Source organism: Alkalihalobacillus pseudalcaliphilus, from assembly GCF_028610675.1.
GTDB lineage: Bacteria > Bacillota > Bacilli > Bacillales > Bacillaceae_D > Alkalihalobacillus > Alkalihalobacillus pseudalcaliphilus.
In genome coordinates, this window is the sequence record NZ_JAQQWS010000003.1 from 173,014 (window position 1) to 230,684 (window position 57,671).

At 37.1% G+C, this 57,671-nt stretch carries 54 protein-coding genes (1 of these 54 running past the window's edge); 10 read left to right on the forward strand and 44 right to left on the reverse strand.

The annotated features are described in order from the left end of the window. Both PQ479_RS09265 and PQ479_RS09270 read right to left on the reverse strand, forming a co-directional pair. Window positions 1-285, reverse strand: partial view of a cupin domain-containing protein gene (locus tag PQ479_RS09265; RefSeq protein ID WP_047989925.1) — the 5' portion only. Its footprint begins 234 nt before the window's first position; 285 of the gene's 519 nt are visible here — the first part of the coding sequence; it begins with the start codon at window positions 283-285; the stop codon falls past the left edge of the window. 99 nt (window positions 286-384) lie between these two features. After that, window positions 385-1,800 carry an alkaline phosphatase gene (locus PQ479_RS09270; protein ID WP_273716950.1) on the reverse strand — a complete coding sequence of 472 codons (1,416 nt, stop codon included), beginning with the start codon at window positions 1,798-1,800 and terminating at the stop codon, window positions 385-387. A 606-nt stretch (window positions 1,801-2,406) separates the two neighbouring features. Between PQ479_RS09270 and PQ479_RS09275 the strand changes: the two genes are divergently transcribed. Continuing rightward, window positions 2,407-2,817 (forward strand): hypothetical protein, encoded by a 411-nt coding sequence (locus PQ479_RS09275; protein WP_047989926.1) that lies wholly within the window; start codon window positions 2,407-2,409, stop codon window positions 2,815-2,817. A 218-nt stretch (window positions 2,818-3,035) separates the two neighbouring features. Then, on the forward strand, window positions 3,036-3,251 hold the full coding sequence (locus PQ479_RS09280; protein ID WP_047989927.1) for a hypothetical protein: 216 nt from the start codon (window positions 3,036-3,038) through the stop codon (window positions 3,249-3,251). Between the two features lie 268 nt (window positions 3,252-3,519). Here the strand turns inward: PQ479_RS09280 and PQ479_RS09285 are convergent, their stop codons facing one another. Then, on the reverse strand, window positions 3,520-5,580 hold the full coding sequence (locus PQ479_RS09285) for a methyl-accepting chemotaxis protein (protein WP_053070484.1): 2,061 nt from the start codon (window positions 5,578-5,580) through the stop codon (window positions 3,520-3,522). Between the two features lie 247 nt (window positions 5,581-5,827). Between PQ479_RS09285 and PQ479_RS09290 the strand changes: the two genes are divergently transcribed. Further along, the gene (locus tag PQ479_RS09290) at window positions 5,828-6,682 is read left to right on the forward strand and encodes a polysaccharide deacetylase family protein (protein WP_047989928.1); all 855 of its coding nucleotides are present in this window, start codon (window positions 5,828-5,830) and stop codon (window positions 6,680-6,682) included. 92 nt (window positions 6,683-6,774) lie between these two features. Here the strand turns inward: PQ479_RS09290 and PQ479_RS09295 are convergent, their stop codons facing one another. Then, window positions 6,775-7,569 carry an SDR family NAD(P)-dependent oxidoreductase gene (locus PQ479_RS09295; RefSeq protein ID WP_047989929.1) on the reverse strand — a complete coding sequence of 265 codons (795 nt, stop codon included), beginning with the start codon at window positions 7,567-7,569 and terminating at the stop codon, window positions 6,775-6,777. A 1,008-nt stretch (window positions 7,570-8,577) separates the two neighbouring features. Here PQ479_RS09295 and PQ479_RS09300 point away from each other — a divergent pair. Together PQ479_RS09300 and PQ479_RS09305 are read left to right on the forward strand one after the other, a co-directional pair. Continuing rightward, window positions 8,578-9,147: a TetR/AcrR family transcriptional regulator gene (locus tag PQ479_RS09300; RefSeq protein WP_047989931.1), complete on the forward strand. Its 570-nt coding sequence runs from the start codon at window positions 8,578-8,580 to the stop codon at window positions 9,145-9,147. Between the two features lie 76 nt (window positions 9,148-9,223). After that, on the forward strand, window positions 9,224-9,511 hold the full coding sequence (locus tag PQ479_RS09305; RefSeq protein ID WP_053070485.1) for a hypothetical protein: 288 nt from the start codon (window positions 9,224-9,226) through the stop codon (window positions 9,509-9,511). Here PQ479_RS09305 and PQ479_RS09310 read toward each other — a convergent pair. From PQ479_RS09310 to PQ479_RS09430, 25 genes are all read right to left on the reverse strand, one after another. Further along, window positions 9,508-9,987, reverse strand: coding sequence for a membrane protein (locus PQ479_RS09310; RefSeq protein ID WP_047989932.1), 480 nt, complete (start codon window positions 9,985-9,987; stop codon window positions 9,508-9,510). The genes PQ479_RS09305 and PQ479_RS09310 overlap by 4 nt on opposite strands. Before the next feature lie 259 nt (window positions 9,988-10,246). Then, window positions 10,247-10,882 (reverse strand): PepSY domain-containing protein, encoded by a 636-nt coding sequence (locus PQ479_RS09315; RefSeq protein WP_047989933.1) that lies wholly within the window; start codon window positions 10,880-10,882, stop codon window positions 10,247-10,249. 107 nt (window positions 10,883-10,989) lie between these two features. Continuing rightward, entirely contained in the window at window positions 10,990-11,688 is a 699-nt protein-coding gene (locus tag PQ479_RS09320) for a PepSY domain-containing protein (protein ID WP_047989934.1), read from the reverse strand. Beyond that, on the reverse strand, window positions 11,685-13,058 hold the full coding sequence (locus PQ479_RS09325) for a sensor histidine kinase (RefSeq protein ID WP_047989935.1): 1,374 nt from the start codon (window positions 13,056-13,058) through the stop codon (window positions 11,685-11,687). Before PQ479_RS09325 ends, PQ479_RS09320 begins: the two co-directional genes overlap by 4 nt. Beyond that, on the reverse strand, window positions 13,055-13,750 hold the full coding sequence (locus PQ479_RS09330) for a response regulator transcription factor (RefSeq protein WP_047989936.1): 696 nt from the start codon (window positions 13,748-13,750) through the stop codon (window positions 13,055-13,057). The genes PQ479_RS09325 and PQ479_RS09330 overlap by 4 nt, the downstream gene beginning before the upstream one ends. A 169-nt stretch (window positions 13,751-13,919) precedes the next feature. After that, window positions 13,920-14,165 (reverse strand): hypothetical protein, encoded by a 246-nt coding sequence (locus tag PQ479_RS09335; RefSeq protein WP_047989937.1) that lies wholly within the window; start codon window positions 14,163-14,165, stop codon window positions 13,920-13,922. 50 nt (window positions 14,166-14,215) lie between these two features. After that, a complete protein-coding gene (locus PQ479_RS09340) occupies window positions 14,216-14,869 on the reverse strand; it encodes a YesL family protein (protein ID WP_047989938.1) in 654 nt (217 codons plus the stop codon). Between the two features lie 14 nt (window positions 14,870-14,883). After that, the gene (locus PQ479_RS09345; RefSeq protein ID WP_047989939.1) at window positions 14,884-17,682 is read right to left on the reverse strand and encodes a glycoside hydrolase family 3 C-terminal domain-containing protein; all 2,799 of its coding nucleotides are present in this window, start codon (window positions 17,680-17,682) and stop codon (window positions 14,884-14,886) included. A 213-nt stretch (window positions 17,683-17,895) separates the two neighbouring features. Beyond that, on the reverse strand, window positions 17,896-20,220 hold the full coding sequence (yicI, locus tag PQ479_RS09350) for an alpha-xylosidase (protein ID WP_047989940.1): 2,325 nt from the start codon (window positions 20,218-20,220) through the stop codon (window positions 17,896-17,898). A gap of 145 nt (window positions 20,221-20,365) precedes the next feature. Continuing rightward, window positions 20,366-22,072: an ABC transporter substrate-binding protein gene (locus tag PQ479_RS09355; protein WP_047989941.1), complete on the reverse strand. Its 1,707-nt coding sequence runs from the start codon at window positions 22,070-22,072 to the stop codon at window positions 20,366-20,368. A gap of 80 nt (window positions 22,073-22,152) precedes the next feature. After that, window positions 22,153-23,061 (reverse strand): carbohydrate ABC transporter permease, encoded by a 909-nt coding sequence (locus PQ479_RS09360; protein ID WP_047989942.1) that lies wholly within the window; start codon window positions 23,059-23,061, stop codon window positions 22,153-22,155. A gap of 15 nt (window positions 23,062-23,076) precedes the next feature. Next, entirely contained in the window at window positions 23,077-24,036 is a 960-nt protein-coding gene (locus PQ479_RS09365; protein ID WP_047989943.1) for an ABC transporter permease, read from the reverse strand. A 919-nt stretch (window positions 24,037-24,955) separates the two neighbouring features. Further along, window positions 24,956-26,518 carry a response regulator transcription factor gene (locus PQ479_RS09370; protein ID WP_047989944.1) on the reverse strand — a complete coding sequence of 521 codons (1,563 nt, stop codon included), beginning with the start codon at window positions 26,516-26,518 and terminating at the stop codon, window positions 24,956-24,958. 41 nt (window positions 26,519-26,559) lie between these two features. After that, window positions 26,560-28,347 (reverse strand): sensor histidine kinase, encoded by a 1,788-nt coding sequence (locus tag PQ479_RS09375; RefSeq protein WP_047989945.1) that lies wholly within the window; start codon window positions 28,345-28,347, stop codon window positions 26,560-26,562. A 205-nt stretch (window positions 28,348-28,552) separates the two neighbouring features. Next, complete coding sequence (locus tag PQ479_RS09380) at window positions 28,553-30,907, reverse strand: glycosyl hydrolase family 95 catalytic domain-containing protein (protein WP_053070486.1); 2,355 nt, start codon at window positions 30,905-30,907, stop codon at window positions 28,553-28,555. Then, window positions 30,907-32,964, reverse strand: a complete 2,058-nt coding sequence (locus tag PQ479_RS09385; RefSeq protein ID WP_047989946.1) for a beta-galactosidase — start codon at window positions 32,962-32,964, stop codon at window positions 30,907-30,909. Before PQ479_RS09385 ends, PQ479_RS09380 begins: the two co-directional genes overlap by 1 nt. Window positions 32,965-32,978: 14 nt before the next feature. Beyond that, window positions 32,979-35,054: a cellulase family glycosylhydrolase gene (locus PQ479_RS09390; protein ID WP_047989947.1), complete on the reverse strand. Its 2,076-nt coding sequence runs from the start codon at window positions 35,052-35,054 to the stop codon at window positions 32,979-32,981. 161 nt (window positions 35,055-35,215) lie between these two features. Beyond that, window positions 35,216-36,409 (reverse strand): cytochrome P450 family protein, encoded by a 1,194-nt coding sequence (locus PQ479_RS09395; protein WP_047989948.1) that lies wholly within the window; start codon window positions 36,407-36,409, stop codon window positions 35,216-35,218. A gap of 466 nt (window positions 36,410-36,875) precedes the next feature. Then, a complete protein-coding gene (locus PQ479_RS09400) occupies window positions 36,876-37,082 on the reverse strand; it encodes a hypothetical protein (protein ID WP_047989949.1) in 207 nt (68 codons plus the stop codon). A 323-nt stretch (window positions 37,083-37,405) separates the two neighbouring features. Next, the gene (locus PQ479_RS09405; RefSeq protein WP_273716951.1) at window positions 37,406-38,104 is read right to left on the reverse strand and encodes an IucA/IucC family C-terminal-domain containing protein; all 699 of its coding nucleotides are present in this window, start codon (window positions 38,102-38,104) and stop codon (window positions 37,406-37,408) included. 11 nt (window positions 38,105-38,115) lie between these two features. Next, on the reverse strand, window positions 38,116-38,937 hold the full coding sequence (locus PQ479_RS09410; protein WP_047989951.1) for an ABC transporter ATP-binding protein: 822 nt from the start codon (window positions 38,935-38,937) through the stop codon (window positions 38,116-38,118). A gap of 20 nt (window positions 38,938-38,957) precedes the next feature. Then, window positions 38,958-39,989 (reverse strand): FecCD family ABC transporter permease, encoded by a 1,032-nt coding sequence (locus PQ479_RS09415; protein ID WP_047989952.1) that lies wholly within the window; start codon window positions 39,987-39,989, stop codon window positions 38,958-38,960. Further along, entirely contained in the window at window positions 39,982-40,998 is a 1,017-nt protein-coding gene (locus tag PQ479_RS09420) for a FecCD family ABC transporter permease (RefSeq protein WP_047990116.1), read from the reverse strand. Before PQ479_RS09420 ends, PQ479_RS09415 begins: the two co-directional genes overlap by 8 nt. A 42-nt stretch (window positions 40,999-41,040) precedes the next feature. Further along, complete coding sequence (locus PQ479_RS09425; protein WP_273716952.1) at window positions 41,041-42,015, reverse strand: ABC transporter substrate-binding protein; 975 nt, start codon at window positions 42,013-42,015, stop codon at window positions 41,041-41,043. Between the two features lie 329 nt (window positions 42,016-42,344). Continuing rightward, entirely contained in the window at window positions 42,345-43,319 is a 975-nt protein-coding gene (locus PQ479_RS09430) for an ABC transporter substrate-binding protein (protein ID WP_047989954.1), read from the reverse strand. 183 nt (window positions 43,320-43,502) lie between these two features. Between PQ479_RS09430 and PQ479_RS09435 the strand changes: the two genes are divergently transcribed. The 3 genes from PQ479_RS09435 to PQ479_RS09445 all read left to right on the forward strand — a co-directional run bounded on the left by PQ479_RS09435 (window position 43,503) and on the right by PQ479_RS09445 (window position 46,304). After that, entirely contained in the window at window positions 43,503-44,531 is a 1,029-nt protein-coding gene (locus tag PQ479_RS09435) for a FecCD family ABC transporter permease (RefSeq protein ID WP_047990117.1), read from the forward strand. Next, on the forward strand, window positions 44,531-45,550 hold the full coding sequence (locus tag PQ479_RS09440; protein WP_047989955.1) for a FecCD family ABC transporter permease: 1,020 nt from the start codon (window positions 44,531-44,533) through the stop codon (window positions 45,548-45,550). The genes PQ479_RS09435 and PQ479_RS09440 overlap by 1 nt, the downstream gene beginning before the upstream one ends. A gap of 256 nt (window positions 45,551-45,806) precedes the next feature. After that, entirely contained in the window at window positions 45,807-46,304 is a 498-nt protein-coding gene (locus PQ479_RS09445; protein WP_047989956.1) for a ferritin, read from the forward strand. A gap of 54 nt (window positions 46,305-46,358) precedes the next feature. Here the strand turns inward: PQ479_RS09445 and PQ479_RS09450 are convergent, their stop codons facing one another. The 3 genes from PQ479_RS09450 to PQ479_RS09460 all read right to left on the reverse strand — a co-directional run bounded on the left by PQ479_RS09450 (window position 46,359) and on the right by PQ479_RS09460 (window position 48,216). After that, window positions 46,359-47,006 (reverse strand): TVP38/TMEM64 family protein, encoded by a 648-nt coding sequence (locus PQ479_RS09450; RefSeq protein ID WP_047989957.1) that lies wholly within the window; start codon window positions 47,004-47,006, stop codon window positions 46,359-46,361. A 305-nt stretch (window positions 47,007-47,311) separates the two neighbouring features. Further along, a complete protein-coding gene (locus PQ479_RS09455) occupies window positions 47,312-47,521 on the reverse strand; it encodes a YdbC family protein (RefSeq protein ID WP_047989958.1) in 210 nt (69 codons plus the stop codon). A gap of 131 nt (window positions 47,522-47,652) precedes the next feature. Continuing rightward, window positions 47,653-48,216 (reverse strand): phosphotransferase-like protein, encoded by a 564-nt coding sequence (locus tag PQ479_RS09460; protein ID WP_273716964.1) that lies wholly within the window; start codon window positions 48,214-48,216, stop codon window positions 47,653-47,655. A 104-nt stretch (window positions 48,217-48,320) separates the two neighbouring features. Between PQ479_RS09460 and PQ479_RS09465 the strand changes: the two genes are divergently transcribed. Both PQ479_RS09465 and PQ479_RS09470 read left to right on the forward strand, forming a co-directional pair. Continuing rightward, complete coding sequence (locus tag PQ479_RS09465; RefSeq protein WP_047989960.1) at window positions 48,321-48,743, forward strand: hypothetical protein; 423 nt, start codon at window positions 48,321-48,323, stop codon at window positions 48,741-48,743. Window positions 48,744-48,830: 87 nt separating this feature from the next. Beyond that, window positions 48,831-49,046 carry a hypothetical protein gene (locus tag PQ479_RS09470; RefSeq protein WP_047989961.1) on the forward strand — a complete coding sequence of 72 codons (216 nt, stop codon included), beginning with the start codon at window positions 48,831-48,833 and terminating at the stop codon, window positions 49,044-49,046. Window positions 49,047-49,153: 107 nt separating this feature from the next. Here PQ479_RS09470 and PQ479_RS09475 read toward each other — a convergent pair whose 3' ends face one another. The 12 genes from PQ479_RS09475 to PQ479_RS09530 all read right to left on the reverse strand — a co-directional run bounded on the left by PQ479_RS09475 (window position 49,154) and on the right by PQ479_RS09530 (window position 57,183). After that, window positions 49,154-49,786, reverse strand: coding sequence for a histidine phosphatase family protein (locus PQ479_RS09475; protein WP_047989962.1), 633 nt, complete (start codon window positions 49,784-49,786; stop codon window positions 49,154-49,156). A gap of 160 nt (window positions 49,787-49,946) precedes the next feature. Further along, complete coding sequence (locus tag PQ479_RS09480) at window positions 49,947-50,975, reverse strand: Gfo/Idh/MocA family protein (RefSeq protein WP_047989963.1); 1,029 nt, start codon at window positions 50,973-50,975, stop codon at window positions 49,947-49,949. Between the two features lie 33 nt (window positions 50,976-51,008). Beyond that, on the reverse strand, window positions 51,009-51,338 hold the full coding sequence (locus PQ479_RS09485) for a DUF4406 domain-containing protein (protein WP_047989964.1): 330 nt from the start codon (window positions 51,336-51,338) through the stop codon (window positions 51,009-51,011). A 22-nt stretch (window positions 51,339-51,360) separates the two neighbouring features. After that, on the reverse strand, window positions 51,361-52,341 hold the full coding sequence (locus tag PQ479_RS09490) for an HD domain-containing protein (protein ID WP_047989965.1): 981 nt from the start codon (window positions 52,339-52,341) through the stop codon (window positions 51,361-51,363). 15 nt (window positions 52,342-52,356) lie between these two features. Continuing rightward, entirely contained in the window at window positions 52,357-53,085 is a 729-nt protein-coding gene (locus tag PQ479_RS09495) for a GNAT family N-acetyltransferase (protein ID WP_337957090.1), read from the reverse strand. Beyond that, complete coding sequence (locus PQ479_RS09500) at window positions 53,051-53,317, reverse strand: DinB family protein (protein ID WP_053070488.1); 267 nt, start codon at window positions 53,315-53,317, stop codon at window positions 53,051-53,053. Before PQ479_RS09500 ends, PQ479_RS09495 begins: the two co-directional genes overlap by 35 nt. A 170-nt stretch (window positions 53,318-53,487) precedes the next feature. Next, window positions 53,488-54,153, reverse strand: a complete 666-nt coding sequence (locus tag PQ479_RS09505; RefSeq protein WP_069187729.1) for a DUF1801 domain-containing protein — start codon at window positions 54,151-54,153, stop codon at window positions 53,488-53,490. A gap of 121 nt (window positions 54,154-54,274) precedes the next feature. Next, window positions 54,275-54,565 carry an RNA polymerase alpha subunit C-terminal domain-containing protein gene (locus PQ479_RS09510; RefSeq protein ID WP_047989966.1) on the reverse strand — a complete coding sequence of 97 codons (291 nt, stop codon included), beginning with the start codon at window positions 54,563-54,565 and terminating at the stop codon, window positions 54,275-54,277. A gap of 31 nt (window positions 54,566-54,596) precedes the next feature. Continuing rightward, window positions 54,597-55,301 (reverse strand): FAD-dependent oxidoreductase, encoded by a 705-nt coding sequence (locus PQ479_RS09515; protein ID WP_047989967.1) that lies wholly within the window; start codon window positions 55,299-55,301, stop codon window positions 54,597-54,599. A 16-nt stretch (window positions 55,302-55,317) separates the two neighbouring features. Then, window positions 55,318-55,704: an SRPBCC family protein gene (locus PQ479_RS09520; protein WP_047989968.1), complete on the reverse strand. Its 387-nt coding sequence runs from the start codon at window positions 55,702-55,704 to the stop codon at window positions 55,318-55,320. A gap of 2 nt (window positions 55,705-55,706) precedes the next feature. Then, window positions 55,707-56,027, reverse strand: a complete 321-nt coding sequence (locus PQ479_RS09525) for an ArsR/SmtB family transcription factor (protein WP_047989969.1) — start codon at window positions 56,025-56,027, stop codon at window positions 55,707-55,709. Between the two features lie 166 nt (window positions 56,028-56,193). Further along, complete coding sequence (locus tag PQ479_RS09530; RefSeq protein WP_047990120.1) at window positions 56,194-57,183, reverse strand: tRNA dihydrouridine synthase; 990 nt, start codon at window positions 57,181-57,183, stop codon at window positions 56,194-56,196. Window positions 57,184-57,671: the final 488 nt, after the last annotated feature.

Consider the following 57,671-nt stretch of genomic DNA (forward strand, 5'->3'; position numbering starts at 1 on the left):
AAATTGCTCTGTATCTGGGTGCAATTCTAGTCCAATATCATCTCCAACTGGTATACTCATCAGCGTGGCCTGTAAATGTTGTCCCGTCCAAATGGAGGTTCTATACGTATTATTTTGTTTTGTCGCTTGATTTATATTTATGACATAAGGGTTCGGACCAAAATCTGTAGTCCTCCTTGATACGTATGCATTTCTGTTTGATCCATTTAACAAAAGGTGTGGCTGATTATAATTAGTACTTTTTTGAAACCAATAAGGGTTGTAATAATAGTAATTATTGTACATACTTTTCCTCCATAACGAAACCGTTGAGTGATTAAGTTTCACATCAACGGCTATTTTTTACTATACTATGCTCATTCAGTCGTTATAGGTGCCTGTCATCTACTCATTAGTTTCTTCGCCTAAATCTAAGCCCATAGCCGTAGCTATTCTTTTAGGTATATCTGTATTATCTAAAACTCCGTGAAATAATTCTGATTGAGGACCATATGCATAAAGCGGGACATCTACTCCTGTATGTGCATTCGTCGACCAGCCTACATACGCATATTGACTAATGAGTTGGTTAATGTGTATACCCAATCCCTCATCATCAACCTGTGCAAATTGTTGCTCTTCCTCTTCGGTAATCTCAATATGAGCCCATTCCTGCATAACTTCTTTTATATTACTTCTGTCTTCATTAACTTGCTGGGCTATATAAGAACCAGTTGCCTTTACATCATGTAAGATGTCTACCTTTGCTAAATATTCATCGTAACCACCAACAGTCATCCCACCAGTTTCGTGGTCACCTGCCATGACAATTAATGTATTACCATCTTGCTTAGCAAAATCTAATGCGACTTGAACAGCTTCTTCAAATGCGGCTGTATCCGTCATTGCCCATACCGCATCATGTGCATGGCCAGCCCAATCGATTTGACTACCTTCCACCATCAAGAAAAAGCCTTCATCTTTTTTGGATAGATATTGTAGAGATGCTTGTGTCATCTCTGCTAAACTAGGTTCTTTTTCCTTATCTCTATCCAATTCTGGTGCCATAGCTTCTTCAGCAAATAATCCTAAAAGCTGACTATGCCCTCCGTCTAGTGATAATAAGTTATCTCTATCTTCTATAAAATGATACCCACTCATCATCGCTTCTTCAATAAGATGTGTTTCTTCTTGATTTCCACCTTCTGATTTTGGTAGAAAGTTATTTTTTCCTCCCCCTAAAATGACATCTACTTTATGCACTAATTGTTTCGCGATTTCTGCTTCACTTCCTCTGGACTCAACATGAGCTGCAAATACGGCTGGAGTAGCATGAGTAATCGTCGAAGTAGCGACTAATCCAGTTGCTTTCCCTACTTCCTTTGCAGCTTCTAGTATTGTTTTTACCTCCTTGCCATCAGGCGTTACACTAATCATGCCATTATTGGTTTTCTTTCCAGTTGCCATTGCTGTACCAGCTGCGGCTGAATCTGTTACGTAATTATCTTCTGAAAGAGTTTTCATCATACCTACGAGGATAGCGTCAAAAACCGTTTCTTCACCTTTAAAATTCCGATAGTTCGTTGCATAGCCAGTGGAGAATCCATCAGGTATCATAAAAATCACGTTTTTGACTGGTTCATGGTTTTTATCTACAGTATCTCTTTGAGCGGCTGTGTTCCGCTCTTCACCTGTTGTTTCTTTTGAGGCTGATAAAGTTGAGTTAGAGATTGCACCCGTCTGTGGGATTATTAAGAATCCTGCAACTGCCATGACGACCATACAAGTTAAGGCTACTATCCATCCTTTAGATAATTTCATTCTCTTCCTCCTATGTGAGTTAGTATCTTTCACTGATAAGTGTAGCTTGTAACTATTAATCTAATATAAAGCTTAAGTAAAATTAACGTTTTGACTAAGTTAACTTTTATGTTTGAAAGTGTACTTAGGAGCGATAGTCTGTGCCTTGAAGTTAGCAATTAAAAAATCGCCACTACTTTTATCTTTGTTGGTGTTGGAGAGGCATTCGGCTTCGCCATGGACGTTTTGTATAAAAGTTCAATCTCATTTTCAAGATAATTTGACGTGTCGGTCTTTGTTTTTGGTCCAAAAACACTTGGATGCTGGATACTAATCCTGATGAATAACTACACTCTCTTTTCTCTCTTTTTTGGTCGTGGCTGATTGTGCGGTGCGCTGCTTCTTTTAGGGCAAGCCCGTGCGGGCAACATCCAAAAAGCGGCGGGTCTACGGAATAATACGAGCGGAAAAGATAAAGGCAAATTATTTGAATGCCCCGACTTTTACTTCTTTGCCTGGAGCAGCTTGGTATCATCCACTTCTTAATCAGGTAAACGTGCCACCAAAGTAGGATTTCGACCATATTCACGAGTATTATAGTACTTTATTCATGAGCTTATTCTTGAAGTGGAGATTGAGGAAATAGGAATTAATACGGATGAAGAATTTGGTCAATTTAACGAGGCGTTATTAGAGGATGATTTTGATTTTGAAGCTGCAGTAGAAAACTTAGATATAGCTAAAATGAATGACGACGAAAAAGATAATTTTCTTAACATTATCCAGGAAGTAGCCGTTACTTCTGGAGCTGAAGATGTTGAACTATTAGAGCAGTCACTAATAAATTTATTTGATAGCTCTTCTGATACATTTAATGATATTGAAGCTGCTCAAGATGAATTGTTGGAAAACTATATTGAGAAAATAGAATCAGAAGAAAATGTTGTATTTTCAACAATTAACAAACTTATCTTTGGTGAGGATAAAGTCTATGCGTCTAAAGAAAAAAAGGGGAAACTCTGGATAAGTAAGGCTTAAGTAGCGTTTGAAGTATTGAAGTTTCAAAAAAAGTCATAGTAGAATATTTTGGAGCAAACAAAATATTCTGAGGAAATTAAGAAGGAGCATGGCTCCTTCTTTTGAATTACGGATCAAGTTCCTAGAAATATGAATTGAAATAAAACAAGAATATTCAGTTGATTTTATTTATAAAAAAAGTAGGTGATAAGCCTTTTTTTATAAAGAGGGGGGATTAAATGACAGCAGTTGAAGAAATTCATGTGAGATTTCTGAAATTAAAGAAATTGGAGGGAGAAAGTTCAGCAGACTCAATCTTAGAAGTAATGAAGAAACTTGATGAGACAGAGGAATTCTTTTTGAAACTCTCATGGTATTTCCAAGAACCGGACGAATCTTCATTTCAAGTGTATTGGTTATACAAACATTTTAATGATGAGGACCGTACTTTTTGATTTGATTGAACTTCATGTACTCGACGGCATGCTAGCACACACAATCAAACTGAGGAGTCAGACTAAAGATTAAAAAAGATAATCCTGTATAATGATTTTGTTGTTATGAGTTGAGAATGTATGCCTTAAGAAGGGTCTATGATCTTTTTTATGTATCAATTTTCGTGCTCTCGCCCTCTCGCTTAGCTTGAGTAACGGTTTTATTATACGATTTCCTTTTTCACAAAAAAAAGATACCAATCTCTTGAGATCGGTACCTCATTTTGAACTAAACACGAAATTTATCAACGGATTGTGTTAGTTCTTGGGCTAATTCACTTAAATTTTGAGCAGATGAGGATATATCCTCAACCGTAGCTAATTGTTCTTCAGACGCTGCAGCAACCTCTTGGGTGCTTGCTGTTGCTTGTTTGGTTATTTGAGAGATTTCAGTCATGGTTGCCGTTACTTCCTCCGCACCAGCAGACATTTGCTCAGCTGTGGCTGACACACTACTAATGCGTTCACTCAATTGGTGCGTCATTTCTACGATTTCAGCAAAGACTACTTTGGTCTCATCAGCAACATCAACACCTTCACGTACTTCTCCTAATACAGTACTCATTGACTCTCTAGTATGGTTCATTTCCACATGTATTTCTGTAATAATGGATTCTATTTCTTTAGAAGCTAATTGAGATTCCTCCGCAAGCTTTCTCACTTCATTCGCAACAACTGCAAAGCCTTTTCCATGTTCACCAGCACGTGCTGCCTCAATGGCTGCATTTAGTGATAAAAGGTTGGTCTGATCGGCTATTGAGGTGATGGTATTTAAGATTCCTTCAATATTTTTGGAGCGCTCCATAAGTTTACCCGTCACTTCATTGGTTTCTAATACAGCTTCATGAATTTTATTCATTTGTACAATTGTGTTGTCTACGTTGCTTCTGCCGCTATTTGCCTTTGCGAGTGTTGATTCAGAAATGCCATGTACAACCGTTGTAGACTCAGCGACTTCAGAAATCCCCTGTGCCACCTCTTGAACGGAACTGACACTTTCATTTAACATCTCCACTTGCTCATAGGCACCTTCTGCGACTTTTTGAATTAATTTTGTTATCTCTTCTGTTGATTGATTAGATTGAAGCGAACTACTTGCTAACTGCTGAGATGTCGCCGCCGTATTACTAGCACTTGATTTCACTTGCTCAATTAACCTTAATAATTGATTTTTCATCTCGTTCATACTTTGTGTAAGCTCGCCAACTTCATCTTTTGAACGAATCTGTAAATCTTTTTGAGTTAAATCTCCAGCAGCAATCAATTTGACATAAGATGTAGCTTTTTTTAATGGCATACTTACACTAGAAGCGATAAAGTAAGCAATGATTATAATAAGAACAACCGAAGTAATTAATATAAAGATAGCCGAGTCTCGAATGACATCTGCTGCCCCTAATACACTTTCTAATGGTGTAAATAAAAAAACTCCAAAATTCAAAGCACTAAGAGGAGCGTATGTAACTAAGTTCTGCTCTCCTCCGACATCCACCCTTCTCATTCCAGCTTCTGTTTTCCCTATTTCAAATACTTCCATTAACTCATCAGACGCATCCAAATAGGTTGTAAAAGTCCCGACTAATTGGTCATCAGAATGATACTGAATGACATTCCACCTATCCACTAACACGGGGTATGCCCCAAGCTCTAACATGTTTTCAGATTCAAAATACTGACTAATAAGCTCTTGGAAATTTAATGTTGCTGAAACAACACCGACAATTTCATTCTCATCATTACGAACAGGAGCCGCAACAGCCATAATACGCTCTCCCGTTGTCATTGATTCGAGAATATTGGATATGGATGAAACACCTTCACGTGCCATCCGAAAATATTGCCGCTCCGATATATCCAATCGACCAATTTGCTCTGGATCCGTATGTGCTTGGGCAATTCCATCACGGTCACTAAATACGACCGATTCATAAACATCATCTATATTTAATAAATGTGTTAAAGCTTGATTTTGCTCTTCTTGATTTCCCGCATGGAACTGATGCGAATGAGCTAACACTCGTACAGCTTCTAATCGTTTCGAAAGCCATTCCTCCATTCCCATTACGATATTATCAGTCTGAACAGACATCCATTCCTGCTCTGTTGCGATCACCTCTTGGCTACTTCTGTCATACATAACATAAGATGCAATTAGTAGAGGCAGAATGCCAATCAACAAAAAGTAAAGCATAAATTTATGACGTATCGATTTGACTCTTGGTAACTTCGCTTTTTGTTTTCTTGCTTTTATATCTTTATTCTTCTTTTTCACCCTAATAAGTTTCTTCATGGCTTCCTCTCCAATGACAAAATTTATATTTTATTCAGATTTTTCATTACCTTAGTATTTATTTATATCGGCAGAAAACTATGAATATTTTACTACTTTTTTTAAAAAAACTCAATAAATAATAGGTAATTAGAATGATTATATTCATTTCCATCTTAAGGACATATGAATTTATTGGATACAGACGAATAATTATGCTGATTTATCTAAAAAATAACTTTGAACTTTTGAAAAAGGAGCTGAAGAAATGAAGAAACATACGGTCATAAAACTGCTTATCGCTTTCCTTATCCTCGTAACAGCAAGTACCTATTGGTTCACCTTACAAGGCGAAGCACAAACTAGTGATGTACCTGCTTCTTGGTGGAAAAAAGATAAAGATGATTTTCCAGAGTTAAAAGGAGGGCCAGAAAAATTTGAAAGAATGAAAAGACAACAGCCTGTCGACTTAAATACGTTACAACAACGCTATCCAGATACATTTATATTACGTGGTCCCACCAACCAAAACCGAATCGCACTCACCTTTGATGACGGTCCTGATTCACGCTATACGAATCAAGTTTTGGATATTTTAAATGAATATAATGTACCAGCAACTTTCTTTTTATTAGGCTCACGAGCTGTCGCTTACCCAGAAATTGTAGAGCGCATCAATAACGAAGGTCATATTATCGGTAATCATACGTATTTTCACCCTAATTTAGTTGATGAAGGTGATTTAGACACGCTAGAAAGGGAAGTGACAAGAACCGAGGATGCCATTAATAATATTGTTGGTTATCGGACAAGCCTTTTCCGCCCACCTTATGGCTTTTTATACAATGAACTTGTAGAAAAGCTGGCAGATATGCAATACCGTGTCATTGCATGGTCCCTTGATTCATTAGATTGGCAAGAAGAGCCCTCAGACGTAATAGCCAATCGAGTCATAGACGAAATAGAACCTGGAGCCATAATCCTTATGCACGATGGAGCAGATTGGGATGGTGACCGTACCTTTACGATTGAAGCCTTACGTGAAATAATACCGACCTTACAAGCACAGGGTTATGAATTTGTGACAGTCCCTGATTTAGTCGGAATCCCTTACGCCAAATAACGAAAAACCTGCCATGACTAGTGGCAGGTTTTTCGTTATTTTAAGTAATTTAATCAGAGCAATGTCCAATCACAAAAGACATTTCACTTCACTCACTTCAATTTTTCCGCAATCAAAGCAGCAGCTTTTTTGGGATTCAATCGGTAAATTCGATCCATAAGCTTTGCATCTTTTCCAGCTAATACGCGATACTGATTATCTTCCGTCCCTTTTATTATAATTTCTGCAGCTTCCTTAGGTGTAAGGAGCTTTTTCATTTGTTCTGGTGTAGCTTCTTTTTTCTTACCAGAATCGGCACCGGAATTTTTCGTTATATCTGTTCCCACTCCGCCAGGGAAAACGACAGTTACATTCACGTTGGTATCCTTTAACTCCGAATGAAGTCCTTCCGTCATCAACTTAACAGCAGCCTTTGAAGCACCATAAATGGATTGGCCAGGTACCGGAAGAAATCCTCCCATACTTGATATATTTGTAATATGAGCTTCAGGACGTTCTAATAAATGAGGTAAAAATGTCTTCACCATATAAAGTGTCCCATAAAAATTAACGTCCATAACCAATTTGATTTTTTCATAATCTAGTTCATGAACCGGAATAAAAGGTTGAATAATCCCTGCATTATTAATAATGGCATCCACCGCTCCATGAAAATCAATGACTTGTTGTGGTAATGCTTCCACTTCCATTCTTTCTGAAAGGTTCACTTGATGAAGTGAAACTTTCTCCTTCTTTTCACCTGCTGCTTCGTAAGTTCCATTCAAAGCGTCTAGATTTAGATCAACAGCTGCTACACTTGCTCCTTTAGATAGAAGATTTAAAACAAGCTCTCGCCCAATTCCACCACCAGCACCTGTTACAACAAAAACTTTATTTGAGATTTGCATGTAAATCCCTCCAAATAAAAATGATTTAAAATTTAATATACATTTGTTGATTATTTGTAGTAATTAATTAAAATAATAAACATAGCGTATATTATTTTCAATCAGCAAAATCTTAACAAAATGTTGACTAACAAACAATCTAGTATAGTTATGTTCAATAAAACAAAATGAAAGTAAGATTTTGCTTAGGAGCGATAGGTTATGCCGTGAAGTTAGCTGTCATCCATCTCACGATTGATGACCTTAACAGGACAGTGCTCCCTGTTGTTCAGCCGACTCCTGATGGTGATTGAGTTCTAAAAAAGCCAACTGTTTAAAAAGTCGCCACTACTTTCATTTTTGTTTGTGGCGGAGTGAATGAGGCTTCGCCATGTGTGTTTTGTATGAGAGTTAGTGCTGATGCTCATATGCGGAGCTTTGGTTGCCGCTACCGAAAATTACGCTCATGTCGATCAGCCTTCTTTATCGACATGATCTCGACCTTTTTTGCCCATGATCATGTCGACCTGCCTGCTTCATCGACATGATCTCGACCTTTTTTACCCATGATCATGTCGACCAACTGCCTTCATCGACATGATCTCGACCTTTTTTGCCCATGATCATGCCGACCTGCCTGCTTCATCGACATGTTACGAAATTACTCACGCTCATCACTAGAGTAACTGTCACGCTCGACCTTTTTCATGCAGACCCTTTGATTCATATACTTCCATTGAAAAGCCACAGTCAAAGAGTCGAACCCAACTTTCATTTTTGTTGGTGGCGAAACTGGTTTGACTCTGCCATGTGCGCTTTGTATAAGAAGTGCTCTAACTAAAAAGCTAATACCAATCAAAGCGAAGGAATGGGGCCAATCGTGCAGGATGTAAAGGCAGATCTGAGATCCAGCGGCGTATCCGATTAGCTCAGCGCCAAGCGATTGTAGAGGATCATGATTTTCGGGAGCGATGAGCAAAGCTCCGCACCCCGAGCATCAGCAGTAACTTTCAAACAAAGGGAGACATTATGACAATCGATCGAAGAATCACAAAATCCAAAAAAGCACTAAAAGACGCTCTCATTTCTTTAATGCTCAAAAATGACTTCAAACAAATTTCCATAACAGAAATTGTCCGTATAGCTAACGTTAATCGCGGGACCTTTTATAAACATTATCAATACAAAGAAGATATTCTTGAGGAAATGACAGATGAGGTCATAGACCACTTAATCCAGTCCTACCGCGAACCTTATAAGGACCAAGAGAGCTTCGACCTAAAGTCATTAAATTCAAATGCCGTCTATATCTTTGAGCATGTTCAGCAATACGCAAATTTCTATTCACTTATCGTTCACTCAAAGTCATTAGCGGGTGTACAACAAAAAATATTTGAAGTCATACGTACTTTAGTTTTAGAAGATTTAATTGATATCATCCCCACCAACAATATAAATAAAGAATTACTTGCAAGTTATCATTCCTATGCCATCGTTGGTATGATGGTTGAATGGATTCAACAAGATTACAAATATAGTTCGTCATATATGGCCGAGCAATTATTGTCCATTGTTAAGATGAAATATAACAATCAATAAACAAGCTGTATTAACCGATTTATAAATTTATTTAAATGAGGACAACCTATAGGAAAAGACGATAAGGTGGTTGTCTATGTTTATGTTTATCCTATTTCTCATCATTATCATTGTCATACCGATCCTTATGCAATTAACTTCCAAATATAGATTTTCATTTTTTTATGATCTTTGTGCCTATCTTGCACTCGTCCTCTTTTCTACATTAGCAGCTACGTATATCTATGATGTACTAAATACAGGTGAAGTTTTTATGACAACCATTCATTCCTTGTTTTTAAACCCGTATTTTTTAATTACCGGAGGCTATATTGGCTTATACGTTATTTTTCAACTCTTCCGACATACATTCAGAAAGGTTTAATCAGTTACATCCTTAGGCTCGAAATTTCGGATAATCTCATAAATCGCTAACCCATCGCTCACATGTGTATCACTATATTTGATAGGCAATAAAGCAAAGAACACATAATACATGGAAAAATATCCAAATTGATAAAAGAACGCGGTTTCCGGTAAGAAGCCCATAATAATAACTCCATTTAAAAGTAACGTAGAACTTATATTAAAAATAAAACCACCACTATGAACAAGAATGTGTGATAGCTTTGAATTCTTTTTTAAACCTTTATAAGAACAAGAGGAATCAGCAAAATATATCGTTTTAAAAGTCATCGGTCCAATTTTAAATAATTTTCTTCCCTTTCCAATAACAAAATCTGATGTTCCTCCTAACATTTTTGCCATCGTCCAATGTCCCAATTGATGTATAAACGAAACAATTGGTAATATAAGAAAAAACGCCCAAAAGGCTGTCGTAAAATCAGACCATTCAAACATTAGAAATACCTCCTTTTCTCTTCTATTACCAAACTACCTTCTCCATATAACTGGAAAAGTTATGTGAAACTGTAAAATGTAAATGGTCCATTCACTACAACTTTGAATTCATAACAACCTCAACTAATCTTCTGACTTTTGATAAAAAGCAATTCAGTTCCACGAAAAATCATAAAAAAACCGTTGGTCATTTACTGAAAGTAAAGGTCAACGGTTTCCTTAATCAAAGTTAGCATTACCTTAGAATAATGCAATCTAACTAATCGACGTCAATTTCAAAAATATCTCCCGTTTCCGCATTCAACTCAACCTCTGTCTCAACACCTTGGTCTGTCTTAAACTCTAACTCATAAACAAGCATGTGATCATCTCGTTCTAATGATAATTCTACTAAATCTCCTTCAACCTTACCTTCTAAAAGTTGCAAAACTTCTTCAAGTGTTAAGACATCATTTGTAAATAATGGTGTAACTTTACTGGTGGAAAAATCGTCATCACGCTCTTCCTCTACACGAATCACTTCACCATTATAAGCATCGATATACATTTCATACTCCATATATTCATGTTTAATTTCTACTTCATAATAAGCCTTACCCTTCTTCATTGTCAGTTCAATATGATCCACTAAACCTTTCTGTACGTCTAAAGCCACGGCCTGTGCCTCTTCAATGGAAAGAATATTCTGTTCTGTTTGTTCTGTTTCTTCTTCCTTCAACTCCTCAGTTTCTGTATTCTCAAATTTCTCTCCTTCCTGCTCATTGGTTGTTGCCAAATCATAAGATAAGGCAATTTCCTTAGGCTGTTCATGGCTATTACTCATATTTGCACTTACCCAAGCTGTACCACCAAATAGGATAGCTGCTGTAAATAATCCAATCATTACTTTTTTCATTTTAATATCCACCTCGTATTTCTTTCTTCTCTTATAATGTACACACCGAAGATGAGAGAAAAAGAAGAGTAAGATTAAAATTCCATGAGAATTCATTTAAATTTTATTTAATCATCCCAACTAATCGTCGCATGCCCACTAATTGCATGGACTTGAACGATTGCTTCTTGATTATTTTCTGTTTCAATTTCAATAAAATAGTACACTTGAGCATCTATAATTTCTAGCTCTACATCGTCCACTTCGCCAGGTACATGCCCTAAAGCAATTTCAATTGCTTCTTGTTCTGTAATCGTTGCATAAGAATCATGCCCTGATTCTACGGGTTCAGTCACTTCTTCCTCCGAACGTACTTCCCCATCCCTACCATCTAATATTATGAGATAATATAATTGTCCGCTTCTAACAAGTGCTTCATAATTCCCTGTATCTCGACTGAATTCTATCTCTATGACTTCATTTCCTAGACCTTCTAAAAATCTTATCGCCTCAGATTCTGTTACTAATTCCGTGTCCTTTTGCTCTTTGTCACCTGAACCCATGTTCGTTAATGAATAAATCTCACCATCTCGGCGCTTTACAATCAATTCATATCGTTGTCGCTCCTTATGGGCAGAAAAATAATAGAAATTTGAGTCTTCTATTTGGTCGATAACTTCTAATTGATAGCGTGCCTCTATTACCTTTTTTATTTCTTCTATTGATGTATTTTCATCTTGTAAGAAAAAGAACTGTATGAGGAAAAACAAACTTACTATGAGTAAACATATAGCTGCAATAATCATTCCAATCATCTTTTTAGTCAACTATGTTCCCTCCCTTGCTCCACTACTGACTGACTATCAAAGAGCAGGGTCACAGTTGTACCTGACTGTTCTACACTGTTCATTTCAATTCGAATTGATAGTGCATTAGCCATTTCCTTGGCAATGGTAAGCCCTAACCCTATTCCACCAGTTTTTCTATTTCTTGCTTTATCAACCCGATAAAAACGTTCAAAAACCTTTTTCAATTCTGCTTCACTCATTCCAATCCCACGGTCTTTAATTTGGATAAACAGTCCATCATTTTTTCCAACGACTATCTCAATCACATCATCACTGTACTTTCTCGCATTATCGAGGAAAATATATAATAACTGCTTCAATTTTTGATGATCAGATTTAATCAAAACATCCGTCTCTTCTTTTAAGAAAACATCGCGCTGGTAAGCATTTTCAAAATCATTAATGGTTGACCGTATCAGAGCATTGATATGAATTTGTTCCAGATTCATTGTCCATTCTTCATTAGACTTGGTTAATAATAATAATTGCTCTGTTAAATCTTTCATTCTTAGTGCTTCTGAGTGGATTGCTTCTATCGATTCATCCCAAATTTTCGGATCTTGTTTTCCTCTTCTTTTCAGAAGATTGGCATAGCTTTCTATAATCGTAATAGGCGTTCGCAATTCATGTGAAGCATTGGAAGTGAATTGCTTTTGCTTCTCGTAATTCCCTTCTAGTAATTCGATCATATGATTAAAAGTAACAGCCATTTCCTGTAACTCATCATTAGACGTATTATTTATTTCTAATTGCCTAAACTGTCCACTCTTTCGAATATCTGTCATTGTTCTTATCATCGATAAAATCGGTGCAGTTATTAACCGACTTAAAACACGACTAGATATAACAACGGGAACCATAACCATAACAGACACGATAATCAAAACGATGATTAATACACGCAAGATCTCAGCCGTTCTTTCGATACTACGGAAAATTTGAATATTTCCTACTTCTCCATTTTCTAAAATAAACGGCATCGAGCTTAAAGCAAATAATCCATTTCTTTCTAGCGTATCATGATGCTCTGACATGTAAAAACGGGCATCTTCAAAGTTCCTATAAGGAAATGTTCCATCTATAGCTGTCGATACAACCTCTCCCTCTGAATCGACTAATCGCACCATTCCATCGACAGGTACATAGGCCCGTAACAAGTTTTCCCGGGGAATATTCTCCATAAACTGACTTATCTCTCCTGATTTCCGACTTATTTCCTCCTTTGTCCTTTCCAATTCTGCACTTATAAGTAAGTAACTAAAAAGAAAATAAATAACGGATGTGACAATGATCAACAAAATAACAAATAATCCAACCGTATAAAGGTTTATTTTATTTTTTAATTTCATGTTTGGACCTTTAATATATAACCGACACCCCGGACCGTTTGGATCATAGTTGGAGCATTACTGCTTTCTACTTTCTTGCGCAAATATCGTATATAAACATCGACAACATTTGTGTCACCCATATAATCGTATCCCCATACCGTTTCTACGATTTGTTCCCGTGTTAACACTTGTTGTTTGTTTTGTAATAGATAATATAATAGGTCAAACTCTTTTTTGGTCAATTCCACTAATAAATCACCACGATACACCTCACGAGTTTTATCATTCAATTTCAAATCACCTAGATATAACCACCCGTCTGGATGTTCTTTTTGAGTTTTTCCTTTAAGTCGTAATGCAGCACGAATTCTTGCAAAGAGTTCTTCTATCTGAAACGGCTTTGTGACATAATCATTAGCCCCTAAATCTAAACCTGATACCTTGTCCTCAACGGCCGCTTTTGCTGTTAGCATAATGACTGGGGTTACGTTATCTTGTTGACGAATTCTTCGTAATAGCTCGATACCACTTATTCCAGGCAACATCACATCTAACAGAATAATATCCCAATCTTTGCTTTGATACATACGCCATGCCTCTAAGCCATCTAATATTTTTGTCACTTCGTACCCTTCATATGTGAGCTCTAATTCCAACACTCTCGCAATTTTTTCTTCATCTTCTACGACTAGTATCGATATACCTTCCATTGTTTCACCTCTTTTATATAATCTGCTTTTTAGATTAAGCATACCCTTTTTTTTTGAGAAAAAGATTGAAGTAAGATTAAAATTTGCTGAGAAATCATGTTCTGCCTTCATTTATCCTTATTTTCAAAAATAAAAACACCTTTAAAAGGTGTTTTTGCATCCAAATCATTTATTCAAAGTACCCGTCTTTATATTTCTCATTCAAATTATCCTCTACAAACAAGCGACATTCTGGTGATAACGTTGATTTCTCTGAGTGAATAATATCACCATAGAGCCTTCGACCCAAAAATTTCACATGATCATGGAAGTTTTTATCCGCTACTTGGTCGTAGCCTTTTATTTCGACAAAAATGGTACTTATTGTACGAGCAAAGTCTATGACTGTTACTTGGGGTCTAGAAAGTTTATCCACCCATACCCTCCTAATGTAAAAGCTGACTTATTCATTTTACCAACCTCTGTTCACACGGTACTTTGTTCCATTCTCCCATTAATCTTTTCTTTTTTCAATTGTATACGTTTGTAAGCTAACATCGCTGACCACATGATAAAGGAAGCAATGACACTTCCAAAAAAGAACAGCGTTAAGCCGGGGATGAGGTTAAATAGATAATAGACACCTACAAGTCCTGCAACCATAAATATGATAATATGCGGATTAACAAATGCAATCATCAAACTTAATTGATAATATTGTATAGCCTTTAAATCAACATGTACATATAAAGGAATAAATAACAGAGCTACTGCTATAAATAGTATACCTATCAGAATTAAAAAGAAGCTAAACAGCATATGCATCCAACCAGTTAATAATCCAAGAAATTGAAAATTTATTATGAGCATATAACCAAATAATAGGAAGACAAGACCTACGACATTTGCTCGCAGAAATTCCTTTTTTACTACTGAAAAAAATGTTTTAAAAATCGGAAAGTCACCTTCTTTTAATAACATTTTTCTTACTAAAGCAAACATAGCGATAGTAGCAGGCATGAACCCAAATACAAACAAACCTATCATTGTAAATAATATCCATAAAAGGTTAATAAAAGCTAAGCGCATCACCCATTCAGATACTATATAAAAATAAGAATCGACCCAACTTCTTTGCATACCCTCACGATCCTTTACACGAATTTTATATCCTGAACAATAACTTCACCTTTTAATATCAAAAAGATAGATATAGACTCTGAGGAAATACTTATAGGAATTTCAATTACCTGTGGCCCATCCTTCTTTAATACCTGAGCCCCCCCAAGAAATTCCTCTTTAGTTAATCCACTTTTTAGAACAAGTTCACTACTTTGAACTTCATTCCACACTGTTACTTTAGCCGTAGTCGTTCGAGAATCGATTGTCACATGATAGAAACCAATCCAACCTTCTTCATCATTTGCTTGCACGCCATATGTTTTCTTTGAACATTCAACTAATCTGATTTGCTCATAATCATCATAATTCATAGCTTTAACTACTTCATTTAAATTTCTACTCGGAATCATTTCACCAGCGATTTGGATAGATGTTGATTCAGAGATTTGAGCCGATGACGTACCAACCATGAGCTTGTACAGACCTTGCTCAAAACAATATCGTTCTCTCGTTACATCCCAAATCGCTAGCTTTTCCAAGGGAATATGAAATAATACGGCCTTAGTCTCTCCCTTTTTAAGGTCGATTCTTCGAAAATCTAATAATGTTTTGATAGGTCTTTCAACCTTCGAGTCCATCATTGTTCCATATATTTGAATGACTTCATCGCCATAATATGGCCCGATATTTTCAACCTCAACACTCAACTTGATATACCCGTGAATAAAATCTGTATATTCCAATATCTCTAAATTTTTATAAGTAAAGGAACTATAACTTAAGCCGTGACCAAATGGATAAATGACATCTCCATCAAAGTATTGATACGTTCTTTTTCCTTTTATAATATCGTAATCAAGTATGGATGGTAATTGTTTAACCGATTGATACCATGTCATACTTAAACGTCCAGCTGGATTAACATCTCCAAACAGAACTTCCGCTACAGCATGACCGAGCTCTGGACCTGCATGAGAGGTATAGAGTATCCCTTCTACGTGTTTTTCTGCCCAATTAATAGCGTAAGGATAACTACTTACAAGAACCAATACGGTTTTGTCATTCACATCCCTTATTTCCTGTAAAAGCTTTTCCTGCTGTGGCGGTAAAATGATATCTTCCCGATCAACACATTCTTTGCCATTAATAAACGGATTATTTCCTAAGAATACTAAAACGGTATCCGCTTCCTCGGCTAATTGAATTGATGCTTGCAGTCCATGCTCTACGATTTCAATGGTCAACTTAATTGCATGAATAGCCTGTTCCTGATTTTTATTCTCGATGAATGTATGATCCTTCGACAAATGAATCCTTTCTTTCTCCCAAGAAAGAAGCTCCATACCTTGATCATTGTCACCTCTAAATTCAAAACTCTCTTTAACAAACCATCCTTTTGCTTCATCTGCTAATGCTCCCAGTGTTCCCTCATTCATGGTGACAAACTTCGAATTAGAGGTGGCCTTTAAGGTTTGACTACCGAAGCCCCAATCACACCATTCAAATACTTCAGCTTCGGATGCTTCTGTACCAGATAATGATAGTTGCTTCTTTTCATCCAATTGAATATATACACCTGTCTCCTGACAACGAATACGAATTAAATGGTTTCCGGTGTGATGTGTTATCTTCCGATCTTTAAGCTTCTTTTCTAAGCCTTGTAATGGCGTAACCTTATATGACGGTGTCCCACTATACCAATCTGTATAAATCACATCTGAAAGCGGTCCAATTACCGCTATCGATCCTGCCTCATTTAGTGGTAGCACCTGATTATTCTTTAATAAAACCATTTGTTCTATAGCCGCTTTTCGCGATAATTCCTGATGCTCTTTTGCTAATAACTTCGCTTCACTTATTTGAGAATAAGGGTGTCTTTCATCAAACTCACCTAATCGAAATCGGACGCTAAATGTATTTTGTAATGCTTCATTTAAATCTTCTTCTGTTAATAATCCTATATGGAGGGCCTCTTTCATTGCAGGGATCGCCATTTCGGCATCATCGGTAATGCTATCAATTCCACTCTTAATCGTATCCGCTAATGCTTCAGAATATGAAGAATAGTATTGGTGATCCTTGACAATACCGGTCACATCACCTGCATCACTGACGATAAACCCATCCATTTCCCACGCCTCTTTAACGATTTCACGCACATAAGGGTGTAAAATAGCTGGCGTTCCATTTATTGAGTTATAAGCAGTCATCATCGATTTCGCCTGTCCTTCGACAAAAGCAGGTTGAAAGGCTTTCAAATAATATTCAAACATATTACGTGGATCAATACTGGCTGAACATCTATCCCTTTCTACCTCATTATTGTTCCCTAAAAAGTGTTTTAAGGTAGCAACTGATTTTAAGTAAACCGGATGATCGCCTTGTAACCCATTAACCAATGCCGTCGTTAACTGTCCCGTCAATTCAGGATCTTCTCCATATGCCTCTTCCGTTCGTCCCCACCGAGGATCTCTCTCCATGTCAACAGTTGGTGCCCATAAAGTTAATCCGTGTTTCTTTGGATTTCTTTGATAAAAAACGCGAGCTTCATCCGCGATTACTTCCCCTATCTGATACATGAGCTCTCGGTTCCAAGTACTGGATAAGCCAATATTTTGTGGAAAGACCGTTGCATGACCTAGCCAGGCAACTCCATGTGCTGCTTCCGTTCCATGTTTATATGACGAAATTTGTAATCGATCAATTTCTGGCTGATATTGCATCATCAACTCTACTTTTTCCTCTAAAGTAAAGCGATTTACTAAATCTCTAACTCGTTCTTTTAACGGCAAATTGGTATTCTGATAAGGAAACTGAACAGATTGTTTCATTTACCCACTCCCTTTCATCCTTCAATATCACAACAATGTAAACCTTTTCATCTCCTCTTTCATTTTATAAGCCTATTAATGGGAGAAAAACCGTAAAGATTAAAGGAAAAATCATATAACAATTAGAAATACCCAAAGGACTAAGAACTGACTTAATCTTTTGGGTCATACATTTTCCTATTAATGAAACGTAAGGCTGAATTGCTTTACTAATTATTCACTTAAAGGGATCTTCCACTCGTCTTTTCCATGCATTGGTGTGACTTTAACTCCGACTGTCGTTTTTTCAACTTGAGCATCATCCTCTAACAATCCTATTGAATCGATTCCCCTTAAAATGACACTCCACGACTTAGTTGGTATATGACTTAACTTCACGTTCATCTCATGGTCTACTTTCTTTAAAGTCATCGTAAACTCTTCTTTGCCTTCTGTATTTCTTACAGTTACAGTAGCTTCGTCCGTTACTGAAAAAGCATGTAATTCAATTTGTTCAGCGTAATCATAATCGGTTTGATTAGTGGATGAACCTAGTGCAATGATTGAGTTTTCCCGTGCAAATAAAGGCAATCCGAAATAATCATATGATTCTTGTACCCACTTGCTTCCTTCTTGTACTTCATTCGTTAGAACGTGGGTCCAGCGTCCTTCTGGTAAATAATAAGTTACGTTACCCTCTTGATTAAATATAGGAGCTACTAGTAATGATTCTCCTAACATATATTGTTTATCTAAATAATCACATGTTGGATTATTTGGAAACTCTAACAACATAGCCCTCATCATCGGTAATCCACATTTAGATGATTGGTACGCCTGTTCATACAAATAAGGCATTAATTGGTTTTTGAACTTCGTGAAAAATCGTACAACTTCTACGGATTGTTCATCGTACAACCAAGGGACTCGATACGATTTACTTCCATGTAATCGACTATGACTGGAGAGCATACCAAATGCAGCCCAACGCTTATATAAATCAGCAGGTGCTGTACTCTCAAAACCGCCAATATCATGGCTCCAATAACCGAAACCAGATAATCCTAACGACAAACCACCACGTAAGCTTTCAGCCATTGATTCATAGCTGGCATCACAGTCTCCTCCCCAATGAACAGGGAATTTCTGTCCACCTGCCGTAGCAGAACGTGCAAATAACGTCGCTTCATTGTGACCAAGCTTTTCCTCTAATAATTCAAAAACGAGCTGATTATATAAATAAGAGTAATAGTTATGCATTTTATGCGGATCCGAGCCATCGCTATAAATGACATCTGTTGGAATTCTCTCACCGAAATCTGTTTTGAAACTATCGACACCCATATGAATTAATTTTTCTAAATGCCCTTTATACCACTCGCACGCTTCTGGATTCGTAAAATCGACAATCCCCATTCCTGGCTGCCATTTATCCCATTGCCACACATCACCATTTGTTTTTTGAATCAGATATCCTTTTTCTACTGCCTCATCAAATAACTCAGACTGCTGAGCAATGTAAGGGTTAATCCATACACATATCTTTAATCCTTTCTTTTTCAACCGATTTAACATACTTTGTGGGTCAGGAAATACGTCTTTGTCCCACTCAAAATTACACCATTTTAATGCTTCCATCCAAAAACAATCAAAATGAAAAACGCGTAATGGTATATCCCGTTCTTCCATACCATCAACAAAATGATTAACCGTCTGTTCATCATAATTGGTTGTAAAAGAAGTTGTTAACCATAAACCAAAAGACCATGCTGGTGGAAGAGCAGGTTTCCCCGTGAGTGTTGTATAATTTTCTAATACTTCTTTTCGTGTTCCTCCGCCAATAATAAAATATTCTAATGATTCCCCCTCGACGCTAAATTGCACTTTCGAAACTTTTTCTGAAGCGATTTCAAATGACACATTCTCCGGATGATTAACAAATATCCCATAGCCTTGATTAGATAAATAGAAAGGTACATTTTTGTAAGATTGTTCTGAACTCGTCCCTCCATCTTTATTCCATGTATCTACGACCTGACCGTTTTTCACAAAGGCGGTAAATCTCTCTCCTAATCCGTAAATATTCTCACCGACTGATAGACCTAATTCCTCACGAATATACGTATTTTTTTTGCTGTCTGTGATATGTGCCATTCCTTTATAAGCACTTCCGGTTAAACGGCTTTCCCCGTAAAAATAATCTGAGCTCCATCCATCTTCTTTAGATAATCTAACAGATAAGTCTCCACTTATAAATTCATAGTTTTCTTTAAGATCATTGATTTGAACCTTTTGTCCGCTTTCATTTATTGAAAAATTTGGATATTTCTCTCTTGTTCCTTTGTGTCGATATATTTTCACACGAATTACGTCTTTAATAGGGGATGAATACTCAACAGTAATTAACGGTACATCTAATTGAGCTGAGCGTTCGTTTAAGTTTCGAGGTCCTATCAAAGCTTTTAATGTTGTGTCATTATAATCTACTTTAAACAAATGAACGGGCGTGATAAGGTCAAACCCTTCCTTAATTAACCAATTTCCATCTGTAAATTTCATCGTACCACTCCTTATAAATAAAAAATGAAAGAAGAAAATATCAAAATATACCCTATGTAAAGTCGATAATCAGTGGACAATTCACCTCACTGATTATCGTTGAACTAAATTTGAGTTAAACGGACAACTCCCAAATAGCTTTTAGTTATTCAGCTCCTCCCCATAATTCAATACGATTTTTCACTAATCTTGTAAATTCTCTTTCTGCTTCTTCAATGGCATCTGTACTAATCTCATCAATGAACTGATCGTATATCTCATCAAACTGATCCGGATCAGCCAAAATTACTTGTGGAATCCGAGTAAACATTGTATCCTGAGCTCTTTGGAAAGGAACGGCAATTGGAGAATCAGAATCATAATTGATTTCCCATCCAGCACCATAAGGTCTTGGCTTAAATTCATCCTCCTGTGGATATAAATCTTTCCATATCTCAGCACCATAAGCAGCCAAAACTTCTTTTTCAACTTCTGTATAATCGGCAATGAGAGATTCTGGTGTATTGACCGTAAATGGTTGACCCGTGGAATCTAACACTCCGTCACCATAATGAGGCCCATATGCAGTAAATACATTAATACCTGTTCTTTCTCCAAAAGTACTGTCAGAACGTCGCTCTTCACGCTGCTCTTCCGTTAAATAGCGGTTCCCATCCTCATCTAATTGGTAATGTTCTCCTTCAATACCCCAATTATTTAAGATTTGTGCTTCTTCGCTCGCCATCCAATCTAAAAATTTTATCGCTCGAACAGGGTCCGGATTATCAACCGAAATACCAATTCCCCATGTAGATAAATATCCTGTTGGTTTAAAGTTTCCGTGCTTATAGCTTTCACCTAGTGTAACAGGGTAAACACCATGCATTCTATCTAATTTCCCATCTCCTCTTAAAGCTGTTTGTGTTTCAACAATAGACCAATCGGCATCAATCATACCTAGAACTCTTCCAGATGAAATTTTAGCTTTATATTGATCCTCTTGCTGAACAAAGCTTTCTGGGTCTAGTAACCCTTCTGCATTCATTTTATTTAACCATCTAAAATATTCTTTTTCTTCAGGACGTTTGTAATGTAACTTCGCTTCATAAGTATCTTGGTCAATGAACCACTCACCATCGTCAGGGGCCCCCGTTGCAAGGAAAGCAGGATTCGTAACAGAAATTAATAATCTCCAGTCATCAGCCAATAGTGTTAAAGGAATAGTTGGCTGACCATCGATTTCTGGATACATTTCATAATACGTTCTGATAGCGTTCTCAAAATCCTCTAATGTATTAATTTCTGGGTAACCCAGCTCCTTCACCACAGCATGCTGCAACCAAAAACCATTACCAGGTGTTCGGTACTCTTGATCAACCGGATTCGTACCAATGAAATAAATGGAGTCATCGTTTTCGCTCCATACCATTCTTTCTAAGTAATCTCCATAAACTTCTTTAATATTAGGAGCATGCTCTTCAATCAATGGTCTTAAATCAACCATAGCACCTGCATCTACTAACAAATTCCCATCACCTTTTGGTAAGATAAAATCTGGAAATTCACCACCAGAAGCAAAAAGAGCTATTCTTTCTGAAGGGTCTCCTATAGCAAAGTCAGCTTCTAGACTTACACCTGTTGCTTTGTAAATTTCTTGCCCTATAGGTGAATCCATCCCATTCCAGTTTGGATTATTATCTGCTGCAAACAAAGAAAAGGATATCGGCTCTAAATTACCATCTATTTCCACATCCTCATTGACGTTTCCATCATTATCATTAGCCACATCTGTATCATTCGAACAAGCAACCATAAGTAAAACCATACTCATGATTAGAACTAATAACCCAAACCACTTTTTACCTATTCCCATTCAAAATACCTCCCCTTTTTCTATCAGTATCTATCCTTACTTTCCTATTATTCTATAAATTCGGAAAGTAAAAACCATGTTTACTTGATCGCCCCTAACGTCATTCCCTTTACAAAGTATTTTTGTAAAAACGGGTACACTAATAAAATAGGGACTATCGTAACGATTGTAATAGCCATTCTAATGGACTCTGGTGAAACTCTATTAACTAAGTCTGCACCTTGTCCTCCTCTTGTTGCATCAATTCCTGCACTTGTTGCCGTATTTTGAAGTATTTTCATTAATTCATACTGTAAAGTTGTTAGGGCCGGATTGGCACTATTATAAATGTACGTATCAAACCACATATTCCATTGCATAACCGCGATAAATAAGGCTATGGTCGCCAATACTGGCTTACAAATTGGCAAGATAATTCGCCAATAAATGGTGAAATCATTCGCACCATCTATTTTGGCTGACTCTTGTAAAGCAATTGGTAACGTATCCATAAATGAGCGGATAATAATGATGTTCCAAGCACTTGCAAGGAGTGGCAAAATATAAACAGCAAACGTATTAATTAAACCTAAATCTCTCATTAGCATAAATGTTGGAATTAAACCTCCACTAAAAAACATCGTTAATACAATAACGGTAGAAACAAATCCACGAGCTTGGAAATCTTTTCGTGATAATGTATAAGCAACCATCGAACAAACAAAAAGACCTATAACGGTACCAATGACTGTTCGTAATACAGAATTTATAAAACCTGTAACTAAGCTATCATATCTTAAAATGACGGCAAAATTATCAAAAGTCCATTCCCTTGGCCATATATATATCCCTCCGCGAACCGTATCTGTTGAATCATTTAAAGCTATCGCTAAAACATTAAGAAACGGATATAACATAACAACGACTACTAAAATCATAAAAAAATAATTCGCTACCTCAAATACCTTTTCTGCGGGTGTCATTCTGTTTAAACGTTTTCTTTTTTTCATCTTGGTCACCCCCACTTACATTACGCTCGTATTGGAATACCGTTTAAAGACACCATTGGCTACTAGTAAAAGAAAAATACTTACTAATGAATTAAAAATACTTATGGCCGTCCCATATGAGTAACGCCCCATTCCAATACCATAGTTAAGTGCATATAGCTCCAAAACCTCAGAATATTCACGAACCATCGAATTTCCTAATAGTAATTGTCTCTCAAAACCAATACTAATTAAATTACCGATTGATAAAATTAAAATAACTAGAATAGTTGGTCTTATACCTGGCAGTGTGATATGCCAAATCCTTCTGAAACGACCAGCACCATCTACACGTGCAGCTTCATATAATTGTGGGTCGACACCAGCCATCGCCGCTAAGAAAATAATGGAGTTCCACCCCATTTGTTTCCACACATCCGAGGCCGTCAATATATACCAAAACCACTCACCCTTAGCCATAAATTGTATAGGATTATCTATGAGGTTTAACCCCATTAATAATTCATTAACAATTCCACCATCAGTTGAAAGTACTTTGGTGACAATTCCAGCAACAACGACCCAAGAAACGAAATGTGGCAAATACGAAATCGTCTGAACAGAGCGCTTAAATATTGAATCTCGTAATTCATTTAATAAAACAGCAAATATAATGGGAATCGTGAATCCAGCAATTAATAATAAAACACTCATGGCTAATGTGTTACGCAAGACTAAAAAGAAATGAGGGTCATTAAACAACTCAATGAAATGAGCAAATCCAACCCACTCTTGTTCAAAAAAAGCTCTTCCTGGCCTAAAATTTTGAAAAGCCATTGTCCAACCCCATACGGGTAAATAGTTAAAGATAAATACATAAATCACGACTGGGATAGACATAAAATAAAGGATTTTTTGCTTCTTCATTGTTTTCCAGAAATTCTTTTTCTTTTTTGGTATTACTAGACTCTCGTCGGTTTCCGTAGAAACTTTCAATGCCATCTCCCCCTCTATATCCTCATTTTAATAAAGATATTACGGGTAAAATACCTCAAGGATTAAGTCGAAATTCATGTTAAAATTGCAGAAATGTATCCGATTACACTCCTTATCTGAAGCACCTCTGAATGTTTATTCTTCCATACAAACCACACGCCAGAGCAACAATATTATTTTTATGTGAAAGTTGATGCTGATGCTCATTTGCAGAGCTTTGTTCACTGCTAATTCTCAAGTTTAGAATCAATCTTACAAAAATGATTAAAATGATTAAGACAAAAAACAAAGTGAATAAAAAGCCATCAAGTTAAGGGCAAAATCCCACTTTTTAAACAGTTGGTCCGTTTACAACTCCATCACCATTAGGAGTCCACACGACCAAAAAGGGAGCAGCGTTCTGTTAAGTTCTATCACAAAATGGAGGACCGGCTAACTTCAAGGCACTAACTATCACCCTTAAGTACACGTTCATATAAAAACCCACATGGCGAAGCTCGTTCACTTTGCCATGAAAGTGTGGTTCTGCTTTTTAACTGGTGGCTTTTCATTCATAAACGGTTTTGAGGATTCTCACGCTTTGCCATAATCCCGTCACTTTTTAGGAAGGAGCTCGCAAGAGCTTTCCTAAAAAATTCAGCGCACCGCACAACCAGCCACAACCAACCAAAAAAATGTATAGTAACTCATCAGGATTAGTATCTAACATCCAAGTGTTTTTGGACCGTTAGCCAAGCTTGCTTGGCTACTTCACGCATTTGCGTGAAGTTTTGAAAATCGAAATGAACCTTCAGACGAATTCATTCGTCTGTGAGGTCAGTTCGATTTTCAAAAACGGACCAAAAACAAAGACCGAAAGGTCAAGTTAACTTGAGAAATGAGCACCACCCATGTAAATTTCATATAAAAAAGCCCCTCTTTAGGAGCTTTTCTCTTGGATAGAATATTTATTTTTTCTACGATATTCTGACGGGGAAAATCCAACATATTTTTTGAATTTCAAATGAAAATAATCAACATTTTTATACCCGACTACCTCTGCAACCTGGTAAACCTTAAGTCCCTCTAATAAGAAACGTTTTGCATGTTTAACACGGACCTTGTCCAAATAAGTATTAAAATACTCACCTGTATAATTTTTGAAAACCTTGCCTAAATAAGCACTATTATAATTTAAAATATCAGCTAATTTCTCAAGCTTTAAGTTTTCATTATACTTAGTATCAATTAAGATGATTAACCTTTTTAACTGGTCATCAGTTTGTTCAAAGTCAAATTCACTAATCATTTGGTCGAAAATGGACGCTAGGAAATTTTGTAATTCCTCATAATGACGAAATTGAAAAATACTCGCTACTTCTTTTGATAACTGTGTTAGAAAAACTTCTTTCTGTGGCTTTGCTTGCTGCAGCTTGGATAATAAAATGGATAGTGCTGCCACATAAGTTTGTTTTAAGTTTTCTTCAGAGTAAAAGTGTTCAATGGACTGATGTATATGGTTAAGAGTTAGAGGTACTGTTGATAATTCTCCCATTTCAATGGCTAAAAATAATCGTTCAATTAAATCTTGAAACTTATAATTGAACGGTTTTTCTAATGGATGGGCTACTTCATTTCCCCTTATCAGAAGTGTACCACTTTCAAAGAAAAAACGCTTTTTGATTAAATGGAGGGCAACATGATAAGAATCTCGTAATTTCTCTAACGTCCCCACACATGTTCCAAGGGCAGCTGTATAAGGTAAATCAGTTTGTTCAACCACTACTTTTAGTTTTTCATATAAGGCAATCACTTCATTCCCTTTAAACACTTCACAATTACATAGACAACCAATATAACTTTCCTCTTGAAAAATCATTACATTCCGTTCATCGTCAACCTTTTTTTTGAAAATTTGTTTAATCTCATAAAGGTGTGTATGTTCAAGCTCAGATTCTCCAAATCCAAATAAGAGAACCTGATATCGCTTCCATTTCAATTGGTATTTCTCAGAAAGTTGATTGTTTACTTGTGCATTCCCTTGTTTTTTATCAAATAACAATGAAAGCAGGACCTGTTCTCTTAAAAAATCATTGTCCCTGAGTGTAAGCTGATGTACTTCGTTTTCTTTATCTAGTTCATTTTTTATATCTTTTAATATAGGTATTAGTGCATCCTCATCAATCGGCTTTAACAAATAATCCGCTACTTGATATTGAATCGCCTTTTGGGCATAATGAAAATCGGCAAAACCAGTCACAATAAGACATTGAATTCTTTGGTCAAACTGCCGAACCTGTTGAATTAATTCTAATCCATCCATCCCTGCCATTCGAATATCAGAGATGATTAAATCAAACCTTTCATTTTGGCAAAGCTTTAGGGCAGTCTGACCGTCTCGTGCGAGTTCACCTATATAAAATCCATATTCTTCCCATGGAATGATTGCTTTTAGACCTTCTCTTACTGTTGCTTCATCATCTACAATCAATACTTTATACATGCTTTCCACCTCACATCATGTAGTCTTACTATTCACAAGTCCTAATCATTTAAAGGAATTAAAAAGGAAATATCAGTACCTATGTTTTTGTCACTACGAATCACCAAACCTTTTCCTGTCTTATAGGTGAGTAGCAGGCGATCATGAACATTTTTTAATCCTATCCGTTCCTGTCCATTCGCATAATGTTTAGTGAGTGCCTCATAGATGTCTTCTTTTCTTTGCTCTGTGATACCTATACCATTATCTATCACTTGAATAAGTAAATTCTCCCCACTTTTCTTAGCCTTTACAAAGACCTTTCCTCCTTCTAGCTTTCTCTCTAATCCGTGTATGACCGCATTCTCTACTAAAGGCTGAATAATGAGAGGTGGTATCGGAACATTGTTGAGCCCTGGCTCAATGTCGAGTTCAAACTGCAAGCGTTCTTCAAATCTAAATTTTTGTATTTCTAAATACGCCCTTACCATTTCTAGTTCTTGCTCAAGTGGAACCATGCCACCCCCAACTTCTATACTAATTCTTAGTAACTTCCCTAACCTTTTAACGATATGAGCAACCTCTCTATCCCCGTTCATTAATGACTTCATCCGGATCGTCTCTAACGTATTGAATAGAAAATGAGGATTAATTTGACTAGCTAACATTTTTAATTTAATTTCATTTTGACTTTTCTCTAACACTCTCTTCTCTTCATTTTTCATCTCTACTTCATCCACTAGCTCTTGCAGGTTGAGGGTCATCTCGTTAAATTGCCTCGATAATTGTCCAATTTCATCATTACCAGTAACAGGAGAATAAGTGGATAGATGACCTTTAGAAACTTTTTGCATTTGATTACTTAAGCTCGATAATCTTTTTGAAAGTAAGAATGACACACTATAAACAAGAATAAGAGCAATAACAATACTAATGGAAATGACCATAACACCTAATCTAACAAGGTGATTTGACCCTTCCATAATTTCTTCATCTGTTATAAATGAAACGACACGTAAATCATTCACGCTATTAGGTAAGCTTAATGTATCAACAATTAAATGGGATGGCTTGCCGAATATTACCTCCTTAAACACACCTGTATCACCTTCTATTAATTTAGGTGAATTGGTGATATCATCTAAGTTTTTTTCTAGCCATTCTTGATTATTTGATGCGACTATATTATGTTCAGAGTCTAATAGAAATAATGGTTTTGACTCTTGTGCGAGAATACCATTTAGCATACGTGAATTTATTTCAATAACTAATACACCTGAGGATTGCGACTCTGCAAAATAAAGCATTCTTGTGATACTGAACTTCTTTTCATCGTGGCTATTTTCATTCTCAACTAATCGGAAACTCATATGCCCCTTTTTGTTCATTGCCTCTTGATACCACAACTGTTTCACGACTTCGCTTTGTTCATTAACAGGAATGAACGTCCAATTATTTAACAGAGTCTCGTTTTCGACATACAAACGAATCGATTCTATTTCGTTATAATATCTCGTATGACTGTCGAAGAACGTATAATTCCGATAAGCTGTTACAATATCAAACCGATTTTCATATTGTGTATTGACTAAGTCTTTTAATCGTTGGTCAACAAAAAGCGAATGAGAAACATACACAGGTGGAATTAGGACATCCGATATCCTTGCACGAATTCTCGTCATATCAGAAGTCGTTTGTTCAAGTGCATTTTCTAAAGCATTTTTTCTCAATTCATCCGTTAGAAAAATACCAACAATTAAAACGGGAATAAAGACGACCACAACAAATGATATAACTAACTTTGTTCGTAGCTTCATATTATTAACTTTTGAAATCAGATATTTTTTCATAACATTCCCCTATATCTTATCCACAAAGAAAACGCTTTCATTAATGGTGTAAAATAGGTGCTTATCGTTATTTTATCGAAAGGAGATGTAAAAATATACACCAAAAATGATGAACAAAATCATATAATAATTAGTGATTCATTTATAAAAAGACACTTCCCTTTAGAGTAGCCTAAAGAAAAGCAGCTTTAACCATCATAGCCCTCTAAAAATAGAGTGTAATCTTAAAATTTTGCTCCGCATGAAAATCAATTTTACAGCTCAATGAACTTACTCTTTCAATATGTTGATGCATGTTTGACTCATAACTCTTTATTTCTTCTCTTAATCGTACTTCAACTTGTTGAGCTATGGATGAGTACATGTCTATCTCGATTTTTTGTTGATGTAAATCCCAATTAAATCGTTCTATTGTAACTTGTGAGCGAGTTTTGAGGCCTTTAATTTCTCCTATTTTTATTTCATCTGGTAAAGCTGGTAATAATTCAATCTTACCTGGGACTGAATAAACAAGCATCTCCATTACTAAAGTGGGTAAGCTACAATTGGCATCAACATTATAAATATGCCTTTTCGGATTATGAGACGTTACAAGGCTAGAATGAATATAATCGCCGTCTTGTAATAGTAATTTTAGGTTCTCTCGGACTAGTTGGCTATTTTTTAACCTTGCAGCTACAATCCCATGATGCATAACCCCATGAGCTGAGAAGTTTCCTCTTTTCCTTTTTTCCAATGCTATTTTAGCAGCTTGGAACAAATGGTAATCTTTGTCCTCTGCTATTTCATAACCTGGCCAAACAGGATATAAATGTGATAGGTGTCGATGATCGTATTGATCATGTAAATCTTTATGAGCCCACTCTTTTAAAGCACCCTCTTCATTTATCATATACTCAGGTAATTTATCCAATAATCCCTGCCACTTTCCAATCTGGTCATGTTCAATTTGTAACTGTTGACAAGTGGAAACAAGGTGACTTAATACTTCTTTTGCAACAGCAATATCCATCGTTGCATTCATACTAGCTTGACTTTCCTGCCAACCTTCTCCCCTTTTATCTACTGTTAATACCGGTGTATTCTCTGGTGAATAAGAAGGGATAAAAGCAGCCTTGCCATCATCCTCCACATCCGTCAGGAAATCCTCATAAAAGAGAGCAATTTCCTTTAGCAAAGGGAGCACCTTCTCTTTAAAGAAAGCAATATCTCCACTGATCTGATACCACTCAAACAACGGAGACACAAGCCAACCTGCTCCTGCCGTCCAAAATCCTAATGGCCAATCTACATCAAAATGCGTATGGATATTATGATTACCATCCGTTCTAGAACCTGCAAGTACCCCTCTACAACCAAACATCACTTTCGCATTAACACGCCAGTCAGGCACAATTTTTTCGATTAAATGTAAGTAAGCTTCTATGCCTTCCGGTAAATACCCCATTCCTGCACCTGATATAGCCAAATTAATATTGGCATCCGTTGTAAAATCACCACTCCAAGCTGGCCTCCACTCGCCTGTCCATATTCCCACTAAATTCGGTGGGAAGAACCCAGATGAACAAATCAAAACGTACCTCCCCATTTCGAACATTTGTTGCAATAAGGGGATGCTTAACTGTTCTGCTCTCTCTGCAAGAAGTTCCTCTGTTGGCTTCAATACCTCCTCCTGCTCACCTAAGCTTATACTCATTCGATTAAATAATTCACTATGAATGTGACTATGCTTTTGTAAGGAAGTATCATAATCCAGTGACGTTGCATTTAATAGTTGCTTTCTTAAATGAGCCATCCGCAAGTTTCCATCTAACTGCATATCGCTAATAGGTATCAATTTTGTCTTGCAGATGATCTCTGATGCCGATTCGATCCTCATTTTATTCTCACAAACGTCTATTACACTTTTTTGACCGAACACTTGAACATGGGTACACCCTATATAACCTTTTTTAGTAATATGATATTGACCTTCAAATTCTATAAAAGGTCCATTTACCAGACAACTCGCTTCTCCACTCTCCTTTGGCATCAGTGAATCTATAAATAACTCACCAGATAAGCCTCGTTGATCAGTGGAGCGTATTTGATAATAAGCACATTCGTCTACTCTTGAAATAAACAAATTACGCTCAAATTGCTCATCTTCCTGTGACCAACTTACTGTAATTTCTCCAGTTTCAAAGTTTGCTGTCCGCTTGTACTGGCTCACTTTTCCTACTCCAAATTGATGCCATTTTAATGCATAAGCAGGATGATAAGCATCTGTAAAAAGAAGTGGATGCCCTGATTTTTCAGAGAACAAAGCTGCTGCATCTCTAAATCTCCCTTTATTCATAAGCTGCCGAATTTCTAATAAGTATGGTGCCAAATTATGATTTTGCACCACCTGTTCATGAAAAGGCTCATAAAGCCTTTCATGGTTGAGGATAATCGTTTCTTCTTCAGGGTGACCATAAACAAGAGCACCTAATTCACCATTTCCTGTCACGAGTGCTTCTTGCCAACGATTTGCAGGCTCTTTACTATACACACCTTTTCTCAGTCTCTTTATTGTCATCATCTACTCCGATTTGTGAATAGCTCACTTTTTATTTCTTCTAATATCGATACACCATTGGCAGGTATATTTAATGACTCCTTCTGTTCTTCTCCTGTGTGGATATCCAAATAACCTTGTTCAATTTCTATCATTACATCGTAGGAATTATGATTGAGAATGAATAGAAATGTCTTTTCATCCTTCGATCTCGCCATAACTTCTACACCCTCTACTTTAGGAAGTAATGAGCTAATCCCCAAATTTTGAGACTGCAGCTTCATAAAATCGTTGATAAAACCTTGTTCTGCACTTGTTCCAATATAAATAGCTTTCCCTTTACCAACTTGATGAGAAGTAACAACCGGTGTTCCTTGATAAAAATCCGAACCATACTCTGCCAGTACTTCTGCACCCTCTGTATGAATGAGGTCAAATAAAAGGTGACAATCATATTGTTCTTTTAGCACATTACCTGTTTCTTTAATAATTACTTGATTAGAGTGGGCAGGATCCATGGCATCGATTTCTTCCACCCAAATTCCCAATAACTCCTTTAGTTCACCAGGATAACCACCTAATGTAACGAGATCATGCTCATTGACAATCCCACTAAAAAAGGTCGTGATAAAGGTTCCTCCTTGTTGCACAAACTCGGTTAGCTTCTTGGCATAGCCTTTTTTGACCATATAGAGGACTGGTGCGATAACCAGATCATAATCTAATAAATGATCATTCACACTAACCATATCTACAGGAATGTTATGATCGTAAAAGGCCTTATAATACTTATGGACCTCTTCTACGTAATCTAGTGAAACAGTTGGACCGCTTGAAAGATCAATTGCCCATCGATTTTCCCAATCATACACAATCGCCACTTTTGCCTGTACCCGTGAATCAATAATTTTATCTGAAAGTTCCGCTAATTCACTACCTAGCTTTACTACTTCCTTAAAGACACGTGTATGCTCGTGGCCAACATGCTCAATAACAGCTCCATGAAATTTTTCACAAGCACCAATGGACCGCCTCAATTGGAAAAACATGACCGTATCTGCACCGTGTGCAATTGCTTGATAACTCCAAAGTCGCATAACACCAGGCCTTTTTAACGAATTATACGGTTGCCAATTTTGTTGGCTAGGTGTTTGCTCCATTAACATAAATGGTTGACCTTGTTTTAGCCCCCTCATCAAATCATGTGTCATTGCTATGAGACTAGTTGGCGTATGGATACCGGGGTAACTATCCCAAGATACGATATCCATGGCTTTACCCCATTTAAAATAATCTAACTCAGGATAGGTACCCATTAAATTGGTCGTAATCGGCAGATGTGGCGTATGCTTCTTTAAGGCATCATGTTCTAATTGATAACAGGCTAACAGACTTTCAGATTGGAAGATCCTATAGTCTAAAGAAATTCCTTGAAAAGCACTGACATTGCCTTCCCCTTCCTCACTTAATGCATTCGGAACAACAATTTCATCCCATTCATAAAAAGTATGCCCCCAAAATGTCGTGTTCCAAGCTTTATTCAGTGCTTCTAAACACAGATACTTTTCCTTGAGCCATTTTCTAAACGCGTTAGCACAATTTTCGCAATAACAATAACCTCCATATTCATTGGAGACATGCCATATAAGCACGGCAGGGTTTCCTTTAAATCTTTTGCCTAACTGGTCCGCCATTTGTTCTGCAAAATGGCGATAAGTAGGACTGTTTGGACACGAGTTGTGTCTACCACCAAAAGCCCTTTTCCTCCCTTGGAAATCAACACGAAGAACATCTGGATATTTGCTTGCCATCCAAGCAGGGTGTGCGGCTGTACTTGTCGCTAGACACGTGTAAATCCCCTGCTGGTAAAGTCTATCAATATGCTCTTCTAAGTCATCAAACCTATAAGTCTTCTCATCCAGTTGATTTAAAGCCCAAGAAAAAACATTAAGCGTTACGATATTAATACCTGCTAATTTAAACATTCGAATATCCTCTTCCCAAATACGAGGATCCTGCCATTGCTCTGGGTTATAATCGCCACCATACCAGATAGTAGGAAGTTTATCACTAATCATAGTTGTTCACCTCTTTAAATAGACACGGGTTGATTTTTCGTACGTACTCTCTTCATTAAAAGACTGAGTAAAATAAACAAGCTTCCTAGTAATAGGAAATTATATGAATTGGTAGCTGTATCAGGCAATAAGTGATTTCCATGTTCACTTGTTTTTTCTCCGTTCGGAGGTGGGTTCATACCTCCTGCTTCAATCCCTAGTGCACCTTCATTTTTCTCACCATTCTCCTCATCCGTCCCACGCTCCTCTTCCTTATCATCTTTTCCTTTTGCTGGTGGACCCTCACCATTCTCTTTTGGCTTCGATATCTCTTTTTCCTTTTCTATATCCGTTTCTTCTTCAATCTGCTCTTCTTGTTCCTTTTGTTCTTCCTCCTTATCTAATGAAAGAAAACCAATAACATGTTCACCATTTTTCTGTAATGTATAGTCCAATTGCTCCCCGCTCCAGAAGTAAAAGGTAAGCTCCGTTTCTCCGTCCTCTAACTCGTTAAAAAACCGTCCGTAAGGGAAAGTCAATTCGTTGTCCTCATAGTTTGGTGAAAAGGCATATCCGAACTCTTTAAATGTCGTCCAATCATGTGGCCCCGCTGGACTTCCGTCAGGATAGACAGCCTCCATAGTTTTCAAATGAGAACCGTTAAACTCTATTGGAATAGTGAAATCATCAACATTACCCTCTGCCTCTCCTATAATAGGTGTATGATAGGCATAAACCTTAATATACCAATCGCTTCCATGGTCAAATGCTATTGTAAATACGCCTTTTTCTCCAACACTATTAAAATCTTTAACTACTTCTTTGATGATACTAGCTTTAATAGTGAGCGTTTCACCTTCAATGGTGTAATCATGTTCATTTAATAACGCCCCATCTAAACGAATTTCTTCTAAAATACGACCATTTAATTGAAGCTGAAATTCATGGTCTAGTATCTCCTCATCTTTATCAACATAAAGATAGTTAGCACTTGCTGTTGCTGAACGCCCCTCCCAGCTTGCTTTCATCATTTCGAACAGTTCACCATCAGCCCATTCATAATTAGTTCTATTAAAATGTTGGCCGTTATCCCACAGCATGTGAGCGATCCCTTTTTCTTGTACGTAATGAATCATATATTCAAAGAACTTTAGTTTTTCACCTTGCTGCACAACGCCTGTGTGAGTGTCAAAACCTAATAAGCCATATTCCCCCAAAACAACAGGTATTCCTCTATCAAGTAATGTTTGTTCAACACGGTCAAACGTTTCGTGAATATGTTGAATGGAATCTTGCTCAAAATGAGTATAACCTGCTACATTCACACTAAATGGCCAAAATCCATAAAAATGAACAGTACCAATTAAATAAGGATCATCTAGCTGTTCGATTTTTTCATACAAATCCTCAAGTTGATTTTGATGGTCGGGACTTGCATCTAATGTCGGTAAAACAAGTGGTCTTACTTCATTTAGAGCACCAGAATTCCTTACAATATCAAAAAAAGAATCATTCAACTGGTCCAAGAAAGCTTGCTTTTCTTGCTCTTGACCATAAAACCTAGGTTCATTAATACTTTCAAACATCAGCTCAATTGGATAGTCCTTAAAATGATCGCCTAATTGTAACCAAATCGCTTCAAACCGCTCTAAAGATTGTTGATTCTCATTGTACATGCCCTCTTCTAACCATAGCCATGAATCGTGATGGACATTAATCATGACGAATAAATCTTCTTCTAGCGACCAATTTACGACTTGTGTAACTCTACTTAGGAAATCTTCGTCAATTAAGTAATCCGGCCCTAATTCCATCCTCTGATCAAATGTAATTGGAATTCGAATACTCTTAAATCCTTGTTCAGCAATCTCTTCAATGAGCTTTTTTGTAACAAATGGATTGCCCCAAGCTGTTTCATCATCACCTACAGCATCAAATGAATTCCCTAGATTCCAACCCGGTTGCATGTCTTGAACATATTCATTAATATCATACAACGGTCCCTCCTGCTTAGATGCCTCACCAGTACTCACGAAAAAGAATAAACTAACACCGAAAAAAGCGATAACGATATAAAAAGTCTGGAAACGACGCCTCTTTAATAATTCCATGTACGAATACCTCCTCTCAAAATTTAAAACGCTTTCATCTTTAAGCTTAATAGAGAGGGAATTAGGAAAATACTAGACAAATTAGCTTAGTTTTTATATAAAAACTAGTGGTTAAAAATAAATAAAAGAGCCCATAAGAGCTCTTAGCGATTAAAGTACACTTATAAACTTGTTAACTTGATAGGAAACCTCTTCAAACCACGAATGATAAAACTCTGCCTCCATTCAAGCTCTGATAAATCAACTGCCAATCGAATATTCGGAAATTGCTCTAATAAAACACGCATTGCAATCTCCGCTTCTAATCTTGCTAGTGGAGCACCTAGGCAATAATGAATACCCTTTCCAAACGCAAGGTGAGGACTTTTCTCTCGCTTAATATCAAATTGTTCGGGCTTCTCAAATTCCTCTGAGTCATGATCTGCTGATGCTAATGAAACGATGACGTGGTCGCCTTTTTCAACCCTCTGACCCATAAATGTAAAAGATTCACGTGCCCAACGATCTGTGCTAAATTCAACTGGACCATTATAGCGTAGAAACTCCTCTATTGCTTGTCCCATTCGTTCAGGTTCTTCTTTTAATAGCTGAGCTTGTTCAGGGTGTGTTAATAATGCCAGTAAGCCATTAGCGATTAAATTCACGGTTGTTTCATGTCCTGCTACAATTAGTAACATGACGACTCCATATAACTCACGAACCGACAGCCGCTCTCCTTCTTCCTCAGCTAAAATTAAATCCGTTAATAAATCTTCTTTTGGTTCACTTCTTCTTTGATGAATGAGCGATTCCAAATAAGCCATAAATTCAATCATCGATTGCTCGTATTGCTCTTCGGTCACAATGTCAACAAGTACTTTTGACCAGCGCTGGAAAAGGTGCTGATCTTCAGATGGAACACCTAAAAGCTCACAAATCACACGAATTGGGATCGGAAATGCATAGTCCTCGATGAAATCTACGTCCTTATTCCGCCCCATTCGTTGAGCTTCTTCTTTGGCAATCTCTTCAATTCTACCACTTAGTGCTTTTATTTTTTTCGGAGCAAATCCCTTTGCGACTAAGTTCCTTAAGCGTCTATGGTCAGGTGGATCAACAAAAAGCATACTTTGTCCAATTGGTGGAACATTTGCATCCGTTATTTCTCCCGGGAAAACGGTTCGCATATCCTTAATAAAACGCTCATCTCTTAAGACCTTCTCTGCTGCTTCATAGGTAAAAGCTAGCCATGAAGAATTGTGTCCTTCAAACATTCTTACTTTAGCGAATGCATGATGTGGCCTAATGTCTTTATAGTACTCATATGGATTTTGATGGAACTGCTTAGAAAATAAGTCAATCTCTTTTATTGGCATAAAAATAACCCCTTTCATCTCTGTTCGTTCTATACTAACGATCATTCTCGATTGATAAGGGAATTCCTGTTGGACTTTTGTATGAAAGTTACTTATGAGCGATAGTTTGTACCGTGAAGTTAGCTCGTCATACACCTCGCGATCAATGACCTTAGTAGGACAGTGCTCCCTGTTGATTCAGGCAGACTCCTGATGGTGATCGAGTTGTAAACGTGCCAACAGTTTGAACAGTCGCCACTACTTTTATCTTTGTTGGTGTCGGAGTCGTTTTTGCTCCGACATGAGCGTTTTGTATGAAAGTGATGCTAATGATTAGGTGCGGAGTTCTACTTACCGCTACCGAAAATCATGCTCCGCGTCCTGTGGGGTGGCGCTAAGCTAATCGGCTACGCTGCTGGATCTCAGCTCTGCCACTACATCCCACGGTATTCTCCGCATGACTCGCCCGCTGTGTTACTGCTAAATCTCAAATAAAAAAATCTAACACCATTCTTTTAAATGAAAAAGACAAAATCAAATTAAATGAAGTTCCACCAGTTAAAGAGCCAGACACCACTTTCATCTTTGGTGGTGTCGGAGTCGTTTTTGCTCCGACATGAGCGTTTTGTATGAAAGTTACCCTAAAAGCGATGTGCTCTTCTTCTAAAACCGCTCCGGTTGATGCAGGCTTCATGGTTAGTGATCTTCTCATACAAAAAAATGATTTAAACAATAATGTACTACCAATAGATAAAGAAGCAAAACCAAATTGAATCAAGTGCTGAGTTGGAAAGGACTAATCCTCACTTTCATTTATACTCCAAGGTTTGGCTTCAGTATCTGCACATTAACCCCCTCTTTGTGTAGATACTCCAAGGTTTGGCTTCAGTATCTTATGGTGGCGATAGATGACTTTCATTTTTGTTAGTGTCGGAGCTGTTTTTAGCTCCGACATCACACAAAGTTGCTCTTCTTCTCCTTTATTAGTAGAGGTTATTATAGCAGCACCTTTGGTCCTTATTTCTTCAATGGACAGACGAGACAATATTCTCCCGTCTCTAGGCACCTTTCTAATTTATAATACATACAGCAGGTTTTTCGCTTTTCGCCATCTAGTTGTAAGTAAGGAGTGAGTGGATTTTTTTCTAATGCAAAGTAACGGGGTTCAGCGTATTTTATTTGATTAAAGACAGCTATAATTCGGTCTCTCTCTATTTCATCATCTACTTTTTTAACTATTTTTCTAAAAATAGAATTGATTCTTACCGCTACATTTTCCCACAAAATTTTTAAAGGTAACCTAGTTGTTGCATGTAATTGATTCAAGATAGGTGTCAGATTTTCTTGAAAGGTTTTCTCCAGATATAAGTCCATACAAGCTTCAAACTCCGGCTCTCGTACAAGCCCTACATTTTCACTTATGAGGGCAAGATTCTTATCTGTTGTGTAATAACTAGCCTGCTGATTCCAATAAATACAGCCTTTTAAGTTCAAGCATACATGCGTGGATGCAGTCAAAACTAAAAAAGCGTAACGTTTAGAGAACATAGAGGATGCCACAAGTTTAGATGGTGAGCCTTGCGTTATTTGCTGTTCTTCTAAAAAAGCTGAACACTTATCATCTGAGAATAAATCGGAAATAAGTAGGCCATCACTTTCCCCACCATTTATTAGTTTAATGGGCGTGTCATTTAAAGCCTCTTTGATTTCACTCATATCTAGCTTATTCATAACTTAATAAGTTCCTTCGCTTTATTTGCACGCACTACCTTTCTCCCTTTACCATGTGGAATGCAAAGTGGCGTACCAAAAAGTGGATCTGATATAATGTCAGCATCTAATTGAAAGACCTCTTTGACCATTACTTTCGTCACAACTTCCTCGGGCTTACCTTGAACATATATGCCCTTATCTTTAACAGCAATCATATGATCAGCGTATCGACTAGCCAAGTTTAAATCATGTAACACCATAACAATCGTTCTCTCTTCAGCTTCATTTAAATCATATAGTAAATCTAGAATATCAATTTGATGGGTCAAATCGAGATAAGTTGTCGGTTCATCCAAAAGAATCGTATCGGTTTTCTGAGCAAGAGTCATCGCAATCCAAGCTCTCTGCCTCTGGCCACCTGATAATGAATCTAACGTCTTCGCTCTTAATGGCATCATCCCCGTTACTTGTAGAGCCTCATCAACCAACCACTCATCTTCTTTTGACCATTGCTTTCTCCAGCTTTGGTGTGGATATCTCCCTTGTTTCACTAGTTGATGAACCGTTAATCCTTCAGGAGAGATGGGCCCTTGTGGCAACACAGCTAACTTTCTTGCAATTTCTTTCGTTGTCATACTTTTCATTTCTCTGCCATCCAACGAAATTACACCTGTAGCTGGCTTCATAAGTCTTGCAAGTGCTCTTAATAATGTAGATTTACCACAGCCATTTGCTCCTACTAATACCGTTATTTTGCCTGTGGGAATTTCTAATTGAAGATCTTCTATAATATTTCTCTCACCATAATTCAGTGTTAACGCTTGAGCTTCAATCATCCAATCCCTCCTTATATATTTCAATTACGATAAAGTAAGTAAATAAAAAATGGGGCACCAATACTAGCCGTAAAAACACCTGCTGGAATATCTGAAGGCAAGAAAGCTGAACGTCCAATTAAATCAGCTGCCATCACAAGGAAACTACCTACTAATGCCGATACAGGAATCAGCCCAGCAAATGAACGACCTATTAACGTTCTTGCAATATGTGGGGCCATCAGTCCGATAAAACCAATTCCACCCGCAAATGCAACAGCAATTCCTGCTAATACGACACTTATGGCGAGAAAAATGACACGGTAGATTTGTACTTTCACACCTAAACTCGTTGCGATATCATCGCCTAATTCTTTGACAGCCATTGTTCTTGCTAAAATATAAGTAAGCAATAAACATAAAAGTAACCAAGGAAACATCAATTGGATATCGCTCCAACTCGCTCCGTATAAACTACCTGTTAACCATAAGTAAGATTTCGTTGTAATCGCCGTATCACTCATGACCATCAGCATCGTAACTAATGCATTCATAATGGCTGATATTCCAATCCCCATCAATACGAGTCTGATAGGAGTAACTCCTTTACTCCAAGACAATAGGTAAATCAGAGTGGCGACAATCGCAGCACCGATAATAGCGGCGAGTGATAGCCATTGAATGCTAACAGCCCCCATAAAATAGCCGATAAATACAATTGCCCCTACCGACCCTCCACTAGTAATCCCGATAATATCCGGCGAAGCAAGTGGATTTCGAATAATTCCTTGTAAAATTAAACCTGATACAGCAAGTGCGCACCCAACAAAGATCGCTAGAAGTGTTCGCGGTAACCGCCATACGTTGATAACAAAATCATATTGAGGGTTTCCTTGCCCAACCAAATGTTTAACTACTTCTATCGGATGAATCCAATCACTACCTATCGATAAGCTACTAAGGAAAAGTAGTACATTCATAAAAAAGAGAATTAAAAATACGTATACGGTTTTTCTCTCAAATTGAATCGACCATTGCTCATTTTTGGCTCGTATTTGATAATATCTACGCATTCCTTTTTAATCCCTTTCTAGCGATATATACAAAAAACGGTGCCCCAATAAAGGCTGTCATCACACCAATCGGAACTTCCTGTGGCATAATAATGACTCTCGCTATCATATCAGCTACAAGCAGCAACATAGCTCCCACTAACGCACTATAAGGAATGACCCAACGATGATCTCTTCCAATTAACCCTTTAACAATATGCGGAACAATTAAACCTATAAAACCGATCGCACCAGCCACAGCTACAGAGCCACCAGCAAGCATAATAACAACTAAACCTACGATTATTTTTACGAGTACCGTTCTTTGACCTAACCCTTTGGCCACATCCTCACCTGATAGAAGGATATTAAGCGGTCTCCCTAAAAATAATGCTACAATCATTGCCATACCAAGGTAAGGAAAAACAGAGACTAGCATATTCAAATCACGACCAGCTACCGACCCTGCCATCCAAAATAAAATACTTTGAATCGATTGTTCATCAATGACTAAAAGCCCCTGCGTACCTGAAGCAAATAAGGCCGAGATGGCAGCACCCGCTAAAACGATTCTTAGCGGACTCAAACCATCTCTTCCTAAACTTCCTAAAAAGAAAACAAGCACACCAGCAATACCTGCTCCTAAAAGCCCCATCCACATATAACTTGTCAAAGAGTTTAATGATAAAAAGGTAATCGAAAGAACAATAAAAAACAAACCTCCCGCATTAATACCCAATAAATCAGGTAATGCTAACGGGTTCCTAGTCATGGCTTGCATAAGGGTTCCTGCTATTGCAAGACAAGCACCAATAACGACAGCAATAAGAGCTCTTGAAATTCTTGATGTCATAATAATAATATGCTCCGTATTGCTAGGGTCATATTGAATAAATGCTTGAATGGTAGTTATAACCGTGATGGGCGTTTGTCCAACTGAAATACTAACAATGAATACAAGAAATAATAGAATAAATAAAGCTATTAACCCTATTAATTTACTTTTATTACTTTTAAAAACATTCATCATCATCGTCCATTCCATTTCCATTAATAGGGTTATTGATTGACCTTACTCTTCTATTGCTAGTCTTTCATAAATATCGTCAAGCATTAAATTAGCAGCCAGAATGCCGCCACCCATATTCCAAATGACTTCATCAACGATATAAGATTGCTCTGCTTGTACAGCATCAAGACTTTCCCAAAGAGGATGTTCCGTCCACTCCTGGTACGTATTCTCTACAGCAGCGTCATCTTCCATAAAAATATAAAAGACATCTGCATTCATTTGTGGAATCGCTTCTTTATCCATAAGCCTAACAATCTCTTCCCCTGAGCCTTCTAAGTTTTTGGGTTCCTTAAAACCAAGCTCAGTCAAGATTGAACCTGCAAAACCCGTCACATAAATTCTGGCGTGGTCTGCTCTAAAATTGAGAACAGAAACATGCATCGGCCAATCATTTATTTGCTCACTTGCTTTTTGCCCGAAATCAGCCACACGATTATCCCAGTCAGCTAGTAATTTTTCCGCAACATCTTGTTGATTTAATGCTTCACCCATTAATTGAGTCGTTTCTTTAAAATCAAAAAGCGATTCATCTGCAACCGTTGGTGCAATCTGAGATAACTGCTCAAAAATCTCCTCGTGGCGTACTTTAGAAGCAATGATAAGGTCAGGATTTAACTTCGCAATCTCTTCTAAGTTAGGTTGCGTCTCCTCCCCTACATTCGTCACTCCCTCTAAGTCATCTCTTATGTATTCATAAAAAGGCTGTTCTAACCAAGATTCAACTGCTCCAACAGGTGTAATACCCATTGCTACTGCTGTATCTGTAGCCCCTTGATATAACGTAACAATACGTTGTGGCTCTCCCTTGATTGAAGTCACCCCTAAAGCATTTTCGACTTCTCGCACTTCCGTAGCAGATTCTTCTGGCTCATTCTCCGTTTCTCCACCGTCACCTTCCGTTGTTGCTTGACAACCGACTGTGAGTAACATCATAAAAATCAAAGACAGCAAAAGCAAAACATTATTCTGCTTCATATTCATTCTCCTCTACTTCAAAATAAGATTTGTTTATTATTGATAATGATAATCATTATCATATAATTTGCAGTATACTTGATTCAGTTCACATAATCAACAAAATAATTCAATAATTTCATCTGTCCACCAACAAAATAGAGTGAGTAGTAACCTATCAGGATTAGCATCTAAAATCCAAGTGCTTTTGGACCGTTAGCCAAGCTCGCTTGGCTAAAAAAAACAAAGACCAAAAGGTCAAATTATCTTGAGAAATGAGCATCACCCATTGAACTTTCATACAAAAAAGGGTAAGAATCACGCTCTTACCCTCCATGTATGAACTTTTATTATTCAACTAAACTTTCTAAAATGTAATCAATGATTTGCCCGTTAGCAATTGCTCCTTGGTATAACCAAGCCGTACCTTGTTCGAATTCATAGACGTTACCATTCTGTACAGCCGGGATACTTTTCCATAAATTATCTTGAATCGCTGAATCAGCACCATCACCATCACTATTAATTAAGAATAAGTGATCAGCATCTAGCTCAACTAATTTCTCTAATGAGATCGCACTCCAATTCGCTGTATCCGCAGCAGAAATTTCTTGTACGACAGCTGGTGCTGTTAACCCTAAATCACCGTACATAACCGCTCCACTCGATAAGTTTTCATTCACAATGAAGAAGCTACTATTAATCAACCACACAGCGGCGGCTGATTGTTCACCAATACTGTCTTGAAGTTGTACTTTAGCTTCCTCTGCCTTTGTATTATAATCAGCTAAAACTTGTTCAGCTTCTTCCTTTTTATTCAAAACCTCTCCTACTGTTAACAACTCTTCACGCCAGTCATTGTTTTCTTCTTCACCAATAACAAAGGTTGGGGCAATTTTTGCATACTGCTCGTATTTGCCTCCTTCTACAAGTGCTGGTGAGTCAACCAAAATTAGATCTGGATTGTATCCACTTACTGCTTCAAAAGGTAAATCATGTGGAATTAAAGGAATTCCCTCTAAATCCCCTTGCAAATATTGTTGAATACTATCGCCACCGTGCACAGACCATTGAGCGACCGGTAACACATCTAATGCTACTAAATGATCCTCTAAATAGGTGCCCAATACATTTTCAGGTGTTCCTGAAATCGTTACCTCATTACCCATTCCATCTGTTAATACTCTTTCTTCACTGGTCGGTTCATCACCAGAATTATCAGGTGCTTGTTGCTCTCCACCATTTTCATCCGTACCACACGCTACGAGAGCCAAGGTCAGTACGGATACCATACTCCATCTATGTAACCATTTTGTTTTCTTCATCATATATTCCTCCGATTTTCTTTACTATACATCACAACAAATAGATGATAACAATTATCATTATCAATAGCAACTATTATTTTTTGGCATATTGATGTACACGTATAAAAGCTATATAATGAAAATGATTATCAGTGTCAATAAATTAGAAGGAAGATGGTTTTACATGCAAGTGATGAATTTATGACAATAAAGGAAAATAAACCTGCTTCACGTTCAAATGCTGTGATAGCATTATTTGTGCTCATTTGTAGCTTTGCCCTTTTGCTTATTTCCATGGTTGCCTCCATTGGTTTTGGAGCCTCCTCTATTACTATACAAACCATTATTGATAGTATTCTAAACTATAACCCTAATGATTCTTCTCATATTATTATTCAAGAACTTCGTATTCCCCGTGCTGTTGCTGCGGCCTTTATCGGTGCCGCTTTAGCAGTTTCAGGTGCCATTATGCAAGCTATGACTCGAAATCCCCTTGCCTCACCTTCGATTATGGGAGTAACTGCCGGGGCGGGTTTACTGTTATCTATTGCTTTTGCGATTTGGCCTGCCTTAAGTCATATACAGCTATTAATCGTCTCTTTTGTCGGGGCGGGTCTCGGAGCTACACTCGTTTTTACAATCGCCTCGATGTCACGAGGTGGAATGGCCCCGGTAAAATTAGCTTTGGCAGGAACTGCGATTACAACTCTACTAAGCTCCGTTTCTACGGTTATTGGCTTACGTTTTGATGTCGCTAAAGATATAAGCTTTTGGTATGCTGGCGGAGTCTCAGGTATTCAGAAAATAAGTTTATATTATTTAATTCCACCTATTGTAATTGGTATCATTCTTGCTTTATTTCTCGCGCGCTCATTAACCCTATTAAGCTTTGGTGATGATATTGCCAAAGGGTTAGGGCAAAGAACAAGATGGGTCAAAGTTACGGCAACCTGTGTCGTTCTATTACTCACTGGTGCTGCTGTTTCCATCGCTGGTGTCATTGGCTTCGTAGGGCTTGTTATACCACATATTACTCGCTTTTTAGTAGGATTAGACTATAGGTGGGTCATTCCAGGGTCGGCGCTTTTAGGTGCTCTACTGCTGGTTGTAGCTGATACAATCGGTCGCACTATTAACTCTCCTTTTGAAATTCCTGTGGGAGCTGTAACGGCGATTGTCGGAGTCCCTTTCTTCTTATACTTGGCTCGTAAAGGAGGAAGAGGGATCTAATGGATATTTTCCAATTGAAGCGTAAGAAAGCGTTCAGATTGAGTATAGTCATTTTAGTGCTTATTATTATCACTTTTTTTATTAGCTTACATACAGGTTTGACAAAGTTAACACCTGTTGTAGTGATCCAAACTTTACTTGGCAATGGGACGGATCAAAATTGGGTGATTTTGGTCGACTTCCGCTTACCACGTATGGTTTTAGCTTTATTAATTGGGGCTGGAATCGCTATATCCGGAGTTATTTTACAGTCCATTTCAAGAAATGCTTTAGCAGATCCTGGCATAATCGGTATTAATGCAGGTGCTGGATTTGCTGTTGTTTTATATATGTTTTTATTTCAGGGAGCTTCTCTATTATCGGGGACATTAGCGATTTTCTCATTACCGTTTGTTGCTCTAATTGGGGCATTTACAGCTGCTTTATTCATTTATTTATTAGCTTGGAAAGACGGGGTAACACCAACGAGATTAATCCTTGTCGGTATTGGTATTAACGCTGCTTTTAATGCTGCTATGGTCGTTTTTCAATTAATGATGGAACCTAATGATTTTACAAAAGCTTTAACGTGGTTATCCGGATCAATTTGGGGGACCAATTGGACTTATGTTCTATCCCTACTCCCTTGGATTATTCTACTAATACCTATCGTCTTATTAAAGGCACGAAAGCTAGATCTCATTTCACTAGGAGATTCAACTTCCATTGGACTAGGAATTGCTATTGAAAAAGAACGTTTTATCTTGCTTATGTTTGCTGTCGCACTTGCGGGAGCTTGTGTTTCCGTCGGCGGAGGTATAACCTTTTTAGGCCTTATCGCACCACATCTAGCAAGGAGATTAGTCGGTTCTACACATGCTCTATTTATTCCCGTTGCGGCATTACTTGGTTCATTCTTTTTACTTGCTGCTGATACATTAGGTAGAGTAATCTTAGCACCAGCAGAGGTACCTGTTGGTTTAGTTGTAGCTATTCTTGGGGCTCCTTATTTCATTTATTTATTATTAAGAACACCTTAATACATTAGATGTTTACTCGAGGTATACAAGAATTCCTTGCTATATCTCGGGTATTTTTTATGGACTTTTATACTTCTCTTACTCTTCTTAAACTTTTTAATTGATAATGATTATCATTATCTTGTATACTAATTATGGTTTATCTTTCTCCATTCTTCGGGTATAGATTGAGATAGAGAAAGATAGCTTTTTTAGAGAAGGTTTATTTAGAGATTTCCGAATGATTAATTCTAAATACAAATGAGGAGTGAACACCATGTTATCAGAAAAACTAGTTGATGCGTTGAACCACCAGATGAATATTGAATTTCAAGCTGCCCATGATTATATGGCGATGGCTGCCTATTGCCACTATACAAGCTATGATGGCTTTGCTAACTTTTTCTTAATGCAAGCTCAAGAGGAACGTGAGCATGGGATGAAGGTCTACACCTATTTAAATGACAAAGGTAAGCAAGCACTCTTTGCCGATGTTAAGGCACCAAAAGCTAAATTTAATACCTTATTAGAAACATTTGAAGCCGCTCTCGAACAAGAGAAAAAGGTAACAAAAAGTTATTATGACGTATACGGTATTGCTCAAGATGAACGAGAGTACCAAACACTCTCCTTCTTAAATTGGTTCTTAGATGAACAGGTTGAAGAGGAATCTATGTTTGAAACGCATATTGATTATTTAAAAAGAATCCAGGATGACTCAAATGCATTATATATTTACGAGCAGGAGCTTGGAAAACGTAAAGCCGGAGAATAATAGAAAGACCGCGTAGCTCAGGTAGCTACACGGTCTTTTCTTCATCTACTTCTTCTAATCTAGCTTAGGTAATTCATCTGATTTAGACGCTGCCCTCTGCCAGAGTCGATAACACCCATAAACAAGCGCTAAAAATACGACATATCCAAGTCCAATTAATAAAAGCTGACTCGGATTGTTCACAAAAGAATTACCGACTGTAGCAAACAAAATCATCGCAGGGATTTTTCCTAACGAGGAAGCAATCGCATACGACATGAAACGAACCCGACTCAATGCCGAATAAATATTAACGATAATCGAAGGTATAACAGGAATTAACCGTGTCATAAAAATCGTCATAAACGCATTTTGTTCAAATAACTTTGTTACTTTGGCTAGTGATGAATATTTATTTAATAACTGCAATCCCCAATCTTGATAACCATATCGTACAAAAGCAAACATAATAATAGATGCTAAAGATGAACCGACCCACGTAATAAAGCTTCCTAGTATACCGCCATAAGCAGCTCCTAATACAGCCCCAATCAACGGAAATGGAATAATCGGGAATAAGGCAAAGATCGTCGCCAATACAGCTGTTAATACAATAAATTGAGTTCCACCTTCTTGCAACCAGACTAGTAGTCCTTCACCATATAAGAAGATGAGAATAGCCATAAATGCATATAATAAAATAATACTAATTTTCCGTAACATGACACGTACCCTCCAAACAATCAAAACAACTCCCTTTATTTTCTCATAGAAATTGAGAGAGTAAAGCAAAGAACCGTAATTGCCATGATTTTGTATGAAAGTGGAGTTAGGGCGATAAGTTGTGCCCTGAAGTTAGCTGGTCACTGCTCCCTTTTTGTGCGTACGAGTCCTAATGGAGATGGAGTTGTAAACGTGCCAGATGTTTAAAAAGTCGCCAATACTTGCTCTTAGTTAGTGGCGAAGTGAATGGGGATTCGCTTTGTTTGGTTACTCTCCATATTTGTTCTAGTATCTGTATCTGCCTATTATGAGAGGGATTTTTTTAGGTTCAAAAACTCTTCTTCTGATAAGGTTACGCCTTTTCCCATTTTCTCATGCCCTGGGCCCCAGTCACGGATATCATACTTAGGTTCTCTGCCATTCCAACTAACTAGATTAAGCTCTTTTGTCCAACCTTTACTCGATTCTGATAAAACTGCGATATGTTCGGCAATTTCATACTTGATTTCTGCCATGATTATTCCTCCTTTTTATAGCTATATATTAATTTTAAACGTTTTCTATCATTTTTATAAAGGAATACTTTGCAATTCTTATGGAAAAAGGCTTTATGGAGTAATGAAATGCCTACACCAACATCACATTACTAATTTCCACCTACATATCGAAGTATTTCTTGACCTATCTCCTCTGCACTCATCTTTGACGTATCGAACCTGCTTATGTAATCTTGATTTTTGTAAACTTCTTGATGCCATTGAAGAATAGGGGTTGGAATGTTTGTAGAGTCAATCCGTGTACCCCATGTCTGCTCTCTTCTGATAATAACTTCATCAATAGGACAGTAAATGCTGAAATGATAAACTGGGAGTCCATTTAATCGTTCTTTCATTACTTCGTACGGTTCCCAGCCATTTTGATAATGCTGGTGAAAACCTACATCTACAACAACATGAAGCCTTTGATTACTAAAAGCTCGTATACTATCAAACAAAGCCAAGTAAAGCTGCTGGACTAGCTTTTCTTTTTCCGGAAACTCTTTTCCTGGCCTTAAGCCCATTGTAGGAGTAAATTTTTCATGAATAGCTGTGGTTATTTGGTCGACTCCTAGATGAACCCATACCTCGTCGGATATCTCAAGAATTTTTTGTGCTACTGATGTTTTACCTGAACGGGGAACTCCATTTAGAAAAACAACGTTACCTTGCATCACGATCACCTCTCCCTATATTTTAGAATTTTTAGTTAATAATTGAAACTCTTTTTCGTGATCACACGTATATTTTTATATACTACATAAAAGGAGGGGTTTTTATGAAAAGAATGGTGGCAATTAGCCTTGTTACGGTAGGGGCTTTGATGATATTAGGTGCTTGCCAAGCAACAAAAACCGAGGATGACGTATCTGAAAAGGACCAAAAAGTAGAAATTGTTTCTACTGGTGGGGATATTGAAGAATCGCTCACTAAAAAAGAGGATATCCAAGCATTTATTGATGCCTTACAAATTGAGAAATGGGAATCTGACACATTACCAGAGGGTGCTACCGAAATGAAAAGAGCAAAAATGAGCAGCCTGGACACCGTTCAGCTCTCTAACTTACTTGATAATCCAGAAGTATCGTTAGACGGGGAAATTATCATTTATGAAAATATACCTTATATCACTTTGAGTACAACTTTAATGGACTTACATTTTAGCATTCCAGATGAAGTTGCTGACTATTTGAATAGATAAGGTACAACATTACTATTTAATTTTCGAATTTCCGCACTTATATACGGCTTTGCTAGTCAGCTATTTGCCATCATCCAGATAACGTATATGCAACAAGTTGTCGATGAACAGCAGTTACCATATGTCTATGCGGCTCAAGACGCAGGTGCATTACTAGCTTTCTCTATCGCTGTAATAGTATTTAATACGCTAGCTGACATGATTCAGATTGAATTTGTCATGGTGCTTGCCAGTATATTTTCGTTTGTTGCTTGGATAATTACCTATAAATTTAGAAAAGAATTGATTTACCTTAGCAACTAATAAGTACTCCCATTAGTCGAATTTACTAGTGGGAGTTTTTCTTGAAAAGATTTACTTTTAACAGTAAGTAAACCTAACCGAGATGTCTATTTTTGAATGGCAAAAAATCAATCGCCTTTTTGGTGTCCAATTGTTAGCAGATGCTCTGTATTTCCTTCTAAAATAATCTTGGTAGTAGCTGTATTCATCTGGATTTGTGTAAGGCTCGTTCCTTCAATAAAAGGAGGATTCCACAATTCTGCTAGCGTCCTTTCTTTAAAATATATGAGTAACATTTTGATTACAACCGCATGCGTGACGATTAATATATTTCCTTGTTGATGCTTTAATTTTAGGTCTTCCATAAAAGTATGTACTCTTTCTTTTAACTGTTGAAAGCTTTCCCCACCAATTGATTCAAATTGCAAAGGCTTATGAAAGAAAGCGTTAAATTCAACCGGATAATGTTCCTCAATCCAAGCAAATGTTTTTCCTTCCCAGCTCCCAACATTGATTTCTTTTAAGTGTTCATTCTTCATAATAGGCAACTCGTGAAAAGTATTCAGTATATGAGCAGTCTCAAGCGTTCTTCCACTTGGACTCGTATAAATCAAGTCAAACTCAACATCATTAAGCCTTTGTGCTAATGCCTTTGCCTCGTTGATCCCTTTCTCTGTCAATGCTGAATCTCCCCAGCCTTGCATTTTATTTTGCGTATTCCACTCGGTTTCCCCGTGTCTCGTTATGTATAGGTGTAGCAAATCATACCTCCTTCTTAAAAAATTTGTCATTTCCCAGCAGATCCTGTCATTGATTTTTCAATTACCACGTAAAGAACTCAAAAGTCTATCCCAATACTCCAAATTACACCTTATATTTCCCGTTGAACCGCATAAAGTCGTGATAATCATAAATGGTTCATTAACTACTTTTTAGAACCTTCTCTAAAACTAACTGGTTCTTGTGACCATCTAAAATAGTAGGCACATCTTTATCAATCTTATGATGAATGATCTGATTATAAACTTTATTAATGAACGGTAAAAAGGCAGGATAATACGAACTTGCCTCTTGAGATAAGTCCTTTGGTATTTGGAGGGTGTCATCTAGTAGTTCGACAGTTTCTAAAGAAGTATCATTTCTCCCCATTTGGATATACGTATCATTTTCTAAAATGACCGTTCCTTCGCTTCCAAAAATCTTCATTGTCGACCCGAAACCATGGTGAATACCTGAAATCAACTGAATTGAGAAAGTACTGCCCTTTTCTGTTTGACCATGTAGGAAAAAGGCATCATCTGCATCCCTCATCTCCCCTGCTCCAAACGGAACATGCGTATGCAGTAAACCGTTAATAGAATGAACCTCATCCTGTAGTAACCACCTTAAGCAGTCAATCATATGTGTTCCTATGGCACCAAACATACCACCAAAATGGCTCTTTTCACCCATCCACCCTAATTTCTTATTTAATAAACGTTGATAATTCGCATAAGATATATGGTATTCATAATGAAGAGCTTTGCCTATTTTATGTGTTTGAACTAACTCTTTCACTTTTTGACGTGCAGGGAGAAATCTCCATTCAAAGTCAACCATTATAAACCCCTTATACATAGAATTTAATTCTATTAACTTTGCAGATTCATTTGAATTCATCATAAAAGGCTTTTCACATACTACATGTATATCACGCTCCATAGCAGCTTTCACCATACTAAAGTGATAAATTGGCAGAGAGCTTACAAAAACAAGGTCAAGTTCTTCACATTCGAGCATTATTTCCCAGTCCGTGTAATGTGTAGGTCTTTCATTCCAAGACATGAACTCCTGAGGTAATTGATGACGAACCATCGTACAAACAGCCACTAATTCCATTTCTTGATAAGAATGAATGATAGGTGCTTGAACCTTTAATCCAAAACCACCACCAATAATGCCAACTTTCACAAGAACCACCCTTTCTTTAATTCATTTATTATTTCACCAAGGCAGTTCAGCCAAAAGTTCTTCCTTCCACTCTGAATGGTACCTTATCATTTTACCCGTATCTTTTGCGTATTGTATTTCTTTCTGTGTGCTCGAACCAATATAACCTTCTATATCTATCACATAGATTTCGTCACTCAACTCAATCTTTTGATAGTGCATCATTTCAAGCATTTTCAACTTATTAGAAGACAAAATAATCCCTTCGCTATGTTCAAAAAAACCGAGTGATAGTACGATATGACCTTTAAAAGTAAGAGCAGCTTCTACCTCCTTAAATTGTTTCTTAAATTTCGTCGAACCGCATAAAGTTGTAATAACCATTACCTTCACCTCAATTGAAATTTTACGTACTAGAAATTACTCTCACATATACGCCACTTTCTGTTTTTTTACGTGCTTGTTTATTCATATTTTTTATTTTATTTGAAAGCGAAGATGCGGGTAAAAGCTCTCCTTCTACGAAAACCGATGGATCAATTAACCTTAGCTTTGTTTTTTGATGAAAATGATACAGCTCTTTATTCTCTTCTACTCTTACAGTGCAGTTAAGCTCATTTAATAAAGTGTTCATTTCTTTATCCGTGGATAACTTCATTTTATTCATGAGAACTTTATCGGTTTTCATAAAATCCTCCATGTCAATAACCCCTTTATCTAAAGCTAATTTCAAACATGTTGATAAGCGTTCATATGCATATAGATTTAAAGGGTCCATAAAAAAATTGATGACTTCTTTATAATAAGTTTCTACAAACCATTCCGCCGATTCAAGGTCATTTATGTACATGTTTCCTTCTCTTACAACAAGGTTGTCCAAAAAGTGCTCTACTTCTTCTTTCGTAATTTCTCCGTATGTAAACATATCCCTTAATGTATAGTCAACACGATCTGCACATAATTCAGGTGCTGGCTGTTCTAACAATGTCCATTGTGAATCATCATAAAGGATATCTTCATAACGAAACTGATATTTTTCTAATATTTGAGGGATTGGTGAGCTTCTCACTACTTCGTTGAAAATAAGTTCGTGATAGTTTTCTTCAGGGTGGTCAAGTACAAAATCTACAACATGTGAAAACGCTGTGTGCGAAACATCGTGTAACAGTCCAGCAATTTGCTCTTCAATAGAACCACCCATTTTTTTGATTAAAAGCATAACACCAATGGAATGCTCAAAACGTGTTACATTCCATTTCGGATTAACAAGATAACTTGCCCCACCCTGGTGTATATGCTTTAACCTTTGCATCGGCTCACTTTCAATTAACTCAACCAAGACGTTGTCGATTGTAAATTGGCCGTAGATAGGATCATAGATATTCATGAAAAAGCTCCTTTCTTAATTTAGATTTAATTTCTTTATAAGTTGAATTTCATCATTCAGGGGTATATTGTTATAACCTATTAAAGGAATAGTAGGTTTAATTTCTCTAGCTTTATTAACAGCATCAGGAATGACTTTATTTATTCTATAACCTCTTTTTTGGTAAAACTTTAATGCTCGTAAGTTATCGTTTGTTGTGATTATTGAGATCCTATCACACCTCCTTTTTATTGCTCTTTCCTCAACCTCACTAATTAACTTGGTTGCAATCCCTCTTTTCTCTTGTAAACTATTTAAAGAGATAATCTCACATTCTATATCTCTTATTACACAAGTGATTAAACCCACTATCGTTTCTTTTGATTTATAAATGAAACCTTCCAATTCACTGTAAACATACACTCCAGAAGATACTATTACCTTAGAATCACCCCATTGCTCACTAAAAAAATCTCTTACTAGCTCGTGATTGCTATGATTTATAGGTTCAATTCGCTCACAATTATCAAAAGCAATTCCCGTGATATCCTCAATTTGTTGAAAATGATCAAGATCATGTTTGGCTAATCCCTCAAAATAAGCTAATAATGTCAGGTTATTATTACTAATCGTTATTTCTCCATTCCAGCGATATTCTGGTATTTGATTTATGTGTTCTATTAATTGCTTTCTTACAAAAATAAAGATCGACATGATCTCTTTCTTGCTTTCAATACGTGCTTTTTTTGCCGCAATTTGATTCATTTCTTCTACTTCTGGAGCCTTTGGTAAAGGTTTTGCTGAGAAGAAGTAAGGTTAACCGATTATGAAGAATAAACTCATCCCAAGTTATTAAATGACCAACGACTTCTGCTATCGTCCACTTTCCTATTGAAATTGGTGACCTCCACTGCTCTTCTGTTAACGCTTCTAATGAGTGAATGAAATTTATCACATCTTGATGATGCTTTAAAACCTGCTCCTTTTTAGTTAGCATATTCTCACTCCTATTCTTTAAGTTATACAAAATATCTACTGATAGTGATGATTTACCTATAAATTTAATCTCATAAATAACTATTACTATTATAATACAAAAAACAGAACCTTCTAAATTTAATCATTTAGTAAGCTCTGCTTTCATTGTTTGAAATAGGCATGGCACATTCATTCGTTTTCTAACATTTTATGCGACCCGTCACAGTTAGGGTAACGTTTGGACAGGCCACAAATACAATCAGTTAAACCTTTTCCAGCAAAGATTCTTGACAATGATTTTTCAATTCGTGCGGCCTTCGTTTTTGACTGTTTTGGTTGTGAGAAATGTAGAAGATACGCTCTTTGACGGCCAGGTGTTAAGGCTTCAAAAGCTACTTTTAATTCTGGCATCTCCGTGAACTGAATGATTAGTTCCTCCGGGATTTCTATTTCTCTTGTTTTTTTCTTAACAACTAACCCTGCTTTTTCAACCTCAATCGCTTCGTTTATATAGGCTTGAATCGTTTCTTCTAATCCTAAGATTTGTTCTAGGTTGTTAAACCGTATTTGCCTAGCACCATGAACGTTTTCTGTTTGTTGAATAAGGATTTTTTTGGGATCCTTTAATAGTTCGCCTTTATGAAACAGTAGAGCACAGTAGTCTTTAAAACCGTGGATTAAGACAATATTTTTCTGATTAAACGTGTAACATGGATGCATCCATTTATATTCTTCTTGCACATTGCAAGACAAGATGATTTCTCTTAGTTTGATATATTCTTTCTGCCATTTTTGTGCTTCAGTAGATTCTTGTAAGAACTGGTCTACTTTTAAATGATTCTTTTTTACCGACATAGGATAGACTCCCTTTTATGTGATCATGTAATGAGATGCTACTCGTACTAACTTGTGACGGTTGAACTTACCTCCTATTATCTTCTGTATCATTTATTCCATATATCAGTTTTCCTTCACGCTACTCTTTAAATGCTAACCCTTTTTCTTCTAGTGCTGCTTTTAGATTGGGCAAGGAGGCAGGCCCGATTCCATGTAGTTTTAAAATTTCCTTTTCAGTAAAAGTCGACAATGTTTCGACTGTGGTGATGCCTTCATGAATGAATGCATTTCGAGCTGGTGATGATAACTTAGCTAAAAAGCCTTCAGTCGGTTTATTTTCTTTATTACAAACAGGACAAGACGTACAACTCGAAGATTTATAATACGTATGACCTTTACTACATGTTCTTAATGTTTTCGGTGCAGCCATTTTGCAACCACCCTTCTATGAACAATTTTTTTTAATATCCGTAAAAACTATCCTTTTTTATACGTTTCTTTGAAACCTCTTGCTTGATTAAATAATTGGTCATTGATCCCACCATACTTTTGGAACCAGCCACAAAATAGTCACCATTATTTTTATACGCTTGAATAAAAGCATCGATTTTTTGATATAAATCATCCCTCGCTTCGAGAAATGAAACCACTATGAATGGTTGATTCGAAGCCATTGTTTGAAACTCATCTTGATATAAAAAAACTTTATCAGAGTCTATATAGAGCAAGTGAATGGGATGATTTCGTTGCTCATTCTCTAGCTCTTTCAACATCGCTCGAAATGGAGTCACGCCAATTCCTCCTGCAATGAGTAAGGTTGGGCGATCTTCTTTTAGATAAAACGCTCCAACCGGACCACTCATACGAATCGTTTCACCTTCTGTTAATTCAAGTAACGCTTGTTTAAATTCACTTGGTTGCTCACCGATCTCGGTTGTTATTTGCACATATTCTTCCTTGGCTGAAGAAGAAACCGTAAATGGTTTTGTTGCACCTTTTATTTTTTTATGAGTAATCGTAAATAAACCGTGCTGCCCCGCTCGCCATGTTATATCTTTTCCCTTTTTAAAGCTGAACGTATACGCTTTATCTGACTCTTTATAACTCTTAACGAAAGGTAAATCTGTTTTTTTGAAAATCGCCAATGCCTCTTTAAAAAAACTCATCACATAACCCCTTTTATTATTCTTCTATTAGTTTTTTCAAGTTGTCTACCATATTAGACCAACCATACTTGGCTCCATGGTAAGCTTGATTCATTTCTTCAAAACCTGCATGCTCAAGATGTAAGTGCGTCACCTTGCCTTCTTGTTTGAGTGTCCATATCACAACCGTATCAATCGGACCACCAACCCATGTATAAGATAGCTTGTTTGGCTTATCAACAAGCAGTACCTCACTATGAACGACTAAACCAATCGCCTCATTCCGAAATTGACATTTGTAACCGACAATCGGTCTAAAATTATTCTCCATCACCCATTGTGCTAATGTCTCCGAATGTGTGAGTGCCTCCCATACCTTCTCAATAGGGCTGTTAAATTGAAAATCTAACTGAAGCTCTGCCATGATTATTCCTCCAATATTTTTTTAAGTAAAAATGCTCGCTCATTCCAAAACTGTTCATAATAAGATAACCAATCCTGTATTTCTTGTAAGGGAGCTGAATTTAATCGATATCTTGTTTCTCTACCTATCTTTCTGTTTTTTACTAAGTCTGCTTGCTTAAGAATTGTTAAATGCTTAGAAACCGCCGTACGTCCCATATCAAAGTGAGACGTAATTTCATATAAAGGCAGTTCCTCAGAATCCGCCAACAGACGTATTAACTTTCTTCTTGTCGGGTCAGCAATCGCGTCATACACATCACGTTCTTTTAAAGCCGTATTCAAAGGAAATCCTCCTTCACAAAAATAAGACACCTTTTAGTGTCTCAATAATACGACACCTATAAGTGTCATGTCAACTTAATAAATATTCTTATTCAATACCATCTTCACTTTAAAAAAAGCCCTCACTTATGTAAAAGTGAGGACCATCTTCATACTAGTAGAAGAGCTATTCTTCTAAATTAGTAACACCCGAATGACTAGCCATAAACTGATCCAGCATTTCTCGCACTTCATCTGTTGAACTTGTACCCATCAATTCATGTCTCAAAGCACTCGCTCCCTTAAACCCTTTTACATAAATCTTAAAAAAGCGGTGAAGTGTTTTAAATGGGCGCGTTACTAAATCCTTTGAGTATTGATCATAAAGATCAAGATGTAGCCTTAAAAGGTCCAATAACTCCTCCCAACTATGATCTTTTGGCTCCCTTTCAAAAGCAAATGGATTTTTAAAAATACCTCGCCCGATCATGACACCATCAATTCCGTATTGTTCCGCTAACTTCATTCCTGTTTGGTAGTCAGGAATATCTCCATTTATCGTCAAGAGTGTATTCGGTGCAATTCGATCACGTAGCTCCTTAATTTGAGGGATTAATTCCCAATGAGCATCGACTTCACTCATTTCCTTTCTCGTCCGTAAATGAATAGAGAGATTCGCAATATCTTGTTTGAAAATATGAGTAAGCCAATCTTGCCACTCATCGATCTCTGTATATCCTAGCCTTGTTTTAACACTAACCGGCAATCCACCCGCTTTGGCTGCTTGAATAATTTCTGCCGCAACATCGGGACGAAGAATTAAACCGCTCCCTTTACCCTTAGTTGCTACATTCTTTACAGGGCACCCCATATTTAAGTCGATCCCTCTGAAACCAAGCTCTGCCATGCCAATGCTCATTTGTCTGAAGTTCTCTGGTTTATCTCCCCAAATATGAGCAACCATTGGCTGTTCATCTTTCGTAAATGTTAAACGACCGCGAACGCTTTGTTCCCCATCCGGGTGACAATAACTTTCGGTATTTGTAAACTCTGTAAAAAATACATCTGGTCTAGCTGCTTCACTCACTACATGACGAAAGACCACATCCGTTACATCCTCCATAGGAGCCAAAACAAAAAAGGGACGTGGTAATTCATTCCAAAAATTATCTTTCATTTTCAAACTCAAACCCTCTCAATAAAAATAGAGCCTTAACCGCAAAATTAAGGCGACATTCTATTACTTTTTTCACTTATACCATGCTTTCCACCTAATGATCAACCTTTAACCAATTAATCATAATTCAGATTAACATAGAATTCCATCTGTGTATTACTTACAGTAGAAACCTTTACATGGCATATAAAACCCACATAACTGTGCCCGACTTCGCCACCAATAAAGATGAAAGTATTGTTTGGCTTTTTAACTGTTTGCATTTCATTCAATTCGTTTTGTTTATTTTCATTTTAAATGAATGGTGTTGGATTGTTTTTTTGAACTTAAGAATTAGTGGTAACCCAAGCGGGCGAGTTATGCGAAGGCTCCCGCGGGACGCAGTGGCGGGCTGAAATCCACTAGCGAAGCTAGTTAGTTCAGTGCCACCCCGCAGGACGCGGAGCATAATTTTCGGTAGCGACGAGCAACGCTCCATGTTCGCACTA

Bases quoted from the DNA above. Each gene is read 5' to 3' on its own strand.
- PQ479_RS09270 (WP_273716950.1), bottom strand. From the start codon at position 1,800: ATGAAATTATCTAAAGGATGGATAGTAGCCTTAACTTGTATGGTCGTC.
- PQ479_RS09280 (WP_047989927.1), top strand. From the start codon at position 3,036: ATGACAGCAGTTGAAGAAATTCATGTGAGATTTCTGAAATTAAAGAAA.
- PQ479_RS09285 (WP_053070484.1), bottom strand. From the start codon at position 5,580: ATGAAGAAACTTATTAGGGTGAAAAAGAAGAATAAAGATATAAAAGCA.
- PQ479_RS09290 (WP_047989928.1), top strand. From the start codon at position 5,828: ATGAAGAAACATACGGTCATAAAACTGCTTATCGCTTTCCTTATCCTC.
- PQ479_RS09295 (WP_047989929.1), bottom strand. From the start codon at position 7,569: ATGCAAATCTCAAATAAAGTTTTTGTTGTAACAGGTGCTGGTGGTGGA.
- PQ479_RS09300 (WP_047989931.1), top strand. From the start codon at position 8,578: ATGACAATCGATCGAAGAATCACAAAATCCAAAAAAGCACTAAAAGAC.
- PQ479_RS09305 (WP_053070485.1), top strand. From the start codon at position 9,224: ATGTTTATGTTTATCCTATTTCTCATCATTATCATTGTCATACCGATC.
- PQ479_RS09310 (WP_047989932.1), bottom strand. From the start codon at position 9,987: ATGTTTGAATGGTCTGATTTTACGACAGCCTTTTGGGCGTTTTTTCTT.
- PQ479_RS09315 (WP_047989933.1), bottom strand. From the start codon at position 10,882: ATGAAAAAAGTAATGATTGGATTATTTACAGCAGCTATCCTATTTGGT.
- PQ479_RS09325 (WP_047989935.1), bottom strand. From the start codon at position 13,058: ATGAAATTAAAAAATAAAATAAACCTTTATACGGTTGGATTATTTGTT.
- PQ479_RS09330 (WP_047989936.1), bottom strand. From the start codon at position 13,750: ATGGAAGGTATATCGATACTAGTCGTAGAAGATGAAGAAAAAATTGCG.
- PQ479_RS09340 (WP_047989938.1), bottom strand. From the start codon at position 14,869: ATGCAAAGAAGTTGGGTCGATTCTTATTTTTATATAGTATCTGAATGG.
- PQ479_RS09345 (WP_047989939.1), bottom strand. From the start codon at position 17,682: ATGAAACAATCTGTTCAGTTTCCTTATCAGAATACCAATTTGCCGTTA.
- yicI (WP_047989940.1), bottom strand. From the start codon at position 20,220: ATGAAATTTACAGATGGAAATTGGTTAATTAAGGAAGGGTTTGACCTT.
- PQ479_RS09355 (WP_047989941.1), bottom strand. From the start codon at position 22,072: ATGGGAATAGGTAAAAAGTGGTTTGGGTTATTAGTTCTAATCATGAGT.
- PQ479_RS09360 (WP_047989942.1), bottom strand. From the start codon at position 23,061: ATGAAAAAAAGAAAACGTTTAAACAGAATGACACCCGCAGAAAAGGTA.
- PQ479_RS09370 (WP_047989944.1), bottom strand. From the start codon at position 26,518: ATGTATAAAGTATTGATTGTAGATGATGAAGCAACAGTAAGAGAAGGT.
- PQ479_RS09375 (WP_047989945.1), bottom strand. From the start codon at position 28,347: ATGAAAAAATATCTGATTTCAAAAGTTAATAATATGAAGCTACGAACA.
- PQ479_RS09380 (WP_053070486.1), bottom strand. From the start codon at position 30,907: ATGACAATAAAGAGACTGAGAAAAGGTGTGTATAGTAAAGAGCCTGCA.
- PQ479_RS09385 (WP_047989946.1), bottom strand. From the start codon at position 32,964: ATGATTAGTGATAAACTTCCTACTATCTGGTATGGTGGCGATTATAAC.
- PQ479_RS09390 (WP_047989947.1), bottom strand. From the start codon at position 35,054: ATGGAATTATTAAAGAGGCGTCGTTTCCAGACTTTTTATATCGTTATC.
- PQ479_RS09395 (WP_047989948.1), bottom strand. From the start codon at position 36,409: ATGCCAATAAAAGAGATTGACTTATTTTCTAAGCAGTTCCATCAAAAT.
- PQ479_RS09400 (WP_047989949.1), bottom strand. From the start codon at position 37,082: ATGAAGCCTGCATCAACCGGAGCGGTTTTAGAAGAAGAGCACATCGCT.
- PQ479_RS09405 (WP_273716951.1), bottom strand. From the start codon at position 38,104: ATGAGTGAAATCAAAGAGGCTTTAAATGACACGCCCATTAAACTAATA.
- PQ479_RS09410 (WP_047989951.1), bottom strand. From the start codon at position 38,937: ATGATTGAAGCTCAAGCGTTAACACTGAATTATGGTGAGAGAAATATT.
- PQ479_RS09415 (WP_047989952.1), bottom strand. From the start codon at position 39,989: ATGCGTAGATATTATCAAATACGAGCCAAAAATGAGCAATGGTCGATT.
- PQ479_RS09420 (WP_047990116.1), bottom strand. From the start codon at position 40,998: ATGATGAATGTTTTTAAAAGTAATAAAAGTAAATTAATAGGGTTAATA.
- PQ479_RS09425 (WP_273716952.1), bottom strand. From the start codon at position 42,015: ATGAAGCAGAATAATGTTTTGCTTTTGCTGTCTTTGATTTTTATGATG.
- PQ479_RS09430 (WP_047989954.1), bottom strand. From the start codon at position 43,319: ATGAAGAAAACAAAATGGTTACATAGATGGAGTATGGTATCCGTACTG.
- PQ479_RS09435 (WP_047990117.1), top strand. From the start codon at position 43,503: ATGACAATAAAGGAAAATAAACCTGCTTCACGTTCAAATGCTGTGATA.
- PQ479_RS09440 (WP_047989955.1), top strand. From the start codon at position 44,531: ATGGATATTTTCCAATTGAAGCGTAAGAAAGCGTTCAGATTGAGTATA.
- PQ479_RS09445 (WP_047989956.1), top strand. From the start codon at position 45,807: ATGTTATCAGAAAAACTAGTTGATGCGTTGAACCACCAGATGAATATT.
- PQ479_RS09450 (WP_047989957.1), bottom strand. From the start codon at position 47,006: ATGTTACGGAAAATTAGTATTATTTTATTATATGCATTTATGGCTATT.
- PQ479_RS09455 (WP_047989958.1), bottom strand. From the start codon at position 47,521: ATGGCAGAAATCAAGTATGAAATTGCCGAACATATCGCAGTTTTATCA.
- PQ479_RS09460 (WP_273716964.1), bottom strand. From the start codon at position 48,216: ATGCAAGGTAACGTTGTTTTTCTAAATGGAGTTCCCCGTTCAGGTAAA.
- PQ479_RS09465 (WP_047989960.1), top strand. From the start codon at position 48,321: ATGAAAAGAATGGTGGCAATTAGCCTTGTTACGGTAGGGGCTTTGATG.
- PQ479_RS09470 (WP_047989961.1), top strand. From the start codon at position 48,831: ATGCAACAAGTTGTCGATGAACAGCAGTTACCATATGTCTATGCGGCT.
- PQ479_RS09485 (WP_047989964.1), bottom strand. From the start codon at position 51,338: ATGGTTATTACAACTTTATGCGGTTCGACGAAATTTAAGAAACAATTT.
- PQ479_RS09490 (WP_047989965.1), bottom strand. From the start codon at position 52,341: ATGAATATCTATGATCCTATCTACGGCCAATTTACAATCGACAACGTC.
- PQ479_RS09495 (WP_337957090.1), bottom strand. From the start codon at position 53,085: ATGAATCAAATTGCGGCAAAAAAAGCACGTATTGAAAGCAAGAAAGAG.
- PQ479_RS09500 (WP_053070488.1), bottom strand. From the start codon at position 53,317: ATGCTAACTAAAAAGGAGCAGGTTTTAAAGCATCATCAAGATGTGATA.
- PQ479_RS09505 (WP_069187729.1), bottom strand. From the start codon at position 54,153: ATGTCGGTAAAAAAGAATCATTTAAAAGTAGACCAGTTCTTACAAGAA.
- PQ479_RS09510 (WP_047989966.1), bottom strand. From the start codon at position 54,565: ATGGCTGCACCGAAAACATTAAGAACATGTAGTAAAGGTCATACGTAT.
- PQ479_RS09515 (WP_047989967.1), bottom strand. From the start codon at position 55,301: ATGAGTTTTTTTAAAGAGGCATTGGCGATTTTCAAAAAAACAGATTTA.
- PQ479_RS09520 (WP_047989968.1), bottom strand. From the start codon at position 55,704: ATGGCAGAGCTTCAGTTAGATTTTCAATTTAACAGCCCTATTGAGAAG.
- PQ479_RS09530 (WP_047990120.1), bottom strand. From the start codon at position 57,183: ATGAAAGATAATTTTTGGAATGAATTACCACGTCCCTTTTTTGTTTTG.